Consider the following 57,671-nt stretch of genomic DNA (forward strand, 5'->3'; position numbering starts at 1 on the left):
TTCTGAGATCTTATCTGGGTTATTGAAATAGAGATTCGCCAACGAAACAATATTTTTCACTACAGATTCTTTTTCAGACTCCCAGCCAAGCCCAGTCCATGTGCCGATGGCTCTTACAACGGATGAAAAGCGGGTCAGTTTATTTTCTTCGATGACATTTACCATGTACTCTAAAGCCTGCGTATTTGTTTCATCTAAAGCTTCTAAAATGGTTTGTCGCAGACCTTCCTGCCTTTGTGCTGCCAACAAAAGTTTTTCCACAAGCTCCCAACATTGTTTTTGCTCGCTGTTCAGCAAAGCATGGATGATATTTCGCGAAACTTTTCCTTCCGGATGTTTATTGAAAATAATATCCTCAATCAACTGATAAATTTCTTTGTTTCCCGTATCTATCGCTGCCGACCAAATATAAAACTGACTTCCATTATTGGAAACCTGCGTATCATAAACAATCTGCTCTTCCAAAGAAAGTTCATAAGATTGATATCCCGAACCATAATTATAAATACTGGGAAGCTCCAGCAACGTTCTTATTAAATTCACCTGATTAAGCAAAGTGAACCTTTCATTATTCGGAGCACGGAACGAGCGGCGTTCGTAGCCTGTCTGATACATTTTGAAAGGCATTTTATTCCATGCATATTTTACCAGTTCGGCATTATCGCCAAAGAAATAAACCAATAGCTCGTAATAATCTTTGTCTTCCCAGATATTACTTTTGATATGTTCTTTAATTTTATCGGCTTGTGAAGAACCTAGCGTAATTTCTTCGTAATAATCGTTCTTGCCAAGGAGAAGCAATCCTAATTCTGCAACTTCTTTTTTCAGTTTTGATTTTGAAAAGAGCTTTGAGATCAACCCTTTTTCAGCCTGTTCTTTCAGATCTTTTTTCAGATTCTTGTGGTAATCGACAATTTTCTTCGATTTTAGTTTTTCACAGATTTCCATTGTTAGTGTGATTTAGTATGTTTTGAAGATTTTTTTGGATGGAAGATTTTTAGGCTGGAAGTAGGAGGCTGGAAGCTGGAAGTTTTGTAACACTATTGCTAGGATGGTTTTCATTACTTCCAGCTTCCATCCCCCATCTTCCCGCCTAACTTACCAATAGCTTCCTGCCAGAAATGTAAGTCGGATGAAGGTAAAAGTATGTTGTAAGCTCAGATCGATTGTTTGAGAAAGATTTTCAAGCTGCTCGTCATTATAAAAAACGGCAAACATTCCGTCTTCAAAAGCCTGAATTGCGTTTTCCTGAGCCTTTTCCAGATTGGCTCTTTTTTCGTTATAAATACTTCCGAAACCTACTTTTCCGGTATCGGTTAAGATATTTAAATAATTATCCTGTGGAATTTTGGTATAATCTTCATCTTCTAATTCAAAGGATTTTGCATTAAATGCGTCTACCTGCTGCTGAACAACCAACTTTAAAAGATGTTCTAATGAAATGGTATTTTCATGATGAGCAATATCGAGAATTTGCTTTGAAAGAACAGGATGTTTCCTGCCGAGTTGCTTTACAGTAACCTTTATTTCCATATTTTGAGATTGTGATTTTAAAAATAGGGAAATATTTTTTGCCGTCTTCTTAGGTATTTTTCCGGTATTTTTAATCATAAACAAAATTCCTAGCCCCGATTGCAGTGGAAATCCTTTTTTGAAAAAAAAGATTGCAACGAAAAGCGGGAAATAGCTTCAAAAATAAAATAGCGAGAAAAATTGATGATCTTCGTCAAGTATAACTATGACTGGGGAACGGATTCTAATTTTGATTACAAGAAGCCTGTTTAATTTTTTTCATCAGCACAACCGAAATACCTGATTTGCAAAAACAAAAAAACAACCCGAAGGTTGTTTTTTATTTAATATGTAATAAATTGAAAATAAAACATTTAATAAATATCCTGATCTATTTTTTAATTACTTTCACTGTTTTTACATTTTTGTCACCTGAATCTATATTTAGCATATAAACTCCTGATATTAAATTCGAAACATCAATCGATGTTTTTTTATCATTGATTACTTTCGTAAAAATCAATTGTCCTGCAGCACTGAATACTGTTACCGAGACAATCTTTTTATCAGAAGATATATTTAAAATATCATTTACAGGATTTGGGAAAACTTTTAAATTATCTGCTGAAGATTTAACTTCATCAACCATTAGGCTGCTTACAGGACATGGAATAGACACCCATGAAGAACTATTTGTTGTTGAGCCATTACCTAATTGCCCTGATCCATTTAAACCAGCGCCAGAAATATTACTTTCATTATTTAATAATAAAGTATGATGAAATCCGGTTATAGCCATTTGATAATTGTTAGCATTGGTCATTGAAATGGTATTTCTACTAGTGGTTGTTCCATCGCCTAATTGGCCATACACATTGCTACCGCAATACCACATATTTCCATAAGATGACGTTCCTACAGTATGATCAGAACCAGCACTAATACTTTTAACACCATCATACACTGCATTAGGTGCTGATTTAGAAGTATTCGTGCCATCACCAAGCTGTCCATACAAATTATTTCCCCAAGTGAAAAGTATTCCGTTAGTTTTTAATCCCACTGAATGAAAACCTCCGGCAGAAGCATCTTTCCAATCTGTATCAGTTCCTATTTGTAAAGGATTAAACCTAGTACCTGTCGTACCGTCTCCTACCTGACCGTATGAATTGGTACCCCATGCCCAAAGTGTTCCATCAGTTTTAATAGCCAGCGCATGTACCGATCCTAGATCAACACTACGCCAGTTAGTAGCTGTTCCTATTTGATAAGGAGTCGATCGATTGTTGGTTGATCCATCTCCCAATTGAGCGTACCCATTATAGCCCCAAGCCCACAGGGTTCCGTCGGTTTTTATGGCTGCTGTATTTGTATCTCCAGCAGAAACGCTCTTCCAGTTCGTATCTGAATTTACTAGAGCAGGGAAGATTCGACCGTTAGTTGTTCCGTCACCTAATCGGCTATTTCCGTTAAGTCCCCATCCCCAAAGTGTTCCATTGTTTTTAATAGCCATACTATGAAATGTCCCTGCGCTCACACTTTGCCAGTCATTTGCTGTTCCAATTTGTACTGGAAGTGTTCTATTAGTGGATGTTCCATCACCTAATTGTCCGAAATCATTTCCACCCCACGCCCAAAGTGTTCCGTCTGATTTTATCCCAAGCGAATGACTCATACCCGTAGATACTGTTTTCCAACAACCTACAGGAAGGGTAGTAAATGAACCTCCTAAAGTCGAAGTACTTAAACCAGAAGCACAATTGGCAGCAACCCACCAGTAATAAGTTGTATTAGGCGATAAATTTGATAAATTGGCATTGGTAGTTGATGTATTTCCGGTTGTAGTTCCCTGGTTAGGATTCGTTCCGTAAGTATACACATAGCCACCATTAGGTGCCGATGATGAAGGTGTCCAACTTATAGTAGCTGATGTTAAAGTAATATCATTACTCCAAAATTGAGAAGGCGGATTACAAGCTGTAATGTTCTCACATTTTATTGAACGGGTTCTTGACGTGCCTTGCGCTCCACAGTTAGCATTTGCATGTAAATAGTATCTAATAACTCCAGATGTTGAATTTGAGCTCCATACTAATGGTGTTAATCCACTAGCAAAAACTGTTGTTCCATCTGCATTTGTAATGGTAATATAATCAGTTGCTACAGAACTTGTAAAAGTATATTGTCTGTTTGCTACGATATTCACGTTAGAATATTCACCGGCATAAGCATTGTTTACAATTTGTTCTGTATTTCCTGTACAAGCAGGGGTAAAAGTAGCTAAAGGATACAAACCAAATGATGCACCATTACAAGCTAATGCGGCAATGGTTGTAAAACTTCCTCCGGAAACCCAGTCACTTTTTGATCCGCTACAATTAGAACGAACCCAATAATAATAAGTAGTTGAAGGGCTTAGCGGATTTAATGAAGCTATTGCAGTAGCAGCTGTTGAGTAATTTGCAGCTGTTCCACTCCCTGGTGCTGAATTTACTGTAGAGAAATATACCTCATAATCAGAAGGAGCCGTCGCTGGCGGAGACCAAGCAAGTCTGCAAGAGTTTGAAGTTATATTGGATACTGTTAAATTACTAGGAGCTCCACAAGAAGCCAGCCCCATACATTGAATATATCTTACTCTAGTTGTATTTTGTGTACCGCAAGAAGCATTGGTATTTATATGATATCTAACAACGCCTGAATAAGTACCCGAAACCCAGTTTAGAGGTGTGGTACCAGATGCTAGAACCGTATTTCCTAAAGCGTTGGTTACTGTAATATAGTCTGATGAATTCGAACTAAAGAAAGTATACTGTGTATTAGCAACTACATTTACGTTTGAATATTCACCAGCATAAGCATCGGCAACAATTTGTTGCGGACTCCCCGTACAAGTTGGGGTAAAAGTAGCACTTGGATATAAACCATACGTTGCGCTGTTACAAGTTAAAGCAGCAAGTGTATTAAAACTTCCACCATAAACCCAAGCACTTTTTGTTCCATTACAGTTAGATCTTATCCAATAATAATAAGTTGTCGCTGCCGAAATTCCATTCAATAATGCTCCTACTGCTGCCGATGCAGTTGTTCCAGAAGGTGTTGTTGTGCTTGTAGGTGCAGTATTACTTGTAATTACATAAATATCATAATTAGTTGGTGCTGTTGCTGGTGCCGTCCAGTTCAGTCTGCAAGAATTTGATGTAATATTAGAAACTGATAATTGTGAAGGTAATCCACAAGTTGCAGTTGCTGCACATTGAATATATTTAGTTCTGTTTGTGTTTTGTGATCCACAGTTAGAATTACTATGTAAATAATAACGTATCCCACCTGTATTTGTACCCGAAGACCAGCTTAATGGTGTTTGCCCACTTGCTAAAACTGAAGTTCCTGCACTATTGGTAATCGTTATAAAATCGGTACCCACAGAAGAAGAGAAAATATATTGTTGGTTAGCAGTGATGTTTACATTAGAATATTGACTTGCAAAAGCGCTAGAAGTAATTGTCTCTGCACTACCAGTGCACGAAGGCGTAAATGCAGCATCTGGATATAAACCATAAATAGCTCCATTACAACTTAATGATTGATTCATTGTGAAAGAGCCACCCGAAGCCCAGCTGCTTTTTTCATTACCACAATTAGATCGAACCCAATAATAATAAGTAACACCCGCTGTTAAACCATTAATGTCTTTAGTTGTAGTTGTACTGGTATGTGTAGCTGTACTATTTATTGTTGGAGCTGTATTTGTTGTAATGATATACATTTCATAGCCACTACTCGGTACATTATTTGGAGCAGCCCAAGACATTCTTATAGAATTGGACGTAATGTTACCCACCGCAAAATTAGACGGAGGTAAACAAGTAACAGATGTTGTAATACAATTTACATATTTATTACGTGAACTTCCTGTAGAAGTGCCATAACCACATTGGGCATTGTCATGAGAATAAAAACGAACAACGCCGGAAGTAGAGCCCGAATTCCAATTGACAGGTGTTGTACCACTTGCCAGAACAACAGTTCCTAAAGCGTTAGTAATGGTAATAAAATCGGTACCATAATTGGTTTTAAATTGATACTGAGTGTTTGGAACAACAGCTATATTAGAAAAACTACCATTTTTTACATCAGTAGCAAAAAAATCATCACTTCCATTACAGTTTGGTGTAACGGTAGCTGAAGGATAAATGCCATAATAGGCACTATTACAAAGCAATGATGAAATCGTTGTAAAAGTTCCGCCATAAATCCAAGCTCCATATTGATAATCACATCTAGAACGAAGCCAATAGTGATAAGTAGTATCTGGGTTTAGATTGGTAACCAACATTGAATTTGTACTCGAAGAACTTGTCTGTACTGATGCACCAGGCGTAGCAGATGAAGTACTCACATAAGCTTGATAGCCAAAAGCTGGCGCCACAGAAGGCGTAGTATAATTAAGTGTACATGATATAGGTGTAATATTCGAAACACCTGTTGGTGTCACATCTAAACACGCTTGAGCCGTAACCCACGTTACTTTTCTTGTTCTTGCAAACTGATCGGTAGTTTGGCATTGTGCATTTTGATGTAAGTAATACCGAACAGCCTGATTATAAGCTGAAACAAAACTTACGGGTGTAACCCCAGAAGCAAGCACTTGTGTACCAGTATCATTGGTAATGGTCAAATAATCCGTAGATACCGATGACGTAAAAGTATAATACCTTGATGGTTCAACATGTACACTGGCATATTGGCCAGTTCTTGCATCAGTGTTTATCGTACTTGTACCGGCGGCTCCCGTAGCCTGATGAATCCCGGCGGGATATTGGGTCCCCGTTGTGCACTGAGCAGAAATCTTTGATGCTATGAGAAAAAGCATCAAAAGTAAGGATAGGGTAATTTTCTTCCTCATTTTAATAAAAGTTTGTAATGATTATTTAGTTCTAAATTTTTTATAAGTGAGCAAATATAAAGTATATTTTCTTTAAATGTAAAATTTAGTAGAACTATTTGAATAACAGAAGTACCTGTATTTCTGTAGAGTCTTTATAATGCTTAAAATTTAAATATTACAATTCCAAAATAGTGAGGTTCAATTGAAATTGTTTGGAAAAACTTAGGAGAATCCTGAAATTAGGTTGAGAAATAAATTTTCTGGAAGGTATAAAATAAAAAAGTACACTTTTTACAAGTGTACTTTGATTGGTAAATAATAGTCAAAAATCAGATTGCGTGTTAGCAATTCATTGATTTAATTTTAATCTATTTATTTTTTAATGACTTTTATTGTCTTAGTCGAATCATTTGAATTGACTTTAACCAAATAAACTCCTGATGCAAGACCAGAAAGATCTAATGTTCCTTCATTAGCATTTATTGTTTTGCTCAATACTTCCTGACCTAATAGGTTATAAACCGATACCAAAGATATCTTCTGATCAAGCGAAATCATCAGCTTATCATTAACCGGGTTTGGATAAACCTTTAGGGTATTGTTCGGCGTTGCAAAGTCATTAACCCCTAAAGTTGGGCAGGCAATAGCTGTAGGAATATTTTTATCAACAGTAGAACCATCACCTAATTGACCATATAAATTTAATCCCCAAGTATTAATAGTTCCATCACTTTTTAATGCAAAGGTATGTGATATTCCACCAACAATATTTTTCCAGTTCGTAAGATTGCCTATTTGTAAAGGAACGTTACTGTTAGTTGTAATTCCGTTTCCTAATTGTCCATATTGATTTCTTCCCCATGCCCAAAGTGTTCCGTTGGATTTTATAGCAAGGGTATGATTTCCTCCGGCAGCAATCGTCTGCCAGTTAGTAGCTGTTCCGATTTGTGTCGGAATATTTTTATTTACTGTTGTTCCATCTCCAAGCTGTCCATTAGCATTATAACCCCATGCCCAAAGTGTTCCGTCTGTTTTTAATGCAGTAGCATGAAGCCCTCCGACACCAAGCGTTTGCCAGTTGCTAGCAGTTCCTACTTGGGTAGGTACCAGCCTATTGGTATTAGTGGCATCTCCAATAACACCATAATAATTGCTTCCCCATGCCCAAAGTGTTCCATCTGTTTTTAATGCAATGGTGAAATCCTGTCCGCATTGAACAGCTAACCAATTATTAGCAGTTCCTATTTGAATAGGTACTAAGCTGCCCGTCGTATTACCAGTACCTAACTGCCCGTAAGGGTTGAGTCCCCATGCCCATAGTGTTCCGTTATTTTTTATAGCTACCGTGTGATACATTCCGGTATCAAAAACTTTCCAGTCATTAGCAGTTCCTACTTGCACGGGGGTATTTTGTGCTGTATTTGTACCATTACCCAACTGGCCTGAATTTGCTCCCCATGCCCAAAGAGTTCCATCTGTTTTTTGAGCAATTGTGTGGCTGCTTCCGCCAACAATTTCTTTCCAGTTGTTACCGGTTCCTACTTGTTTTGGGGTTGATGTACTGGTGTTTGTACCATGTCCTAATTCTCCTGAATAATTATTACCCCACGTCCACAATGTTCCGTCTGTTTTTATAGCTACACTATGCAAACTACCTGCATCTATCTTTTGAAAACAACCTGTTTGAACAGTACTTGGCGACATCTTCACTAAACCAAGCTGCAATGTTCCCAGCCAGATCGTTCCTGAAGATTGTGTCTTAACTGCACTAAAATAATCATCTGGCAAGCCAGAATTGGTATTTGTTTTAGTATAGGTAGTGCAATCCGTAAAGTTTTGCAAACCTGACCCATTAAACCCAATCCATACTTTGTTGTTAGTGTCAACGTCCAAGGCATTAAGATTGTATCCTGCAAGGCAAGAAGTACTTTGATAGATAAAAGTAAGATTAGTACCACTTGTCGTTAGCGTAATTAAACTATCATAACCTTTCACATAGACTGTATTGTTGGCAATTCTCAATATTTTTTGAGTTCCCTGCGCTACAAAATCGAAATCTGTTCCGTTAAATTTATACAATACACCATCATTTGTCACCCAAACTCCATTATTAGTGTCAGTTGCCACAGAATTTAAATTCGTTGCAGAGGTATAAGTAGTCCAAGTAGTACCATTAAATTTTGTAAGTCCTGAATCTGTTGCAATCCAAAGGTTATTTTGTCCGTCAATAGCTATATCGTTGATTGTATTCGTCGGCAATCCTGAATTTGAAGTTGTATAATTAACCCAAGTGGTACCGTTATACATGATGATTCCATTCAGTTGAGATGCAATCCATTTTTTGCCCAAACCATCAATTTGGATTTTTATAATTGAATTGGATGCAATACCGGAATTGGAAGTATTGTAATTGGTAAAAGTGGTTCCGTTGAAGGTTGAAACCCCGTTATAAGTCGCCAGCCATAACAGACCATTGGCATCAGTCTTAATATCAGCAATATAATTGCTTCCTATTGCTGAATTTGAAGTATTATACGTTGTGTAACTATACTGTGCAAATGCAGAAATTGAACTGAGGATTAAGAATAAAAAATAGAATTTTTTCATGATTTTTAATGCTTAGTTTAAATGTTTCCTACTCGTTTAGCTTTTCGGTTCCGCTTCGTTTGAATGGTTTCTGAACTCCATCTATAATTAAGACTCTTTAAAATCAAATTAATTCATTATAAATTTTTAAAGTTTCTGGTCGACAAAATAACACTACATCATTGCCTGCAGAATATTCGAAGTTTCTTCAATATCGTAAAAGCTATCCAGCAAAAATAAATTAATCAGATAAAGTATATTTATTATACAAACTACCTTTTTAAAGGGCTTTTGAAGATTTACTTAAGTTTTAGGAAATGAACAGTGAGGATGAATTAAAAGAATAAATTGAGGGTATTTTTTTCAGTTTCATGGTTTAATTGTTTTTTTAGTTTTTAGTAACAACAGATCATCATGATGATTTCTCATGTTGTGGACTGCAAAAATATACTTTCTTTATGGAGTATCAAACAATTAATGAAAATTTGAACACTAAATAGTGTTTTATTAACATGAATTGGTAAATGATACAAAAACTTGAAAACACATAATTTATGTTAGAAAAATCCCCATTACCAAGCCTGAGATTAAATACACTCGGAATTTCATTATATAAAATGTTGTATTTAGAAGATAATACGATTTAAAATGGAATGTAGAAATATTATAAAATAAAAAAGTACACTTTTAAAAAGTGTACTTTTCTTGGGTGAATGATGGGTCTCGAACCCACGACCTTCGGAACCACAATCCGACGCTCTAACCAACTGAGCTACAATCACCGTTTTTCGTGCTGCAAATATAGGTAAGATTTTTGAATTACCAAACTATTCCATCAAAATTTTTCAAAGAAATTAACTTTTCAGACGTAAAGCCCTCAGCATAAGTCACTCCCGATAATCGCCCTAAATCCTGTGCACGGTAAGTTAAGCTCTCGTAAAAGTCTTTTGACGTAATTGGCGTCTCCGGTTCCTTAGAAGTTGGATCATAAAACTGAGTTTTGAAAGCCATGCACGCTTCAATTTTTTTATCTAAGTGATTTGAGATGTCGATTACGAATTCCGGTTTGATATCTTTCCACTGAATATAATGGAAAATATGCTTCGGTCTCCACACTTCCTGATTTTCTCCGTCTAAAACCGTTTCAATTTTTCTCAGCCCAGACAAAAAGCACGCATCCGACACTAATTTAGCTCCTTTTGCATGATCTGGATGTCTATCATCAATCGCATTAGCTAAGACGATTTCTGGCCTATATTTACGAACCATTTTTACGATCCTCATTTGATATTCTTCTGAGTTTTCCAAAAAGCCATCCTTCATTGCCAAGTTCTCTCTGGCAGCCACTCCTAAGATCTTTGCAGAATCTGCTGCTTCTATTCTTCTGGTTTCATCTGTACCTCTGGTTCCCAATTCTCCTCTTGTAAGATCTACGATTGCGCAAATCTTTCCTTCAGAAACTAATTTGGCAATTGTTCCCCCACATCCTAATTCCACATCATCCGGATGAGCACCAAAAGCAAGTATATCTGTTTTCATTTTTTGTTTGATTCTTTAATTTGTAAGACAGAACGCTTAAGAATTACTCTTACAACATTCGTACTTTCAAATATAGTCATTAAAACAAAAACTCCCCAAACATTACGAATGGGAAGTTTTTATATCTATAATTTAAATTTTAAATTACTTGTTGATCTCTGCATTTAATTTTACAGCATCCTGATAAGTTGGATCTAACTGTAAAGATTTAGCAAGATAATCTTTAGTTTTAGCAACATCAGAGTCTTTGCTCATATAAGCTACTGCAAAGTAAGCATATGCTAAAGTCTGCTTGTTTGCTTCCTGATCAGCAGGTTTTACTGTGCTGATGAATTTTTCGTAAGCAATTTTAGCTGCATCATTGTTACCCGCTTGTTGGTAAGAATATCCTTGGCTGTAATATGCAGGCGCCCAATCTGGTAAAAGAGCAATCATTTTCTGCCATGTAAGGATAGCTCCGTTCCAGTTTTTAGCATCCTGATACGCTGTTGCTAATTTGAATAAAGAATCTGAATCTTGCGCATTAGCAGCAACTTTTTGCTTCAACCCTTCAATCGTAGGGTTTGTAGGTCCTGCATCAACAGAAGACTGAGAAACAGCACCACCTCCAGAGATGTTTGCCAATTCAAGATCCCACTTCATTGTTTCATCTTTAGCCGCTTTAGCAATAGCAATCTTTTGCTGAGACTCTGTTGTTAAAGCAGATTTTTTAGCAGCATCTGTTTCAGTTTTAGCCAAACCAGCAGCAATTAGACCTTGTAAACCTTGGTCAGCAGGCTGAACTCTTGACTTTTCTGCCTGAGATACGAAAGTATCCATTGCTTGTTTTGCTTCAGAATATTTTCCTTCAGCATATAATTGATAAGCTCTTAATTTAAACTTAATCGGGTCTTGTACTTTATCAAAAATTTTATCTAAAACTGTTTTAGAATTAGCATAATCTTCGTTTGTGAAGTATAATTTAGCAATTTCTAACTGAGTATACGGATCTTCGTCAGCATATTTTGTATAGTTGATCAAATCCTGAGTCGCTTTAGCATTTTGCTGATATTTAATATCATAAGCAGCTAAAGCCTTGTACGCAGGTGCATACGTAGCATCTGTAGCGATTGCTTTTTCTATACTTGTTTTAGCCTGTTGCCACTGTTGAGCAGCCATCCACAAAGTACCGATTCTTGTATAAACAGAAGCTTTGTTTTTAGCTAAAGGTAACGCTTTGTCATAAGCCGTCATCGCATCACCAGGAATTCTCTTTAATCTGTATGCATCTCCTAAGGTATAGTAGTAATATGCAGGAACTTCTTTTTTAGACGCTCTCTCGATTGCTTTGTTCAGGAACTGAATAGCAAGGTCTGGAGAGTTATTATTTTCAAATAAAGTTAATGCTTCTGCCGCTCTGAAAAGTACTTCTGCATCTTTCTCTCTTGAATCTGTTACAATCTTCTGAATTTCAGCAATTGCAGATTTGTCACCTTTTCCTAACTTCACTGCAGCCAAACCAATTTTGTTTAGGTAACTTTTACCGTCTGCAGCAATCCCTTTGTTAAAGTTTTCAGTAGCCGAAGCAAAATCAGGCTCTCCCTGCTTTAAGAAAGTATTTCCTAAATAGAAATAATTTTCAGCCGTAGGAGCCGTAGCAATCATGTTAGTAAAATTAGTTTTTGCTTGAGCAAACTTGTCGCTGTCAATGCTGTTAATACCATCTTGTAACGTTTGCGCAGAGGCAAAGTTGGCAAAAAATACCACGGCTGCTCCAAAAGCAATCTTCTTTACATTCATATTCATTATATCTTTCATTTTATATTTTCTAATCTAAATTTCGAATTACTGTAAACACAATTTTCAGACCAAAATAGTGTATTTATTTCGGGTAAAAGGTTTATTTAATACTTTTTAACGCATTTGCACTTCTCTTCTGTAAATATTGTAAGGCTGCAAACCTTCCTTCTGTACAATCATTTGCCCCAATTGGGTACATGAATATCTGATAAATCCGTTGGCTATGTTAAAGTTTCCTTCATTTGTTAAAAAATACAATACACGCGTAAACGGATATTTCATTTCTCTTAATCCTGTAGAATCCGGATTATACAATACTCCTTTATTCTCAATAGGTAAAATTTTAACTAAATCTCTCAGCTGTTCTGAAGTTTTATCATAAGGTCTGCTGAAGGTATTCAAACCAATAACTCCAATTTTACCAGGAAATTTGTTTAACTCTTCAATGATATTTTTACTTCCAGGAAGTACGGAAAATTTTAAATCTTTTGGCTCCTTTTTAAGCTTTTGAGCAACGAAATTTATGTTACTGGAATTTGCTCCGTCAAAGATAAACTCTTTGTTCTCCGATGCCAACCCGTTCTTAATTTCATCCATCGTAATAGAATTCTTCGGAGAATCTTTAGGAACGATAAAAATCACCGCATCAGCAGCAAATTTCGCGGGTAAAAATTTAAGATCTACTTGTTCTTCATAGGCTTTAATTTCCTCAGGATTAAGCTCCTTAGACATCACAGCAATTCTCGCTTTATCCTGCAAAAGATCAAGAAAACCTAGGTCTTCTTTCCTTGTTACAATTTTAATTTTTGTCTCAGGATAATTAATCATATAACCTTCTGCTAATGCTTCAGTTACACTTTTAAAAGATTCATCCGTAAGAATGGTTAAATCACCTTTATGATAAGACGGAGATTTATCTTCCTGCTTGCAATTAATAGCAATCATACTAATGAAAAGCAGCATTATTAGTTTAACACTATTTTTCATCACCAGAATTTTTAATTTTTGAAATAGCTCTATAGATTCTGAATACTCCGTAAAGTATTAGAAGTGCGCCTAATCCATAGGCTACTGCAGGTTCTAGAATTGTAAAAAAGAATTTATAAATAATAACTACAATTCCTAAAACGATATAAAATAATCCCGTAACAAGGGATAACCAATTGAACATCATGTAACAAAAATACCAAAAAAAATAAAAAGAGAAGCATAAGCTTCTCTTTTTTAATTATTATTTAAAGATAAATTATCCTTCAAAATTCATCGTTAAAGGTAATCTGAATCGGTAACGAACAGATTGACCATTGATTTTTGCAGGAGTCCATTTATTTTTAATAGACTTAATAGTTCTGATAGCTTCTGAGTTGAAGTCAGAGTTTCCTCCGCTAGCCTTCACGTCAGTAATACTTCCATCCCTTTCAACTACGAAAGTGATTTCTGTTTTTACCGTACCCTCGTCACCATTCATCGCAGATCCGTCGAAGTTATCACCTACTTTCTTTCTGAAAGAGTTAATACCTCCTGGGAATTCCGCAGTTTGCTCTACCTCCGTATACACCTGAGTATCACTCACCTGAGGTTTAACTTCAGCTGTTGAAGCTTTAGTACCTGTAGATGGTGGTGGCGGTGGTGGCGTATAAGCCGGAGCTTTTACACCTTCCTGAGCTACCAAACCAGTTGTGGTTTCTAATTGCTTAGAAATTGGTGGTGGTGGAGTCTCAATTTTTGGAGCTTTCACAGGCTCAGGAACCACGTTCTGAATAACCTCGATTTTTTCTTCCTCTTTTGGAGGTGGAGGTGGTGGAGGTGGTTCTTCTTCTTTTGGTTGCTCAATAATTTTATCTTCCTGAAGAATTTCTACCAAATCTGCCTTCACTTCTTGCTTAGGTGGTTCAGTAAGTCTCTTAATGGTAAGATAAATGAACGGAGACAAAGCCGCAATTAGGAATAATGCTGTTCCAACGATAAAAGATTTTGTCAGTAATCTTGGATACTGATGTCTAAGATCGTATGCACCATACTCCTTGTTTCTATTTTCAAATACAATCTCATCTAAAGTTAGATTAGAATTGTATACATTTTCATCTGCCATAGATATACAATTTTATGGTTAAATTACTTTGCAGCTGGTGCAGCAGCCGGAGCTCCTGAATTACCAACTTTCTTATCGTAAATAGCTTTTTCCCAAGGCTTCAAGTCGGTAACCCCGTACTGTTCGCTCTTTGTAATTGCCATTTCGTCAAGAATATCCACAAAGTTTTTATATACAGCATCGTCAGTCGGTTTGATAATAACAGTAAACTTAGTTTTATCAGCCGCGTTTGCTTTTGCCTGCTCAATTACTTTTCTAATCCCTTCTCTGTCGAAGTTAGTTTCGTTCAGGTTCTGATCTGTTAAAGATGTATTATCTTGTTGGTGCCAGAAAATTCTGTTGTCTTTACCTAATAATAAAGAGATGGAGTTAGAAAGTTTAATTTCTGTTGGAGGTGGTTTTTGTTTTTCATCTTTCGGTTTTGCCGGAAGACCCAAATCCATTACATTCGGTTTAGAGAATGTGGTTGTAAACATAAAGAAGGTAATCAAAAGAAACCCTAAGTCCACCATCGGAGTCATATCTACGCGGGTATTCTGCTTCTTGGATCGAACCTTGCCGCCTTTCCCGCCTTTTTCCTGTACTTGTACTTCTGCCATTTCTAAATGATATTAAGGTTTACCTTCTTGTGATGTAATCAACCAAAATTTAAGAAAATCGATATCTCTTAAACCCTCAAATAGGCTTTTAACTTTCGGATACTCAGTAGTAACGTCACCCTTGATTGCTAATTTGTAATCAGGATTTACGCTTAAACTTTGTTGTACCCAGTCTACTAACTGCTTATTTGTACTATCCATAGGAATCCCTGTAGGACTCTTAAAATTTTTCTGCTCTTCATCTGACAAATCAAGATAGCTTTTCAGCTGGTTCATAGGAACGCCGATCGCTTGTACTTTCTGGAATGAAGCTTTTTCGTTATTGTCAAAAGTAATACCATACTTTTTACCCATATTGTCTAAAAGCTGCAATCTCTCAGATGCATTTTCTACTGGCTGGAAATAAAATTTTCCGTCCGGCGTAGCGTTGATAGTCATCAAACTTGCATCAGGAAGTAACTTCTCTGATATTGAAGATGGCGGTTTAATCTGCTCCACGTCAGGTTTTTTAAACTGAGTGGTCAAGATAAAGAACGTAAGTAGTAGGAACGCAACGTCACACATTGCCGTCATATCCGTCACTACTCCATGTCTTTTTGGTTTGACTCTCGCCATTATTATTAATGATTTTTAATTAAACTTCTTTTTACTTATACAAATTCCTTGCTAAAATTCTTAGTTGAATTCAGCGAAAGACTGCTGGATGCTCATTGCGATCTCGTCGATCTTATAAGTTAATCCGTCGATTTTAGAAGTAAAGAAGTTATAAAGGATGATAGCGATAGCTGAAGTACCAATACCTAATGCCGTGTTAATCAAGGCCTCAGAGATACCAGTAGAAAGTGCAGCAGCATCAGGAGTACCACCTCCAGAACCTAACGCGAAGAATGCTTTAATCATCCCGATTACCGTTCCTAATAGTGCTACTAATGTTGCAACAGTACCTAATGTAGAAAGAATCATCATGTTTTTCTCTAGCATTGGCATTTCAAGAGTTGTAGCTTCTTCGATAGCTTTGTTAAGCGCTACCATTTTTTGCTCTTTATTTAAAGTAGTATCGTGAGAAAGCGCTTTGTAAGTAGTAAGACCTTCTTTCACTACGTTACCTACAGAACCTTGTTGTCTGTCGCACTCTTCTAAAGCTTCATCGATTTTGTTGTTGTTCAACAAGCTTCTTACTTGTACTACGAAGTTGTCTAGGTTTCCTTTTCCTGCAGCTTTACCAAGAACGAAATATCTTTCAAAAGAGAAAACGATTACAGTAATCATGAAAGTAATCAAGATAGGTACGATAACCCCTCCTTTGTAAATAATACCTAAAAACGACTCTGGGTGAATGTCTTTTCCTTCAACACTTGAGAAAGCAACAGAACCACCGCCTAGTTTTTCTGCATCTTTGAAATTTCCTGGGTTACCAAGAACGAATAAATAAATAGCAACTCCTATTAAAAATAGAATAGGAATAATAACAGCTGGATTAAGACCTCCTGCTTTTCTAGCAACTACTTGCTCATCATTTTTTGAAACATTCATTTCCATATTTAACTAAATTATATTGTTTTAAAATTTTACAGGGTGTAAATTAAAGGCAAAATTAATTAAAATGCAAGAGTCTTAAATAAACATTTTAGTTTTTTTTGATAAAGAAATTTTAATACGATTTCGATATTATAATTATTTTTCAAAAAATTAGAAATTTTTCTCAATTTTAACATTTACGTTAAAAAATTAAAAAATTTCACCCTTCATTTTTTTTAATTTCCCAATGTTAATTTTTTTTTAAATTACTATATTCACAATTCGGTGATGCACCACAATGATTTTTTTCGGAGTTTTTCCTTCCAAAATCTGCTGGATTTTTTCGCTTTGAATCACCAAATCTTCCACCTCCTTCGCCGAAAGTTGAGCAGAAAGTGAAATTTTGAACTTCATTTTACCATTTACACTCACCGGATATTCAATTTCATCTTCCACAAGGTAATCCTCGTTCAACACAGGGAATTTTTCGAATTCGATAGATTCTTTATTCCCTAATAAACTCCAAAGCTCTTCACAAATGTGCGGCGCATAAGGAGAAATGATAACGGCAAGAGGTTCTAAAATATTGCGTTTGTTACATTTTATTTTTTGTAATTCATTTACAGCGATCATAAATGAAGATACAGACGTATTGAAAGAGAAGTTTTCGATATCATAAACTACCTTCTTTATTAATGTATGCAAAACTTTATATTCAGCTTTTGTAGGCTCTTCGTCTGAAACTTCAAAAGTTTCTCCATTGAAATACAGATTCCAGAATTTTTTAAGGAAACCATACACTCCGCTTAGACCTTGCGTGTTCCAAGGTTTAGATTGCTCCAACGGACCTAAGAACATTTCATACAATCTTAAACCGTCTGCTCCGTATTCGTTACAGATATCATCTGGATTTACCACATTGTATTTAGACTTAGACATTTTTTCTACTTCACGGCCAGTGATGTATTTTCCGTCTTCTAAAATAAATTCTGCATTGGCATAATCTGGTCTCCAAGCTTTGAACGCTTCAGTATCCAATTCATCAGTAGTTCCTTTTAATAAAGATACATCAACGTGAATTGCTTGAGTTGTATAATCTTTTGCTAAATTTTTAGATACATATTGATTTGTACCATCAATTCTATATACAAAAGCACTCATCCCCAAAATCATTCCTTGGTTAATCAACTTTTGGAAAGGTTCATCATGACTAATAAACGCTCTATCCTTTAAGAACATATTCCAGAAACGAGAATATAGCAAGTGACCAGTTGCGTGCTCGCTACCACCGATGTATAAATCTACTTGTCCCCAATAATCTGCCAGTTCTTTTTTAACGAAAGCTTCCTGATCATTAGGATCCATATATCTTAGGAAATACCAAGAACTCCCTGCCCAACCCGGCATGGTAGATAATTCTAGCGGGAAAATAGTTTTTTCGTCAATTAAATGAGTATCTACAACTTTTTGGTTCACTTCGTCCCAAGCAAAAGTTTTTGCATTTCCTAATGGCGGATCTCCGTCTTCAGTCGGCAAATATTTTTCAACTTCAGGAAGTTCCAAAGGCAATGCAGCATTTGGTAACGTGTACGGCATTCCATCCTTATAATAGATAGGAACCGGCTCGCCCCAATATCTTTGTCTTGAGAAAATGGCATCACGCTGTCTGTAGTTTGTCGTTCCGTGCCCGATTCCTCTTTTTTCAACCGCTGAAATTACCAAAGCTTTCGCTTCATCATAACTTAATCCGTTTAAGAAATCAGAATTTACACACACACTTGTTTTAGAATCAAAAGAAGCTTCCTGAACGTCTTCGTCCGTCTCAACTACTTTTTTAATTTCTAAATTAAATTTCTTCGCAAATCTATGATCACGCTCATCATGTGCAGGAACGGCCATTACAGCACCCGTTCCGTACCCCATCAACACATAATCTGAAATATAGATCGGCATCTTTTCATTGCTGAAAGGGTTGATCGCGTAACTTCCTGTGAAAGCACCTGAAACGTTTTTCACGTCAGACATTCTGTCTCTTTCAGATTTTTTAGAAGTTTCTTCAATATAATTTTCTACCTCAGCTTTTTGTTCAGCTGTTGTAATGGTTTCCACTAAAGGATTTTCAGGAGCCAATACCATGAAAGTTGCTCCGAAGATCGTGTCAGGTCTTGTGGTAAAAACCTCAACAATTTCGTTATGACCATCAACATCAAATTTCACTTGTGCTCCCTGAGATTTTCCGATCCAGTATTCCTGAGAATCTTTCAACGGTTGTGGCCAGTCTAAAGTTTTCAGACCTTGCAATAATCTTTCAGAGTAAGCAGAAATTCTCATGCTCCACTGCATCATTTTCTTTTGGAAAACAGGGAAACCTCCTCTTTCGGATTTTCCGTCTTTTATTTCGTCGTTAGCCAACACGGTTCCTAAAGCAGGACACCAGTTTACCGTTGTTTCTGCTCTGTACGCTAAACGGTAATTTAAAAGGATATCTTCTTTATCAATTTCAGAAGCAGATTTCCATTCTTCTGCCGTGAAATGTAATTCATCGTTTTGATTGGCGTTTAAACCTTCCGTTCCTTTTTCTTCGAAATGTTTAATTAAAGTAGAAATAGATTCTGCTTTATCTGTATCCTTATTATACCATGAATGGAACAACTCAATGAAAATCCATTGGGTCCATTTATAATAAGAAGCGTCAGAAGTTCTTAGTTCTCTGCTCCAGTCGAAAGAGAAACCAATTTTTCTTAATTGCTCTTCGTATCTATTAATGTTTTGCTCAGTCGTAATCGCAGGATGTTGCCCTGTCTGAATAGCGTACTGTTCAGCAGGAAGCCCGAAACTGTCATAACCAACCGGGTGGAGCACATTAAAACCTTGATGTCTTTTATATCTCGCATAAATATCGGAAGCAATATATCCCAGCGGGTGACCTACGTGAAGCCCTGCCCCTGAAGGATACGGAAACATATCGAGAACATAAAATTTCGGTTTGTCTGTGTTATTGGAAGTCTTGTACGTTTGGTTGTCTTCCCAGTATTTCTGCCACTTTTTTTCTATCTGCTGATGATCGTAAAACACTTTATATAATAGATGTTAGATGTTAGACTTTAGATATCAGATTTAATTTTATGATGAAATCTAATTCTAATTTTCACAAATTTAATAATTTTAAAAGAAATGGAAATTGAATTTATAATTAATTATCATAAAGATACCAACAAAAAAAATCTCATCCGAAGATGAGACCTTTATATTTATTTTGCATTTAATTCTTTGCTGAAAATTATTGCGGGATTCTTGTATACGTAATGGTTGTAGACTCATATACACCTAGCTCAGACGTATCTTCAAACTTAAGATTCAATGTATTGGCATCCAAACGCGTTACTTTACCTTTTTCAGATTCTACAATTCCCTGATATTTTATTTCAAATTGTGTAGAACTCTTATCATAAGTATATGAAAAATTATAATCTGCAACTGCACTACAAGCTCCGCCTACCTCTTCTCTGTCCGTTCTTTTTCCGTTTCCTGCTTCGAAGAAATCCCATCTTGAAGATTTCTGGCAGTCTGTATAATCAATAGTATCAGAATAAGGATCTTCTCCCGTTTCCACTACTGTTCTTACCTCTTTTATCGGCTGCCACTTCCCTACCAATGGAAACACTTGCTCAGTTACATCGTCTTTACATCCGCTCATTGCTAATAACGATACTCCTGCAAATAGTAATGCTAATTTCTTCATATCAAATTTTTCAGGCCTTAAAATTATAATTTTTTTACTTTATTTAATCATTTTTTGTAAAAAACGTTGCTGAAATTTACATTTTCAAAGATATTCAAAAAAATTATACCTCCGAAAAAAAATTTAATCCTGTAAATCATCACAAAACACCTTTGCTTACGTAGGCTTAACACAAACTTCAAAATAAAAAACTATTTTTGTTAAAAATATACAAATGCAAGACATCGCGAAAAATAATTTTGATTTTATCCGTGTTCTCCTCGCTTTCATCGTTTTTGTTGGTCATTTAGGCTATCTGAGTGCCTCTGCAGATTTAGAATTTCTAAAACACAGCCCTGTAGAAGTCGCTGTTTTTGCCTTCTTCATCGTAAGTGGTTTTCTAATTGCCCGCAGCTACGAAAGAACGAGCACTTTGAAAAAATACGTCATGAAAAGGCTTAAAAGAATCCTTCCCGGTTATTGGCTGGTGGTAGTTCTTTGTACTGTATTGTTAAGTCTTGTAAGCACCGTTTCTTTTGCCGAATATTTCAGCAGCTCGCAAACGCATAAATATTTTTTATGGAATTCTGTATTTATGAATTTCATGGCTCCCAACCTTCCCGGAGTTTTCGGGAACGGAGCTGTAAACGGAGCACTTTGGACATTGAAAATCGAAATGTGCTTTTATTTTTTAGTCCCTGTTTTATTTTTATTTTTTGGAAAGAATAATAAATACAGAAATATCAGCTTGATTGTCTTCTATTTTCTTTCTCTAGCTTATCTGAATTATTTTGAACACATCGGAAAAGTAGAATTATCAAGACAAATTCCGGGCGCACTGTGCTATTTTATTGGCGGAATGCTGGTTTACTTTAATTTCGAAAAATTTATTCAACATAAAAACATTCTTTTTGTCATTGCCTTTGTAACGGTTTGGATTGATTTAATTTTAAAAATTAAACTGTTCTCGCCTATTATGATCAGCATTATTGTTCTGTATATCGCCTATTCTTTCAAGTTTTTAAACAACTTCGGAAAGTATGGAGATTTCACTTACGGAATTTATATTTTCCACTTCCCGATCATCCGAGTTTTTGCGACGTTAGGATTATTTACAGATTACAATCCTTATTTCATGGGCATTATCTGTATGCTGGTCGTGATTGGAGTAGGAATTGCTTCTTGGCATTTATACGAAAAGAAATTTTTATAATTTTACATCACAAATGAAAGATCTCGTTTCCATTATCACGCCTTGTTATAACTCTGCAGAATTCATCGAGGAGACTATACAATCTGTACTTAACCAAACCTACGAAAACTGGGAATGGCTGATTACCGATGATTTGTCTAAAGATAACACTGTTGAAATCATCCGAAAATACAATGATCCCAGAATAAAACTGGAAGCATTAGAAGTAAACGGCGGCGCCGGAAATGCCCGTAATAAAAGCCTTGAAAGAGCGCAGGGAAGATATATTGCCTTCTTAGATTCTGACGACCTCTGGTATCCCGAATATCTGGAAACAATGACAAATTATATGCAGGAAAACAACGTAGAATTGGTGTATAGCAACTATTCGAGATGTGATGAGCATACGATGGAACCTATTTTAAAGGATTTTATGGCAGATAAGATTGTTACTTTTTCTAATTTGCTTAAAACCTGCAGGCTGGCTCCGGTTTCAACGATGTATGATACCAAAAGAGTTGGAAAATTTTTCTTTCCTGTAAAAAGTAAACGCGAAGATCATGTCATGTGGCTGAATTTATTGAAAGAAATTCCTGAAGGTCATCCCGTAAAAAAGACATTGGCAAAATACAGAATGCGCGAAAACAGCGTTTCGAGAAAGAAAAAAAATATTATTGTTGATCAATATTTGGTGTATAAAGATTTTATGGGATTTTCAACAATAAAATCTTTATATTACACTGCCAATTGGGCAATGAACGGTTTCCTGAAATATTCAAAAATATTTAATTAATGGAATATTCTAAAGAATTTAAAGCAGCACTGAGTAATTTTTCATCCATAGAAAAAGACCGTCTTATTTTCAGATTGCTGAAGAAAGATAAGCTTTTGTCTAAAAAATTGTATTTCGAATTAATTGATCCGGAAACCACCGACAACAAAAGAGATGCAATGGAAGAAATCATTGCTGAAAAAGTTCTTTTGGCTTCAAAATACATCGGAAATCAACAATATTTTCTGGGAATTATCCGAAAACTAAGCGCAGAAATTACTGAACACGTAAAGATTACCACAGATAAATTTGGAGATATTTCTTTAAACTTATTAATGATCAATAAAATTCTTGATTACAATGAAGATTTGAGAACACAACGATTTGATAATGTGTACAAATTATATATTTATCTCATCAATAAAATTTTCAAAGCTTTAACTTTAACTAAAAAATTAGATGAAGATTATTGGATAGAAATTGATGAATATTTAGATAAGCTTCACGACCAAATTCAGAAAAATCATTATTTGCAAAAACTTTGTATCAATAATGGTTTAGATTTTAACTGGCTTACTTCTGACAGAATTCCTGATAATATTGAATTGATCATTAAAGACATTAAAAGTCAAGGATTTTTAAGATAAAATCTTTTCAATGATTAATTCTGTCGAATTGGGTTTAGCATCAACAAATTTCTGAGCATTTTCAGACATTGAATGAAGCATTTCTTCATCACCAAGAAGGAATAAAGCAAAACTAGCCCCTAAACTTTCATTTTCGAAAGATTTTCCACCTTCTAAAGCAATTAATTCATCAGCTTCAGGATTTTTCCTGTATTTATTTCCGAAAATCACAGGAACACCAAACGTAGCTGCTTCTAAAATATTATGAAGACCAGCATCATGAAAACCACCGCCAACAACGGCAATATCTGCGTAAGAATATAATTTTGAAAGCAAGCCTATACTATCAATAATCAAGACATTCGATTGCGAATCGGCCAGCAAAGAATGATTAATCTCACTGTACAAAATTGCATCCGGAAACATCAGTTTTAAATTCTGAACTCTTTTCAAATCATGAGGCGCAATAATCAGTTTCACAAATTGATTTTTCTCCGAAATCTCCTCTGCCATTTTATCTTCAGCCTGCCAGGAACTTCCAAAAACAACAGCTTGATTTTCACCGATAAATTCTTCTACAAAATCTACAGAATTATCTCTTTCACGCAATTGCTTTACACGATCAAATCTTGTATCTCCCGTTACAGAAGCATTTTCCAAACCTACACTTTTTGCTAAAACATAAGACATCTGCGTCTGATGAAAAAACCAATCAATATTTTGTTGTAATTGCTTTACAAACCATTTTCCGTATGACGTGAAAAATGCTTGTCTTTCATAAAACAAAGCGGAGATCACATACGTTTTTACATTCTGATTTTTAAGTTCTTCCAGAAGATTATACCAGTAATCATACTTCACCGTAAAAAATAGTTCAGTAGAAAAATGAGAAGTAAATTCTTTAATTCTTTTCTTTTTATCAAAAGGCAAATAGCAAATTACATCTGCAATATTTTTCTTTTTAACCACGTTTTCGTAGCCAGACGGAGAAAAAAATGTGACAAGAATTTTATGAGTCGGAAACTTTTGTTTTAATTGCTCTAAAACTGGCAAACCCTGTTCATATTCACCTAAGCTTGCAGCGTGCATCCAGATTACCTTATCAGATTTTTTTAATGCTGATTTTACTTTTTCTAAAGACTTTTTTCGCCCCTCAACTCCCTTTTTCGTTTTCTCATTGAATAAAGAAAAAACCTTCATTCCAAAAATCAAAAAACTGATAAATATATTGTAGAAAAACTTCAAACCCGATTTTTATTTTATAATACTTTTGATGACTCTTAGCTTGTGAGTATGCTTATTGAGTTCTTTATTGAAAATACCTGTAGAATCCAGGGTATCGATTCTTACTTTTCCTGAAGCATGAATAATTTTCTGATTTTCCAGCATAATACCGACATGAATAATTTTACCTTCAGGATTTTCAAAAAAAGCCAAATCACCCAACTGACTTTCTTCAACAAAAGTTAAAGATTCTCCCACTTCTACCTGCTGCGAAGTATCTCTTGGCAATTTGATCCCGTGAATTTTATAAACCAACTGCGTAAGACCCGAGCAATCAATTGCAAAAAAGCTTTTTCCGCCCCATAAATAAGGAACATTAAGGAATTCTCTAGCCGTTAAAGCAATACTTTCTCTCACATCATGACTTCTTCTGGATGCCACAACAGGAAATTCTACTTCCGAACCCATCGAAAGTAAAGTTTTTCCATCATTCATCAGAACAGAAGTAAAATCTTCCGTCACAACAGTTACTTTTCGTTTTGCTAAATCTTCGTCTGTTACAGGCTTTAATTGTTTCGTATCCATCCATCCTTCATAGCCATCGTAGTGCATTTTTATCTTGGTCCAGTTTTTATTTACTTCCAAAATATCTGCACTTTCTCCAAACAATATTTCGGTAACGATTTCCGCACGGTCAGATCCTTCTGCACGCACAGGCGCTACTGTAACAATACAAATTCCTTTATTCATTAATTTATATTAAAGGTTTAGATTGAGGTTAAGGCTGATAAATTTTGCAAAAAATCTTAACCTTAACCTCAGCCTTATTCTATTTTCTGCGTAAAAAATTTACACCATCACGCAAAGGTAAAATAAGATTTTCAAAATCATCATCTTTTGCCACGGAATCATTTAATTCCTTGATTATTTGCGTCGATTTCTGTTTAGGATTTTCTTCCAAAACTTTTCCGTACCAAAGAACATTATCGAACATCACTACCGATCCTGACTTTGTTCTTGGTTTGATTAATTTAAAATATTCAGCGTAATTTTCCTTATCTGCATCAATGAAAACCAAGTCGAAAATTTCATCGGTATTTCTTAAAAATTCTTTCGCATCCTGAAGTTTAAAATCAATTTGGTTTGAATATTCACTTTCTGCAAAATATTTTCTAGGTAAATAGGCTAAATCTTCATTTACATCCAACGTTGTAATTTTCCCGTCTTTTGCCAACCCCGCTGTAAGACAAAGCGTAGCATATCCCGTAAAAGTTCCGATTTCAAGAATATTTTTTGGCTGCAACATTTGCGAGATCATGGTTAATAACCTCCCCTGCTGATAACCCGAAATCATATGAGGTTGCGTTGTTTTCTGGTAAGTCTCTCTTCTTAGTTTTTTCAGAATTTCAGGTTCGGAAGATGCGTGATTTTCCAAGTACCTATCCATTTCAGGATTTTTTTCTTCAAAAAAGCTCATTCTACAAAGTTTTTGTTATTCAAATTTACTTAAATATAATCAAATTCGGGAAAACCCCATATCAATTACCGTAAAAATACGGATGGTTTACCATTCAAAACTGTGGTACATTTGCAACAAGGAATTGAAACACACACTTGAGGGTAAAAATAATAAGCGATGAAAAAACGAATTATTAAACAGGAATCACCACAATCAAAAGATGTAAAGGTTTTATCCTCTAAAAAAACTAATGACGAAATATCCAATTCATTTTTACGGAAAATTATTTCATTATTGAAAAAAGAAGAACTAATTTGATGAAAAAGAAAAATCCCGAAGCAATTCGGGATTTATTTATTTGTAAACAGTTTTAAACTTATTTCTTAGGAGCAATATCCATCAATTTCATAAACTCATCCAGTTTAGGCATAATAATGATTTCTGTTCTTCTGTTTTCAGCTCTTCCGGAAACACTCATGTTTGTCGCTTTTGGATTGTATTCTGAACGACCACCCGCTGTAATTCTCGCCGGGTCTACACCAAACTGAGTCTGTAAAATTTTAGCAACCGCTGTACCTCTCAACGCAGAAAGATCCCAGTTGTCTCTTGGTAAGCTTGAAGAATTTAATGCTGCATTATCTGTGTTACCTTCGATCAATACAGAATATTTATCGTAATCGTTGATTACTTTAGCCACTTTACCTAGCACTTCCTGAGCCGCTGGCAAAATGTTATAATCTCCTGTTTTGTAAAGCATTTTATCTGATAATGAAATCATTACCACACCTTTTAATACCTTCACCTGTACATCTTCATCTGTTACATTATCCAAAGATCTTTTCAGTTTGTTTGATAATGCCAGGTTTAAACTGTCATTTTTAGCATTATTAGAAATCAATTGCTTGATGTAAGAGTTTGAGGCATTGATCTCTCCTACCAATTTATCAATATTTGCAGAACTTTTTCCTGAATTTGATAAACAAGCATCCAAAGATGATTTTAAAGCATCATGCTGGCTTTTTAGTAAATTATTCTCACTCGTCAAAGCAGAATTTTGAGATTTTAAATCCTGAATCTCTCTCTGTCTTTCCCCCACGTTTTCAATACATTGCTTGTAATTTGAGCTCAATGCGTCGTATTGCTTTTTGCTAATACAAGATGTCATTCCTAACACCATTGCAGAAACTGCTAAGATTTTAAAAATTTTCATAAATAATCATTTTTAGACGAACCAAAGGTAGAAAATTCATTTTAATTATATGAATTATCTTTGCATAAAAGAAATCCTCAACATAGATGTTGACAAAAACAGACTTCAAAAACATATTAAAAAAATTGGTAGATTCTCCAGAAAATCAGACTTACCTTTTGGCGGTGAGTGGAGGTGCCGATTCTATGGTTTTGGCTGCATTATTCCAATCTTCTGGTTATCAATTTGAGATTGCACATATTAATTACAAACTTCGCGGTGAAGATTCTGAACTCGATCAGAAGGTCGTTGAGAAATTCTGTGAAAAGAATAACATCAAATTTCACCTATACCCAGTTTCAGAAAAAGATCAAAAACCGGAAAATTCTATTCAGCTTTGGGCAAGAGAATTGCGCTATCATTTCTTTAAAAAGATTCAGGAAAAGCAAAATCTAGAATTTTTGGTCACCGCTCATCATTTGAATGATCAGCTGGAAACATTTATCATTAATCTTTCAAAAGCATCAGGAATAAATGGGTTGAGCGGAATCCCATCCAATGACAACCATATTTTGAGACCCCTTTTAGATTTCACAAAAGATGAGATCTACGATTATGCGAGAGAAAAAAATATTGACTACCGCGAAGATCTTTCCAATAAAAAAAGTGATTACTTAAGAAATAAAATCAGGCTTGAGATCGTTCCTAAACTATTGGAGACGAATAATAATTTTCTTGAAAACTTCAAAAAAAGCGCCTCTTATCTGAATCAGACCAAAGATTTTGTTCAACAACAAATCTTGGAAATAGAAAATCGGCTGACGACATTTAACAATGACCATAAAATTCTATCAAAACAAAAGCTCAATCAGGAAAGTGATTTTGTAAAGTTTGAATTGTTGAAAAAGTACGGTTTTAACCAAGAAGAAGAAATTTCGAAAATTTTTAAAGCTGAAAACGGAAGTCATTTTTTTTCAAAAGAGTATCAACTGACGGTAAATTATGATGAATTGATTATAAGCGGGAAGACGGAGGATGGAAGCTGGAAGTTGGATCATGTTGAAAAAAAATCGAACGAGGAAATTATTTTAATTGAAAAATTTGACTTTTTGGAAAACCAAATCACCATTAATCTCGATAATATAATCAGCGACATTGAAGAAATCAATAAAAACTTCGAGTGGAGCTATGATGCTGAAAAAATCAGCTTCCCGCTGCGATTAAGAAGACAACAGGATGGCGATGAATTTTATCCCGTCGGGTTTTCAGGGAAAAAGAAAGTTTCTAAGTTTTTTAGGGACGAAAAAATATCTATTTTAGCGAGGCAAAAAATCTGGATATTAACTGATCGTGAAAATTCTGTCCTAGGAATAATACCTTTCAGGCAAGATAGAAAATATGCGAGGGATGAGAAGACGAATAAAATTCTCAAAATTTTTAATGAAAAGTAAAATGAAATTTAGAAACTGGTTTTTATTAATTCTGCTGTTTTTAGCGACAGGAATTAATGCACAAATCAAAAATCCTGTAAAATTTAAATTTACAATCAACGAATTAGGAAACAATCAATACGAAGCTGTATTGAATGCCACGATGGAAAGCGGCTGGCATATTTATTCCAGAGACATTCCTGAAGATACGGGAATTCCGACGGAATATAAAGTTTCCGGAAAAAATATTGAGCTGATTGGAAAATTCGTGGAAGTTGGAAAAAAACATGAAGAATTTTCTGAAGCTTTTGGCGGAAAGATCGTTTTTTATTCCAATTCAGCAGGATTCAAGCAAAAATTTAAGCTAAAAGACGGAACAAAACCGGCTGATGTAGTTGCAGAAATTACGTATCAGACTTGTGATGATCGCGTTTGTTTAGCTCCGAATACCTTAGAATTCAACAAACAGGTTACGCCAAAAGGCGCAACTGAAGAAGCTAAAACGGACGAAAAAGCAGAACCTTCAAAAGACTCTGTAGCTGCTCCGGCAACGACAGAAACAGTTGTTGAAAATCCGGCAAAAGGTGAAGTTACGGTAACAGAGGCTTCGAAATTAGATCCGAAACAATTAAAAATTGAGTCGATTGATTTCCAAAAACCTTTAACCGATTGCGGAACTGCTGCTACAAAAGTGGATGAAAATTATTGGACTTATTTGTTCTTAGGATTTATCGGAGGATTAATTGCATTGTTGACGCCGTGTGTGTTCCCAATGATTCCCTTAACAGTTTCATTCTTTACCAAAGGAAGCAAAAACAAAGCAAAAGGAAAAAGAGATGCCATGATATACGGATTTTTCATCTTCTTAATTTTCGTTTTATTAAGTGTTCCTTTCCATATTATTGACGGAATTGCAGGAAATATTTTCAACGAAATTTCAACGAGCGTTTGGCTGAACATCGCCTTCTTCATCATATTCATTTTCTTCGCAGGAAGTTTCTTCGGATATTACGATATTACTTTGCCAAGCTCAATTGCGAACAAATCTTCAAAAGCGGAAGAAGCTGGTGGAATCATCGGAATTTTCTTCATGGCGTTGACGTTGGTTATCGTTTCTTTCTCATGTACAGGTCCAATTTTGGGAAGTTTATTGGGAAGTGCCGTAACAGGTTCTACAAACGTTCCAATGCTACTGACATTTGCTTTGGCAGGCTTCGGATTGGCATGGGCAATTATTTTCGGACTATTGGCTTTATTCCCACAAGCATTGCAAAGTCTTCCAAAATCGGGAGGCTGGATGAACACCGTGAAAGTGGTTTTAGGTTTTGTGGAATTGGCTTTAGCATTGAAATTCTTATCAAAAGCAGACTTAGTTTCTAAAACATTCTTATTAAAAAGAGAACTTTTCATTGCGGTTTGGATTATCGTGGCGTTAGGTTTAGCATTATATTTATTTGGATTAATCAGATTCCCGCACGATGATAAAAAACCGAAAATCTCCATCACAAGAAAGATTTTGGGAGTTTTAGGATTCGGATTTGTGATTTATCTGGTTCAGGGATTGATTCCTTCTGAACGTCCGAAATTGCAATTATTAAGCGGAATTTTACCTCCGTTAAATGTGAGCTATTTCCATGACGAAAAAGACGGAATTTTGGGAATGCATCCTGAACACGATTTTTTCAAAGCGATTGAATTGGCTAAAAAAGAAGACAAACCGATCTTGATTGACTTCACTGGTTACGGTTGTGAAAACTGTAGAAAAATGGAGGAATTTGTTTGGAGCGAGCCGGATATTTTACCGATTCTTCAAAATGACATTGTTTTAGCATCTTTATATGTTGATGATAAAGAAGAGCTTCCTGAAGACCAAAAAACAAAAATTGATTTGGGTGACGGACAGGTAAAGAAAGTAAAAACAATCGGTGACCGATGGAGCCTATTCCAACAGGTGAATTTTAATAATAATTCTCAACCGCATTATGTATTGGTAACTCCGGACGGAAAAGTGATCAACACTCCGGTTTCGGGATATATGCCAAAAGAAGATTTCAAGAAATTCTTAGAATGTGGAGTTAATTATTACAAAAAGAATAAATAAAACCTTCAAAATAGTATTATAAAACTCATGTCAAAAGGCATGAGTTTTTTGTTTTTTTAGAACTAAAATTTAAAATTATCAATTGTTAAACGTTTGAATTTATAAATTGACGCGGCAACTTGATTTTCAAGAACATTAATAAAGCACAAACCGTAATTATATATAAATCAACACCTTATACAAAATCAAAAAGAAATGAATTTATAAATTAAAGGGGTATCTCCTATTTCTTAGATAAAAAACAGCCGTTTCAGGTATTAGCTTTGTATCACTCATTACAGATCAATACTCATCGATATTCAACACTAGAGTAATTGTTTAACATTAAAAAACATCAAAGTTATGGCTGAAGTAATTGCACAAGAAAAACAGGGAGGCAGCAAACAACGTAAAAAACCGATACGTGTAGATATGACTCCCATGGTAGATTTAGGGTTTTTATTAATCACTTTTTTTATGTTTACTACCAATTTTACAAAACCAAATGTAATGGATTTGGGATTGCCGGGAAAATCAAGAGACCCGATACACGATCCGAAAAACGTTATTGATAAAAGAAACCAAGTGACCTTTATTCTAGGAAAAAACGACAGAGTTTTCTATCATCAAAGTGATGCCGAAGATTTGAATACAGGCAATCTGAAAGAAACCGATTTTGGAGGCATAAAAATCACAAAGATCATCGCGGAAGCTTATAATAATGCTCCGAAAAAGGAAAACTTTACCATCATCATAAAACCAACCGATGATGCTAATTATAAGAACTTTGTAGATGTGCTGGATAATATCGCGATCTCCAAAAAAGAACGCTACGGAATTACCGACATCAAGCCGTGGGAAAAGAAAGTTTACGAAGAATTAACCAAATAATACGAAAGGGCATTTTCAAAATGCTCTTTTTTTGTTTACATTTGAGATAAAATTTTATTTTTTGATGAAAAACTTCTTAACCGCAATAGCTTTAGTTACTATAATTATTTCGTGTTCAAAAAAAGAAACACAGTCGACAAACAGTCAAACAGACAGCACAACAGTGGTTGATTCTATTAATGCTGCGAGAACAAAAATCAATGACAGCATTAAAGCAAAAAACAGCACAAATCGTTTTAAAGATTTCAACGGAACGCATCAGTTTACGTATCAGAATGACAGTTCGCCTAAATATTCAGGATCGGTAAAATTTGATAAAATTGATGGCGAAAGAGATCATTATACGATTTCGGGAGATATAAAATCTGGTAAAAATAACGTTACAATTAAAGGTTTTGCAGCCGTAGTTTCAGACAAACATTTGAATTTCACCGGAGAAATTACTCAAAGTATTGCTGATAACGACAATGGAAAAGCTTACACCAGAAAGGGAACCAAAACTTTTATGTCGAAAGATGGCGGTAAAACGTGGAGACTTCAGGATATGGTGAATGGTTCAGGATTTGTTGATTATATTGACATTCACTTTTAATAAGTAAGATCATGCTACATTTTGAGAAAAAAGGAAACGGAAAAGAGACTTTAGTGCTACTTCATGGCTTCATGGAAAATAGTTCTATCTGGAGCGATATGGAACCTCATTTGTCTGAAAATTTCACTCTGCTAAAGATTGATCTTCCAGGGCATGGTCAATCTGAAATTATTGCTGAAGTACAGACCATGGAATTGGTAGCCGAAGAAGTAAAAAAGGTACTGGACAGCCAGAATCTTAAAAAAATTCATTTATTAGGGCATTCCATGGGTGGTTATATTTCTTTAGGTTTTGCTGAAAAATATCCTGAATATCTTAAAAGTTTAACTTTATTTTTCTCAACGTATTTTCCGGATGATGCTGAGAAAAAAGCACAGCGTATTAAAAGCTACCGAATTATACAGGATGCGTTTGCCCATTATGCAAGAGCCGGTGTTCCGAATCTTTTTAACCCCAATGAAAAAGATATTTTAGAAGGAAAGATTGAAATTGCTTTACAAACGGCACTTTCCACCAATAATTTGGGTGCATTAGCTTCTGTAAAAGGAATGGTGGAGAGAACCGATAAAAAACACGTGCTGGAAAATCTGGAAGCCAAAATTTTAATCATTGCTGGAAAACACGACAACGCCGTAAAAACCGAATTGCTCATCAAAAATCTTCCGGACAGAACCAATATAAAATCCTACGTTCTGGATTGCGGACACAACGGGCATTGGGAAAAACCTAGCATTTGCGCCTCAATCATTAATACCGAGCTCCTTCACAACTTACCAAAACACCTTGTATTATAAAATATTTTTATGAGAATTTACTTATTTTCAGCTCTGCTATTTTGCTTGATTAATTGTAAAAAAGAGAACAAAATCGCTAGCAAAAACCCTGCAAAAGATTCTATTACCAATACCGAAACTCAGGCAAAAGATAGTCTTCAGATAAAAGAAGTTAAGAAAGAAGTCTTTAATTTCGAAACAGAATTATGCACAAACAAAGGCTATTTTGATGCTAATAAATATTCAAAAGAAGAAATTCAGAACACGTATAAACTTTGGTTTGAACTAGGCGGTACTTCTCTGAACGATCCTGCTGTTTTTAAACTGGAAGATCTTCAACAGGTAAGAAGAGATAAAAACCAGCTTCTTGCTAAACTGGATAAAGATTTTGCAGAAAAAAAAGCTTTGATCGAAAACCTGAAAGTGGTAAACACCCCTTATTGGCAGAATGTTAAAACCCAAACAGCTCAAGCTTTGGTACAAGAATATGAGTTGGATAAAATCAAAATTATGGCTTATTCCGACCCTTCTGTTTTGTTGAATTCTAAATTTAAAAGCTGTAGTCATTTTGCACGCGTTTTAAATTCTGGTGACAATGAAATTATTGAAGAATGGAGAAAAATGCGTGAGCAGATGAGCAAGAAAAACGGCGACCCGCAAAGAATAATGGATGAATTTGAAAGCCGTCTGAATTCTTCATACAAAAAAGATTATGCTATTTTGGATCTGATTGTTTTTGGATGGGGAAATTGCGCCAATGACGAAATACAACGTCCTGAACATGATGAAAAAATGAATAAACAATTCGAATCTCTATTTATAAAAATTGATGCTGAATGTGACGAACCTTAATAAATACTTGTCAAAAAAATCTTGTATCTTAGTAAAGCTTAATATTTTCGATGGGTATTTTCAATTTCACAAAAAAGAAACCGATCATCGGCCTGACACTTTCGGGCGGAGGAATGCGCGGAATAGCCCATATTGCAGTTTTAAAAGCTTTGGAAGAATATGATCTGAAGCCCCAGATTATCTCAGGAACCAGCGCAGGATCTATTGTTGCTGCATTTTATTCTTTCGGAAAAACTCCGGATGAAATGATGGATATCGTAAGACAAACCACCTTTTTTTCGAGATCATACCTAAGACTTTCTAAGAACGGAATTTTCAGCTCTAATTTTATTTTAAAATTGTTTAAAGATCATTTTCCAGAAGATGATTTCAGCATTTTAAAACTTCCTGTGTATGTTGCAGCTACCGAAATGACGCATGGCATTGTTGATTTTTTTTCCGAAGGAGAATTATTCGTTCCCTTATTAGCATCATCAAGTGTTCCTTTTGTACTTCCGCCCGTGAAAATGGGCGAGAAAATATATGTTGACGGTGGAGTTTTAGATAACCTTCCGATCGAACCTATCATTGATAAATGTGATTTTTTAATTGCTTCACACGTTAATTCCATAAGTTACGACAGCCTTCAAAGCATGAGTTTGCTGAAAGAATTTGACCGAATTTTACACCTAGCCATCGCCAAATCGGTTTATTCTAAAGTAAAACATTGTGATATTTTTCTGGATCCGCCTAAAATGACGAAATTCAGTTTATTCAACAAAAAATCACTGGATGTGATGTTTCAGGAAGTCTATGAATATACCTGTCGTGAATTGGAAGAGAAAGGATATTCTAAAGGGTTGAGAGAGTGAGAGGGCTTTAAGATTCTTCATTTCATTCAGAATATCAAAAAAGACGAAAAACCATCAACAATCATCTATTTTACTACAAATTTTCTCCTTCTATTTTTTCTTTAAAGATTTCAAGCGTATTCAACAAAGAATCATTGGATTTTCCGCCTGCTGCGTTGATGTGCCCTCCTCCATTGAAATATTTTCTTGAAAACTGGTTCACATCCATATCATCTTTACTTCTGAAAGAAATTTTAATAAAATCTTCATACAAATCTTCCATGAAAAATGCAGACATTTTTACCCCAAGAATACTCAGTCCGTAATTGACAAAACCTTCGGTATCTCCTTTCTGGAAGCCATATTCTTTCAATTCTTCTCTGGTAAGATATAAAACAGCAACCGTTCCATCTTTTACCACTTCAATTCTTCCTAAAATCAAGGCCAACAAATGAAGTCTGGAAACCGTATTTGTATCCCAGGTATTGGAAGTAATTATTGCAGGATCTGCCCCTTTTTCAATTAAATTCGCAATAATTCGGTGGGTCGTTGCACTGGTAGAACGGAAACGGAAACCACCGGTATCCGTCATAATTCCGGTATAAAGACATTCTGCAATATCTTTATTCACTAAATCCTGATCACCCATCGCTTCGATAAAATGATAAATCATCTGACAGGTCGCAGGAATAACGGTATCTGAATAGACAAAATCAAACTGTTCCGGCTGTTGGTGATGATCGATAAGGATTTTTTTAGCTGCAGCTTTGGTCAGCCAATCTCCCAACAAACCAATTCTTGAAGGCGAATTGAAATCTAAACAGAAAATAACATCCGCTTCATTGATCAAATCGAATGCAACTTTTCTTTTGTACTCACCAATAATGGCTTTTTTAGATTCCGGCATCCATTTCAAAAACTTCGGAAAATCGTTTGGAACCACAACTTCTGCATGAATTCCTTTTGCCTTTAAATAATGTTTCAGCCCCAAACTGGAACCAATAGCATCGCCATCCGGATTATAATGAGTAAGAATTACTATTTTATTTTCTGGAATAAGTAATGTATTGATTTCTAAAAGTTCTGCTGGTGTAAACATCATTATGTTTAATTTTTTCTTTAATTTTGAGTCTCCAAAGATAGAGCTTTTAAACAAATCATTAATATTATTATTTAAATATAATAGGAATTCGTTTTACAGCGGCGGTTTATCAGTAATCGGCTAAAAAGCACTGCAAATATTTTCAAAAAAAACTTAGGAATATTTGCAACTTCTAAAAAATTCCATATCTTTGCAACCTGAAAATTAATAGAATAATTACGATTTAAACATATAGTAATGAGTAAAAGAACATTCCAGCCATCAGAGAGAAAAAGAAGAAACAAACACGGTTTCAGAGAAAGAATGTCTACGCCAAATGGAAGAAGAGTTTTGGCTGCGAGAAGAGCTAAAGGCAGAAAGAGTTTAACTGTAAGTGCTGCACGCGCTAAGAGATAATAACTCTATTATCATATACAAATCATGCTTGAAAAGAAATTTTTCGAGCATTTTTTGTTGTTAAAATTTCCTAAAATTCAAGGTTCTTACGTTTCTTTTTTCTATTTTTAAAATCTGAAAAAATTTTCCAGAAAAAGCCTTATAAAATCGAATTTATGCCACATACCAATATCTCCGGAGATAATATTATAAGTTTGCAACACGCGAAAATCGCACAAAAAAACTTCACTGTTCTTTCTGATGTTAATTTGAACATTAAAAAAGGAAGATTCTGCTATCTTATCGGAAAAACCGGTTCCGGAAAAAGTTCATTGTTAAAGACTTTGTACGGGCACATTCCATTAGCTTCAGGACACGGAGCTGTGGTAGGTTTTGATTTGGCTAAACTGAGAACTTCTGATATTCCGAATCTAAGAAGAAAATTAGGAATTGTTTTCCAGGATTTCCAATTGCTTTCTGACAGAACCGTTGAAAAGAATCTGAAATTCGTACTTGAAGCCACAGGCTGGAATGACAAAACAAAAATGGAAGACCGCATCAACGAGGTTTTAGGAAGCGTAAATATGAAGAGCAAGAAGCACAAAATGCCTCACGAACTTTCCGGTGGAGAGCAGCAGCGTGTGGCGATTGCAAGAGCTTTACTAAATCATCCGGATCTTATTTTAGCGGATGAGCCTACCGGAAATCTTGACCCTGAAACGTCCAACGAAATTATGACGTTGCTAAAGCAGGTTGCCCTAGAAAACGGAGCTGCTGTGGTAATGGCAACACATGATTATCACATGATCCAAAACTTCCCTGGCGAAGCAATAAGATGTGAGGATGGGAAAGTTTCTGTACTCGATACAGCGGAATTATTTGAATAAATAATTTAACCATTAAGAACATTTAAGAAGTTAAAAATCAAATAGATTTTTAAGTTTTAAAATCGTAACAACTTAATATTCTTAACTCCTTAACAATTTATCTTAATGGTTTAGAAATATATTTTATTTACGAAAAACATGAAACTCTTTAGTGAGTTCAAGATATTGGTCCGAGTATTGTCTCGGACTTTTTTCTATCACAAACTCAGATTCCTGTAATTTGTTTTCCGTTTTAGAAAATTCAAGAATCAATCTTTTTGTTTTTGAGTTTTCAATGCCTTTAATATTGATTCTTTTTATTAAAAATAATTGATTTTCAGCAGCAATTTCAATAAAATCATTTCCTGCTTCACTGGGAATTATAACTGAAAAAATTCCGTTTTCGGTAAGCAAGGTTGAAGATTTTGAAATCAATTGCCTGAAATTCAACTCAACTGTTTGTCGTGCAATCTTATCTTTTTCAGAATCTGATGCTTCAAAATATGGTGGATTTGAAACAATTAAATTAAATTGAATATCCGTTTCAAACGTTTTAAAATCTTGATGAATATTTTTTAATCTTGAATGAAAAGGAGAATTTTCGAAATTCTGCTCTGTAAGATTTACCGCTTCTTCATTGATATCAATCCCTAGAAACTCTGCCTGAGAATTTCTTTGAGCAAGCATTAATGAAATCAAACCCGTTCCTGTTCCAATTTCAAGAACATGCGATGCTTCACTCACATTTGCCAAAGCGCCCAGCAAAACACCGTCTGTACCTACACGGAAGACGTTTTTTGACTGTTGAATTTCAAATTGTTTAAACGTAAAAGGTTTCACTATAAATTCGTAGGTAAAGTAATGATGAATGTAGAGCCTTTTCCAACCTCAGATTTCACGGTAATTTCGCCTTTATAATCTTCAATCATCTTTCTGACCATCGATAAACCAAGTCCCATTCCGCTATTTTTTGAAGTAAAATTAGGTTCGAAAATTCGTTCGTACATATTTTCAGGAATCCCGATTCCATTATCCTGTACAGAAATCATCACCCTTCTCTGATGTTGTTCTACATCTACATTAATGATCAATTTTCGCTCGTCACTCACCGCCTGTTTAGCATTCGTCACTAGATTTGTAATGATTCTGGAAAGGTAAATCCTATCCATCGTGATCATAATATTATTTTTGTTGGAATGCATGAAAATACTGTCATCATTGAAAACACGCAGAATATCTTCCACTTCGGTATTCAGATTAATGACTTCATTATTTTTTTCAGGCAATTTAGCAAACTCTGAAAAAGCTGAAGCAACGGTAGCAATCAAATCAATCTGATCGACCATTGTTTTGCTCATTTGCTTTACTCTTTCTCTGATATTCGGATCTTCAGGATCAAATTTTCTTTCAAAATTCTGAATGGTTAATTTCATTGGTGTCAACGGGTTTTTCACCTCGTGAGCCACCTGTTTTGCCATTTCTCTCCAAGCTTCTTCCGATGCTTTAAAACGAAGCCTTTCCTTCTGATCCTGAATCTGAAGAATCATTCGGTTATAAGCTCTTGCGAGAGCATTTAATTCATCATTTTTATAATATCTGATAGGACGCATCTCATTCTCAAACAAGGTAATACGCGTTATCATATCAGAAAATTTAGTAATGGTTTTTGCTAAATTATTAGACGTAACCCAACTCAGCCAAATACTGAAAAGAATTAAAAAAAGATCGACTAAAAGAATATATTTTACATATTTATGAAGAACTTCAAGGTAAGCAGATTCATTGTGATACAAAGGAATATAAACAATTCCGATAGGTTCAAGCACATTATTTCTCAGTAAAATATAGGATGAAGTGAAAACCGCATCCTTAGCCTGATCGTAGCCACGAATATCTACTCGCGCATCCGTAGACAGAATTTTATTAACAATGCTAATCGGAATAGTTTTCTGCTCAATCAGATTAGGATCTCTGTTTGAGATTAAATAATTTCCTTTTAAATCATAAATAACAATATCATGTTGATTAATATCTGCAATTTCAAGAATTTTATTACTTAAAACCTTAGCAAGGTCATCCGTCTGCACCAATGTTCTACTCACAGCATAATCCAAATAGCCCATTACGGCATTGGTCTTATCCTGCATGTCGATACGGCTCTGCTCCAAAGAGTTATTCCTCAGAACAAAGTACGGCACCAGCGAAGAAGCAGCAACACTTAAAAGACATACCAATAAGAAACCGAAAAACACTCGGTTTCTTAAGCTATATCCTTTGTAAATATTAATTGACATTCTGTTTATTAATTAACCTAGCAATATACTTACCAATTATATCAAATTCAAGATTTACCTTATCTCCTGATTTTAAATGTTTCATGTTGGTAAATTCCCAAGTATAAGGAATAATTGCTACGGAAAACTGAGTGTCCTCGCTTTTTGCAACTGTTAAACTGATTCCGTTGACTGTAATAGAACCTTGAGGAACCGTTACAAAACTTCCATTATCTTCATATTTAATGGTAATGAAATAACTTCCGTCTTTATTTTCGATGCTTACTACTTCTCCGGTTTTATCTACGTGACCTTGTACGATGTGCCCGTCTAATCTGCCGTCCATTTTCATGCAACGTTCAAGATTTACTACAGAACCTACTTCCCATTTTCCAAGATTCGTTTTTTCAAGAGTTTCGTTAATAGCGGTAACTACATATTGATCTCCTTCAATTTTCACCACCGTTAAACAACAACCGTTATGTGCAAGGCTTTGATCTATCTTTAATTCATTAGTAAAAGGGCATGTAAGGGTAAAATCTATATTACTTCCGTTTTCTTCAATTTTCTCAATAACCCCAACTGCTTCAATAATTCCTGTGAACATATTATTTTTTGCTAAATTTGTAAAATTATAATCTTCAAAGATAATCAAAATGAGCCCAAAAAACCATAAAGTACGAGTAGGAATTTCAATCGGCGATTTCAACGGCATCGGCCCTGAGATCATTATGAAATGCCTGACAGACAAAACCATCACGGATTTTTTCACTCCGGTAATTTTTGGTTCGGGAAAATTATTTACCTATCAGAAAAATATTTTTAAATTAAATCTCAATTTCAATTACATCAACGAACCTTCACAGGCACAGGCAGGAAAACTGAATATGGTAAACCTTGTGAAAGACAATGTGAATGTAGAATTGGGAAAACCTACCGAAGAATCTACCAAAATGGCGATCGATTCTCTGGAAGCGGCTACCGAAGCTTTAATTAAAGGAGATATTGATGTGATCGTAACTGCGCCTATCAACAAAGATGAAATGGTAAAGATGGGCTTCAAACACACCGGCCACACAGGATATTTTGAAGAAAAATTCAACAAAAAAGGATTGATGTTTCTGGTAACTGAAGATTTGAAAGTTGCTGTTTCTACACACCATATTCCAATTTCAAAAGTTGCTGAAAATATTTCAAAAGAAAAAATAAAAAAACAGATCAGAATGCTTAACCAGACGCTGATCGAAGATTTTAATATTTCTAAACCTAAAATTGCCGTTTTAGGATTGAATCCTCACTCAGGAGACGGCGGCGTAATCGGAACTGAAGAAATAGAAATCATTGAACCAGCGATCAGAGAGCTTTCAGACAATGGAATTCTGGCTTTTGGACCATTTCCTGCAGACAGCTTTTTTCAGCCGAACAAATACAAGAGCTTCGATGCTGTTTTAGCGATGTATCACGATCAAGGTTTAGCACCTTTCAAGACGTTAGCGTATGAAGAAGGAGTGAATTATACCGCAGGTTTACCATTTATCAGAACTTCGCCGGATCACGGTGTTGCTTATGATATTGCAGGGAAAAATGTGGCAGATGCGCAGAGTTTTATGGAATCGATCTTCACAGCCATTAAAGTTTTTAAGAATAGAGAGGAATATAAAGAACTGATGCAAAACCGTCTACAGCCAAGAAAAATGGCGATGGATAACGGAATTGATGAGGATCTTCCTGAGGAAACTGAGGCTTAAACCTTTGAAACAAATTTTAAATTAATTTGTTGGAAAATTTATTTGTTATTATAAAAAAATTGCATATTTTTGCACACTCATTTTATGGACAAGTTAAGAAACTACGACGTAAGCTTTTCCGGATTGAAAACCGGCAAGCACAAGTTCAAGTTTGAGATAGATAAAGAGTTCTTTCAATTATTTGACACTGAACAGGAATTTACAAATCCTAGAATCGCAGTGGATGTTTTACTTGATAAACACACTACTTTTTTAGAATTTGAAATCAAAGTAAGCGGGACAGTGGAATTGGTTTGTGATATTACAAACGACAATTTCGACCATCCTATTGAAAACGAGATTAAAGTTTTGGTGAAATTTGGTGAAGAATATGATGACAGCGAAGAAGATGTGATCACAATCCCAACTAGCGACCATGCCTTTAATATCTCTCAGCTTATTTACGAAAACGTAGCACTTTCTATTCCGATGAAAAAAATTTCACCGAATATAAGTGATGAAGATCTGGCAATTTTAGATCAATTCAGTGCAAAAGAACCTGAAGAAGAGGAAGAACATGAAAGTGACCCAAGATGGGACGCTTTAAAAAATTTAAAGAATAAAAATTAAATAGTTTAATGATGGGATGATGAATCTCATCGCTCATCAATTAAAAAAGTTATTACAAAATGGCACATCCAAAGAGAAGACAGTCGTCTACAAGAAGAGATAAGAGAAGAACTCACTATAAAGCTGTAGTTCCTCAATTGGCAAAAGATTCAGCAACAGGAGAGCTTCACCTATACCACAGAGCTCACTGGCATGAAGGAAAACTTTACTACAGAGGTAAAGTAGTATTGGAAAAAGAGGTAGCAACTACTGAAGAAAACTAAGAGTCCCTTTTCGCTGAAAAAGCCTCATTTTAATACAAAAACCGCCCAATTTTGATAAAATTTGGCGGTTTTTTGTTGTTTTTTACGTTTTTTTGGTATCTTTGAAAAAAATCAAATATCAAATTTATGGACATTAAAGACATACAAAATCTTATCAAGTTTGTATCTAAAGCAGAGGTTTCTGAGGTGAAATACAAAACTAAAGATTTCGAAATCACTATTAAAACTCCATTAGCTGGAAGCGAAGTTGCTTATGCTCAACCTGCAGTTTACCACACTGCTCCTCAGCAAGTGGCTGCTCCTGCACCTGTAGCAACTCCTGCTGCTGCACCTGCTGAAAAAGCTGAAGCCGCATCTGACGACAGCAAATATATCACGATTAAATCTCCAATGATCGGAACTTTCTACAGAAAACCATCTCCAGATAAAGATGTATTCGTAAACGTAGGTGACGAAGTTTCTGTAGGGAAAGTAGTTTGTGTAATTGAAGCAATGAAATTATTCAACCAAATCGATTCTGAAGTAAGCGGAAAAATCGTTAAGATTTTAGTGGATGATGCTACTCCGGTAGAATATGATCAACCTTTATTCTTAGTAGATCCATCTTAATTTAGAGGTTAGATGTTAGACATTAGATGTTAAAAGATGGAAGCGGGAAGTTGGATGCTGGAAGTTTACCAGCTTTGATTTTATCCCATTCCCATCGTCACATCACCGCATTATCTAATTTTCAAATTATCTAATTTTCAAATTGAAGAAGATGTTCAAAAAAATATTAATTGCCAATCGTGGCGAGATTGCAATGCGTATCTTACGTACTTGTAAAGAAATGGGAATCAAAACTGTTGCGGTATACTCTACTGCCGACAAAGACAGTCTTCATGTAAGATTTGCTGACGAGGCTGTTTGTATTGGTCCTGCAATGAGTAAAGACTCATATCTAAAAATCCCTAACATTATTGCTGCTGCAGAAATTACAAATGCAGACGCAATTCACCCAGGTTACGGATTCTTATCTGAAAATGCCAACTTTTCAAGAATTTGTGAGAAAAACGGCATCAAATTCATCGGTGCTTCTCCTGAGCAAATTGAGAAAATGGGAGATAAAGCAAATGCTAAAGCTACGATGAAAGCTGCCGGAGTACCTTGTGTACCTGGTTCTGACGGTTTGATTGAATCTTACGAACACGCTGTAAAAGTTGCTGAAGAAACAGGATATCCTGTAATGATTAAAGCAACTGCCGGTGGTGGTGGAAAAGGAATGAGAGCTGTTTGGAAAGCTGAAGACCTTAAAGACCACTGGGAATCTGCAATTCAGGAAGCTGTGGCTGCATTCGGAAACGGAGGGATGTACATGGAAAAATTGATTGAAGAGCCTAGACACATCGAAATTCAGGTTGCGGGTGACCAATTTGGTAAAGCTTGCCACCTTTCTGAAAGAGACTGTTCAGTTCAGAGAAGAAATCAGAAACTGACGGAAGAAACTCCTTCTCCTTTCATGACTGACGAACTTCGTGAGAAAATGGGTGAAGCGGCTGTAAAAGCAGCAGAATTCATTGGATATGAAGGTGTTGGTACGATTGAATTCCTTGTTGACAAGCATAGAAATTTCTATTTCATGGAAATGAATACGAGAATTCAGGTAGAACACCCTATCACTGAGCAGGTTATTGATTATGACCTAATCAGAGAACAAATTCTTTTGGCTGCAGGAACTCCAATTTCAGGAATTAATTATTATCCGAAATTGCATTCAATTGAATGTAGAATCAACGCGGAAGATCCTTATGCTGATTTCAGACCATCTCCGGGAAAAATTACAGGACTGAATATCCCTGGGGGACACGGAGTAAGAGTAGACACTCACGTTTATGCAGGATATACGATCCCTTCTAACTATGACTCAATGATTGCTAAACTAATCACGACGGCTCAAACTCGTGAAGAAGCAATCGCAAAAATGAGAAGAGCTTTGGAAGAATTCTATATTGAAGGTGTAAAAACTACCATTCCTTTCCACAGACAACTGATGGATAATGAAGATTATCTTTCAGGAAACTATACAACGAAATTCATGGAGGATTTTGTAATGGATAGGAAATATGATAATCACTAAGATTATTTTAAAATAAAAACTTGGAACTGTCTCTTTTTGAGGCAGTTTTTTGTTTTCAAAACTTTGTCAAAGTTCAGAACTTTGACAAAGTTGATTCGAAAAGATATTATCACTTTAATCAATAATTAAATTAAACAAGATACCCAATTACCCTTGATAAATATTCAATTAACTATCAAACAAACCTTATTTAAAGGATAAGATTTCTGTTGATAAATGTCGTTTATAATGTTTAACTTTGTCAAAAACCAAAATATATGTCAACAGTAGAAACAGCAAAAAACTCACAGTATTTTATTGACCTTGAAGACAAACATGGAGCTCACAACTATCACCCTCTTCCTGTTGTTTTAGACAAAGGAGAAGGCGTTTTTGTTTGGGATGTAGAAGGCAAAAGATATTATGATTTTCTTTCAGCGTATTCTGCTGTAAACCAAGGACATTCTCATCCTAAAATTGTAGATGCTTTAGTGGAGCAGGCTAAAAAATTAGCTTTAACTTCAAGAGCATTTTACAACTCGAAATTAGGAGAATACGAACAAAAGATCACTACTCTATTCGGATTTGATAAGGTTTTACCCATGAATTCCGGTGCTGAAGCCGTGGAAACTGCAGTAAAATTAGCCCGAAAATGGAGCTATGAAATAAAAGGAATTTCAGAAAACGCAGCAAAAATTATCGTTTGTGAAAATAATTTCCATGGAAGAACAACAACCATTGTTTCTTTCTCGAATGATCCTGATGCCAATCAAAATTACGGACCTTTCACTCCTGGATTTATCAAAATTCCATATAACGATATCAATGCTTTAGAAGAAGTTTTAAAAAATGAAGCAGGTAATATTGCAGCATTTTTAGTTGAACCTATTCAAGGAGAAGCCGGAGTATATGTTCCGGATGAAAACTTCCTTAAAAACGCTTCTGAACTATGTAAAAAACACAATGTTCTTTTCATTGCAGATGAAGTTCAAACAGGTATTGCAAGAACCGGAAAATTAATTGCCTGCCATCACGAAGATGTTCAGCCTGATATTTTAATTTTAGGAAAGGCTCTTTCTGGTGGAATGTATCCTGTTTCAGCAGTTTTAGCAAACAATGAAATCATGAATGTGATTAAGCCGGGACAGCATGGCTCTACTTTCGGAGGTAACCCGATTGCTTGTGCAGTGGCAGTTGCAGCTTTAGATGTTGTTGAAGAAGAAAAACTTTCTGAAAGAGCGGAAGAATTAGGTCAATTATTCAGAAACGAAATTGAAAAATTGATCGAAAAAACAAGTCTGATTACCAAAGTAAGAGGAAAAGGATTGTTAAATGCTATCTTGATCAATGATACTCCGGACAGCTCTACCGCATGGAATATCTGTTTACAATTAAAAGAAAATGGGCTATTGGCAAAACCAACTCACGGAAATATTATCAGATTGGCACCACCTTTGGTAATTACTGAAGAGCAATTATTGGATTGTGTAAAAATCATTGAAAAAACGGTATTAGAATATAAGAATTAATTCTGTTGCAGAATTTTTTCGTAAAACTTAAGATAATTGTTGGACATTGCAGTATAGCTATATTGCTTTGTCCAATTTTTTATATCCTCACTCATCACTTCCTTATTGCTGTTGTAAAGAGTCATTTTTTCATGAAAAATGCTACTCATAGCTTTCGGTTCAAAACTATCAAAATAAAACGCTTTATTGCCTCCAATTTCGGGAAGACTGGTATACTTTGAAAGAAAGACAGGCTTGCCAAATGCCATAGCTTCTATTGGTGGAATACCAAACCCTTCTGCAATGGAAGGATGACACATGGTTTCACAATTTTGAATAATAGCATACTTTTCTTCCTCAGAAACATTCTTAAAAAAATGAATTCTGTTTTCCAAATTTAGTTCTTTAATCCTTTTTCTTACCTCATCGGCATAAGGTTGCTTTTCATCAGACGCAATCAAAACCAAATCTTTATCAATATAAGGCAGCATTTCAACTAAAGTCAACTGGTTCTTCTTATTAAAAAGCACACCAATATTCAGGATATATTTTTTATCTTTTAAAAAGGAATATTTTCCCAAGTCATACTGCTTATCTTCCGGCAACTGAATTCCATTGTGAATCACCACAATATCTTTAAGCTTATTAAACGTGAAAAGCCCTTTATTTTTAATTAAATCCTGCTTTGCATATTCAGATATACAAACGATATAATCAGCATTTTTTACATTGTTTTTTACTTTACCCAACATCTTTCTTTTTTTAGATTCGGTAAGGTTTTCATGTAAAAAATTCAGATCATGAAGCGTTACAATTTTAAGAGTATTTTTATAGTTTCTATGAAAGTAAGATGATAGCTGATGGCTAACATGAATTAAATCGAACTGCGTACTAAATCTTTCGAAAAATTTATGCGTCTTATTCCAAAAGATACACTTTGGTATGGAACAAATCTTTTCAAGCTGCTCTCTGTTTCCAAAATAAGCGATTTCAAATTTAGAATTGGTTTCAATTAAACCTTTTGCAAGGTTTCGAAATACATTTGCAATACCTGAATTTGGATATCTAAGACGTTCAAGGTCGATTAATACTTTCTTTTTCATATTTTTTTTACAAATATATATTTATTATTTTTGTTTAAAATTGCTGGATGGAAAAAAAGGTAGCATTATTAATGCCATATCATTTTAGTTTATATGAAAGTATTGTTAAAAATCTAGAAGCAAATGATTACATAGTTGAATTATTGGTTCTATCTGACAAGAAATTTCAATATAAAAACTTTAATGAAAAATTAACTAATTTCATTCAGAAGTTTTTTCTCAACAATAAAAATTTTAAATCTCAATTAAGAATAAACAGACATTCTGAAGAGCTTGTAGAAAAATTAAAAAATATAAAATTTGATTTTGAATATACATTAGTAATTCGACCTGATTATTTTTCTCAAGAATCATTAGAACTTTTAAAGCAGAAAACAAAAGTTTTTACTGCATATCAATGGGATGGCTTTAAACGTTATCCCAAAATCTTAGATTACATAAAATTATTCGATCGTTTTTTTGTTTTTGAAAAAGAAGACTATGATAATTATCAAAGTGATTATCATAATCTACATTATACTACAAATTTTTATATTGACAATTTTGAAAATATAGATGAGAAAGAGCGAGAAGAAATTTTCTTTTTGGGAAGCTATTTGGAAAATAGAATTGATGAAATAATTTCAATAACATCTTTTTTTGAACAACAAAATATTAATACAAACATTCAAATTGTTTATAAAAAAAGCAATATTCCTGAAAAGATTAAACGATCAAAAATTAAAGTCTTAGAATCCTCAGTGAAGTATTCAGAAATGATAAATGAAATTCAAAGATCAAAATACCTTTTAGAGTTTCAAAATACCAATATTCATAATGGCTTATCTTTTCGAGTATTTGAATCTATTTGCTTTAAAAAGAAATTGATAACAAATAATCCAGCTATAGAAAATTACGATTTTTACCATCCAAACAATATACTTATTTGGAAAAATCAAAATTCTGAAGAAATTCATAATTTTTTAAAATTAGAATATACTGATATTGACCCTGATATTTACAAAAAATATTCTTTTAGCAACTGGATAAATTATATATTTGATAATAAACCCTATATAAAAATTGATTAAAAATGGGACTTTGGCGAGAACTTAAATATGTTGTAAGAAAAGTTAATCGAATTAAAAAACTAGATGAAAGCTTTTCTAAAATATCACTAATTCCTACTTTGGAACGAGAAACCTTGAAATTTCCTAAATCAGAATCTCCCGTGGTTTCAATAATCATCCCTTTTTATAATCAAGAAAATTATACTTGGAATTGCTTAAAATCTATTTTTGAAAATCTTCCCGAAATTGATTTTGAAATCATATTAATGGATGACAATAGCTCTGAGTCTTATGATTTTTCAACGATTGAAAATATTACAATCATCAAAAATCCTACAAATTTAGGTTTCTTAAAAAGCTGTAATAAAGGTATAGAACACTCTAGTGGTAAATTTATCTATTTATTAAATAACGATACCATTGTGCATAAAGGCTTTTTAGATGAACTTATTTATGTATTTAATAACTTTGAAAATGTAGGAGCAGTAGGGTCTATGCTAATGAATGCTGATGGTAGTTTACAAGAAGCGGGTAGTGTTTTTATGAAGGATTGTAATATTGCACAAATTGTAGATAAGCGAAAACCTTATTATCCAATTATTAATTATATCTACAAAGTTGATTACTGTTCAGGATGCAGCCTACTTTTTAAAAAGCATTCAGATAATGGTGATCTAAATTTATTTGATGAACAATTTGCACCCGCCTATTTTGAAGAAACAGATTTATGTTTTCGATTTAAATATGAACAAAAAAAGGATATTTATTACACTCCTTTTTCTAAAATAGTTCATTTCAACGGTGCATCTTACAATGCAAAAAAAGATAATACACCCACAGAAAAAGAAAAGCTTTTTGAAAAAAATCTTGCTCTTTTTAAATCAAAATGGAATAATCAGATCAATTCAATACAGGCCAAAACAGTACAACAAAGAGTTCTGGAACTAAATCAAAATAAAAATATTTTTTTCTATAACAATAGAGTTCCTGAGTATGATAAAAACTCAGGAGAGTTAAGGCTTACCGAAATTATCAAGGCTTATAAAAAAGAAGGGTATAATGTTGTCTTTATTGCTAAAAGAAATAAAATAGACAATTCTTATAATGAATACTTTCAAAGACTTGGCGTATGTGTTTATTATGAATATTTACCTTATACAGATTTAAAAGAATTTTATAGATTATTTGACGCAAAGAAAACTATAGCATGGTTTTATGCTGCCAATATTTTTATCAAAAATTACAAAAAAATCCAGCAGTACTTCTCTAAAGTATTTACTGTCTATGATATGGTTGATATACATCATCTTAGATTCAAAAGAGCATTAGATTCAGACCCGAAAAACCCGTTTTATAAAAAAAGCTATTCTATATTTTATAAATTTGAAAAAGAAGCCTCTTCTGAAGCAGATTTGATTATTCCTATTTCTGAAGAAGAGAAACAATATATGGATACTTTTGCTATGGGTAAAAAACAACTTGTCATATCTAACATTCATTATCCAAAAATTAATATCCAGGACAGTAAAGATTTTGCTGAAAGAAAAGATTTACTTTTTATTGGCTCTACCCATCATCCTAATATTGATGCTATCTATTTTTTAGCAAATAAAATTCTACCGTTAATATGGAAAAAACTCCCAGATGTTAAATTAAATATTATTGGTGATGTAAATGAAAAAATAAAAGATATTAATTCTCCAAATATTATATTTCATGGTTATGTTCCCGATATTGTTCCTCATTTTTTAGAAAATAGAATCATGGTTGCACCATTAAGATATGGAGCAGGAGTAAAAGGAAAAATAGGACAAGCTTTTGAATTTTATCTTCCAGTAATTACAAGTGCGATCGGAGCAGAAGGAATGCTTTCAGAAAAAGGAGATAATATGGTTCTTGCTGATAATGAAACAGATTTTGCAGAAAAGACAATTGAACTTTATACAAATGAAAATCTTTGGAAGCAGCAACAGTTAAAATCTGCCGACGGCCTACAACCTTTTTCACTTGAAAATTTGCATAAAAAAATCCGAGAAATAGAAAAAATAACAAATTTATGAGCAAAATAATAAAAATTGGTTATTTACTTTCATACGATTATAAATTTATATTCAAATCTCTAGAATTGGTATATGATGAAGCAGATGACATTGTTATAAGTTATGATAAAAACAATAAAACTTGGAGCGGAAACGACATCTCTATTCCTGAATATGTATTTGATGAAATAAAGAATATTGATAGACAAAATAAAATTAGGTTTTACGCCGATGAATTCTATATTGGAGGACACACTCCCATGGAATTAGAAACAAGGCAAAGAAATTTAATGGGAAAATTCATGGGAAAAGGAGGGTGGCATCTTCAAATTGACAGTGATGAATATCCATACGATTTTCGAAAGCTATCAAATTTTTTACGGAAATGTGCATACCTCACTAGAAAACCAGAAAAAACACCATTCAACTTTCTTATAAACTGGGTTGTACTATTTAAGCAAAACGAAAATGGTTTTTTTGTGGTACAGCCTTTCAATGAGACCTGCTTCATGGTTACCAACTCACCACAATATACAAAAGCAAGAATGCCTCAAAATGACAGAACGTTATTTCTAGATTACTATGTCATTCATCAATCATGGGCAAGAACAGAGTCAGAGATTCTACAAAAAGTTAATAATTGGGGACATGTAAATGATTTTGACGTAGAAGGCTTTTTTCATATTTGGAAAACATTAAATAAAAATAATTATACAAATTATAAAAACTTTCACCCTCTTTCTGGCTCTTCTTGGGAGAATATAGAGTTTTTCAATGCAAAAGATATTGATGAGTTTTTATTAAAATTTAAAACAAAATATCCACAAAAAAAACTACATCTCAACATTTCGTTTACAAAAAAAATAAAACTTTACTTAAAAAGTTTATTTTAAAATAAAAAGGCCGATAAATGTTTTATCGGCCCAATTTAATTCTTTATATTTTATCTCTTTGTAAGTACGGCAGTCATAGAATCTGCTTCTGCATATACATCAGCACCGCATTTACACTTTAATAAATGATAATTATAGTCAGATGAATTACAATTATAACATTTCAAGGGTAATGTAGATCTTCTATAAATTTTAATATCTTTTATAGTATTTATTAAATTTATAATTTCATTAAAATTAAATAACGAATTTTTTGTCAATTCTTTTATTTTATCCTCATGAATTTCCACCCCAATACTTCTATGGTGCTCTATAAACAATAATAGATGTAAGGGTGAAATATAATTTTTACCATCTTTTGTATAGTAGTCATGTTGTGGATGCGAAGTATGAATGTCTTCTAAAATATAAATACCATTAGATTTTAAATAATTCATCCCCTCCACTAAACAATTCTTCTGATGCTTTGGAAAGTGGCTTCCATCCTCGATAATTAAATCAATTTCATTTCCTGTAATATTCAGAAAATTTTGAATATCCGAAACTTTATCCTGATCTAATTGATAATAGCTTATAGCATCATTAATAGTCCATTCACTTTGTACAGGTAAAATATCTGCGCCAAAAATTTTGGCTTCAGGATATTCGCGATTTAGCCATCTTACAGAGTCTCCTTTAAAAATTCCGAACTCTACAATTTTTTTAACATTTTCTAAATTGGAAAGTTCTTGTGTATAAATCGAATCATAACGATGCCAAAAAAATTTATCTGTATTTTCAAGGCTATTTGTATTTATCATTTCTCTAACTTAATTAATTTCTATCATACTCATCCTCAATCCTCACGATATCATCTTCACCAAAATACGTTCCGGTTTGAACTTCGATGAAAACAACAGGCTTTTCAGAAAGATTCATCATTCTGTGTTTCGCTCCTAGTGGGATAAAAATGCTTTCACCATAAGCCAGCTTAATTTCCTTATCATCTAAAACAATTGTTGCATCGCCTTCAATGATTGTCCATTGCTCTTGTCTTTTGTGGTGATATTGATAAGAAAGCTTTTGTCCAGGATTTACTTCAATTCTTTTTAGCTTATAATTTGGCTCGTCTGCCAAAACATAATATTTGCCCCAAGGTCTTTCTCCAATTTCTAACATAATTCGATATTTTTTAGCGAATGTAGTCAAAATACTTTTTCAAAACCAAAAGCGATATTAAATTTTCGACATTTTTATTATTAAACTGCGAGCGATATTCCTTGGCATTTTTAATGATTTCTTTCGCTTCGTTTGGATGTTCTATATAATATTGAATTTTTTCTTCAAGATTTTCATAATTTTCATCAATACAAATAAAATGTTCATTTGGCTTCAAAGTTCCTTCCATGTACCAAGTTTCCATTTTTAAGGGAGGTGATACAGCTACAGAATTTGAGCACATAATCCATTTCAGATTGGTAGCAACATCATTTCCTTCAAGACTTAAAATAAATTTATTCTTTAAATGCTCATCAATGGAAATTTTAGGCTTTATCCAGTCCGGATTGCCACCATTTTTATTTACTTGCCCTAGGTCGCAAATCGGATTATTAAAATACTTTTCATAGAACCTTTTTCTGTGTGCCTGATGCACAGCCGCTCTTCCGATCATTATATTTTTCTTATCATCAAAATTCCGATTATCTTGCAGAGAAACAAAATGTCTTGCTTTATCCAGATTCAGTAAAATATTATTGTCGTTTCCTCCATGAATAGGACGACTTTTTGTAATCATCGGAAAATCTAAAATAGTATTTACATCTCCAAAGGCATAATCTATCTTGAGATCTTTAGGAAAATATCTCGCATATTCGTACGTATCAAAATAATACGCTTTAGGCGTTTTAGGCTTCAGCAGATCTTGAATTGTCGTTCCGTGATGATCTACTTTTATTTCAGAATTGATTTTATTATAATAATTCAGCCTTCTTTCAACCTCATTTAAATCATTCTTTGAAAGCGTTTTATAAAGACTATCTATTTTTTTTTCATAAGGCTGAACAGGAAATAATCCTCTCGAAAAACCTTTAATATAAAATGATAACTTATTTTGTTTTTTAATTTTTGTCATGGTTAAATCAAATCATACAAAAATACATTATTCTAGTTATTCTTTTTCAATCAGATACAAATTTTAATCGGAATTTTATTTTTCTTAAAATCTATATTTAACAAATTTTCGCTCTATCTATTAGTTCCAAATAAATTTATCTTTTTGTGTTAGTTTAACTAACTTTGCATCAAAATTTTAATTGAAATGGACAAAGTAAGAGTACGTTTTGCTCCAAGTCCCACGGGACCTTTGCATTTAGGAGGCGTAAGAACCGCATTATATGACTATCTTTTTGCTAAAAACCAAGGTGGTGAATTTGTATTGAGAATTGAAGATACAGACACTGCAAGATATGTGGAAGGAGCGGAAGACTATATTGAAGAAGCTCTGGAATGGTGCGGAATTATTGCTGATGAAAGTCCTAAAAAAGGAGGAAAATTTGCCCCTTACAGACAATCTGAAAGAAGAGATATCTACGACAGATATACAGAGCAGATCCTGAAAACAGATTATGCATATATCGCTTTTGATACTGCTGAAGAATTAGACGCTATCCGTGCTGAATATGAGGCAAGAGACGATGTTTTTTCTTATGATAACAAAACAAGAAATCAGTTAAGAAACAGCCTTGCCCTTTCTGAAGAAGAAGTTCAAAAGTTGTTGGATGAAAAAACGCCATACGTCGTAAGATTCAAGATGCCGATTGACAGAACGTTGAATCTTGTGGATATTATCAGAGGAAATTCTTCTGTAAACACAAATACTTTAGATGATAAAGTTTTGGTAAAGAACGACGGAATGCCAACTTACCACTTCGCCAACGTCATCGATGACCACGAAATGGAAATTTCTCACGTTATTCGTGGTGAAGAATGGTTGCCATCTTTAGGGCTGCACACTTTATTATATGAAGCAATGGATTGGGAAGCACCTCAGTTTGCTCATCTTTCTTTGATTTTAAAACCAGAAGGTAAAGGCAAACTAAGCAAAAGAGATGGCGATAAATTCGGATTCCCGGTTTTCCCTTTGAATTTTACAGATCCGGCAACCGGAAATGTTTCTAAAGGATACAGAGAAAGTGGATATTTGCCTGAAGCCTTCATTAATATGGTGGCACTTTTAGGTTGGTCGCCTGCGGATGATAAAGAAATTTTATCGTTGGATGAAATGACTAAAGAATTTGATTTAAATAAAGTTCATAAAGCAGGTGCAAGATTCAGTAAAGAAAAGGCTGAATGGTTTAATCATCAGTATCTTCAACAAAAATCTGATGAAGAAATTCTTTCGATTTTAAAAAATTCTGATCTTAATATCACAATCGAAGATGAGAAGTTTTTAAGAATCATTCATTTGATGAAAGAAAGAACGACTTTCCCGATTGATATTTATGAAAATGGAAAGTTTTTCTTCGAAGCTCCGACTTCTTATGATGAAAAAGCATCTAAAAAAGCTTGGAATGATGAAACATCTGCTATTTTAGGAGAATTTGCATCAGGTTTAGAAAATGCTGAATTTAATGCTGAAAATTTAAAGCAAAACATTCATGATTTCGCCGAAAATAAAGGCTTAGGAATGGGTAAAGTAATGATGCCACTGCGTTTATCGTTGGTGGGAGAATTGAAAGGCCCGGACGTTCCGGACATCATGGAAATCCTTGGAAAAGAGGAAACTATATCCAGAATAAACAATGCTGTTAATAATTTTTAATAAATTTTCATAATTTTTCATACATTTGAAAGATTTAATTTACTTCAAGAATGGAATATTTAAGTTTCGAACTACCTATAAAAGAATTAATGGATCAATACCAAACTTGTTCTTTAGTAGGAGAAGAAAGTGGTGTTGATGTAAAATTAGCATGCAGCCAGATAGAGGATAAAATCATAGAAAAGAAAAAAGAAATCTATGGAAGCCTTACCCCTTGGCAAAGAGTACAACTATCTCGTCATCCGGATCGTCCTTATACATTGGATTATATCAACGGGATGGTAGATAAAGGCAGCTTCTTAGAACTTCACGGAGACAGAAATTTCGCTGATGATCCTGCCATGATTGGCGGTATTGCTACCCTAGATGGGCAAAAAGTAATGATCATCGGAACTCAGAAAGGAAGAACAACTAAAGAAAGACAACACAGAAGATTCGGAATGCCGAATCCTGAAGGATACAGAAAAGCGTTGAGATTGATGAAGCTTGCTGAGAAATTCAATATTCCTGTGGTAACTTTGGTTGATACACCAGGAGCTTATCCAGGATTGGAAGCTGAAGAAAGAGGACAAGGTGAAGCCATTGCAAGAAATATTTTCGAAATGACCATGCTTAAAACTCCTATTTTCACTTATATCATTGGTGAAGGAGCGAGTGGCGGTGCATTAGGAATTGGTGTTGGTAACAAAGTGTATATGTTGGAAAACACTTGGTACACAGTAATTGCTCCGGAAAGCTGTTCTTCAATTCTTTGGAGAAACTGGGATCACAAAGAAGATGCTGCAAACGCATTGAATTTGACTCCAAAAGATGCTTTAAGAGAAAAATTCATTGACGGAATCGTAGAAGAACCGCTTGGTGGCGCACATTACGACCCTGAAACAACGTTTTTAAACTTAAAGACTTCAATTTTACAGAACATTAAAGCGTTCTCGAAATTTACAGGAAAAGAACTTGAAACCCAAAGACAAGATAAATTTATCGCAATGGGTCAGTTTAAAGGATAAAAAAAAGACTTGTCATTCATTTGACAAGTCTTTTTTTTACATTTTAGCTAATTTTACATATTCGGAGCTAAATCTCCTTCTGCAACAACAACTCTATCTGTACCATTACCTTCAATTAACAACTTATAAACGTATTTCTGCGTCCCCAAAAGTTCATTTTTCACTCTAACTAACTGTAATTTAATATATGGATTAGATACACTTCCAACATAAGAATTAGTAGCCCAAACAGAATTAGATAAAACATATGGAGCTTTTTGATAGACAACAAAGTTTCCATCCGTTTGAGCTGATGCTAATGCAATATCCGAGGAAGTTAATAGTCTATTTGTATTTGTTTTCCATAAAGTGAGAGTGAAATTTGAAGCAGGTTTCTCATAATATAAAACTAAATTACAATCATCTTGCATTGTTAATCTCAATCGATTACCCTGAAAATCTACATTCAATGACTGATTTTTTTGTAATTGTTGAATTTTACTTTCTGCTTCAACAACCGATTTAGTCACTGATACTTTTTGGGTACTAGCATCTTTTGATGACAAACTTTCTTTTTCTTCGATTAAACTATTACTATCATTAGAACAAGAGATTAAAGATAAAATCACAAAGGAAAACAATGTTATTTTTTTCATAAATTATATATTTTTTCCAAATATACTCAATTTAAAAATATCTCACCATATTTAGAAAAAAAATTATTCTGCCAAATTTAATTCAATCTCAATATCTTTATTGATATTTTTCAGTGACGAATATTTGGCATCACAAACCATTGTTGTTAAGACATATTCTCCTTTATCTATTAAAATAAAATTCTGCCCTTTAGCGGGAACATCCAGATTATAATATTTCTTTCCGGTGATTTTTACAATCAGATTACATTTAGATCTGTTTTTAATATTTATATAAGCTTCCTTATCCATCGGATCATTGTTGAACATGTGCGTTAACATCGCAGCCGTTCTTTTATTTTTCTCGCTGGGTTCAGATTTTTTACTCGTATTGGTTACACTTGCATAATTTACATCTCTTGCTGGCACTGCAGAAGTAGAAGCTAGCTTTGTATTAGATGCCATTGTTTTGTTACCAGAAACTTTGGATTCATTTTTAGCCATTTTTGCAACTTCTCCTTTGCTTAAAGGCGTGATAGTAGGTTTTGCCTCCGGAGAATTATCGGCCATGATAATTTCTATTAACTTTCTTTTAAAATAATCAGTCTTGGCATGACCAGGGTTTTGTTTCAAGAATCCGGCAATAATTCTGGCTTCTTTAGTGCTTTCTGCATCCTGCTCTGTATAGATAATAAGCGTTTCTTTCTCAGCAACAGCCTTAGATTTCGCTTTTTTCTTTTTTTGAGAAAAGCCAAGGGTAAAAATGCACAAAAACAGAAGGAGAAATATTTTTTTCATTAACCAAACATTTAAAAATTTATTAAATATACAAATAACGCAAAAAGTCATTTTTTAGTTTATCATTAAAATCATTATCTTTGCATCGCTTTAAAATTAAGCTAAAAATTAATACTAATCTTACAATAAAAAAATAATAGATATTATGTCTTATACACCAGCTGCTGCAGACGTAGCAAAATTGAGAAACCAAACAGGTGCAGGTATGATGGACTGCAAAAAAGCTTTAGTTGAAGCTGAAGGAGACTTCGAAAAAGCAGTAGATATCCTTAGAAAAAAAGGACAAAAAGTTGCTGCTAACAGAGCTGACAGAGAATCTACTGAAGGTGCTGTAATCGCTAGAGTAAACGAAGATAACACTTTGGGTACTATCATCTCTTTGAACTGTGAAACTGACTTCGTTGCTAAAAACGAGGCGTTCATCGAGCTAGCTTACGAATTAGCTGAAATGGCTATTTTTGCTGCTACTAAAGAAGAATTATTGGCTACAGATTTCCACGGATTAACTGTTGCTGAAAAATTAATCGAGCAAACAGGTGTTATCGGTGAGAAAATCGAGATCGGTGCATTCGAAAGAATCGAAGGTCCTTTCTTAGGAGCTTACATTCACGCTGGAAACAAAATCGCTGCTATCACTGCTCTTTCTGCTAAAGTAGAAGGTTCTGACGAGGCTGCTAAAGCTGTTTCTATGCAAGCTGCTGCGATGAACCCAATCGCTCTTGACGAAACTTCTGTTTCTCAGGAAACTATCGATAAAGAATTAGAAATCGAAAGACACAAGCTTGTAGAAGAAGGTAAGCCTGCAAACATTATCGACAATATCTTGAAAGGTAAAATGCAGAGATTCTACAAAGACAACACGTTGGTACACCAAGATTTCATCAAAGACAGCTCTATCTCAGTTGCTGACTATGTAAAATCTGTAAATGCTGACCTAAAAGTAACCGGATTCATCAGAATCGGTTTGTAATCTTTTAAGATTTTAAAAATAATAGTCCCGGTGAAATTTTTTCATCGGGATTTTTTTATTTCACTTAATTATGAGAACGCAACAAATATTAACTCATTATTAAATATTTAGCAATTTCTCCATTCAATCATATGTAAAGAAAAATTCATTTAAAATTTTGATTACTAATGCTTATATTTGCAGCCCCTTATTAATAAGCATGAAAAAATTTCTACTAATTATTTGTACGTTTCTTTGTTTAATCGTTAATGCACAATTAGATACAGAACACTGGTTTGCCCCAATGTCGGCAAGTTCGTTACAAGGAACTCCCAAAGGTTACTTATACCTTTCAACCAATGAAACTGCGCCTTTTTCTGTTCAGGTTTTTAATAATAACAATTTATTTACAACCGTTCAGGTAAGCAAAGGAA

General features: G+C 34.3%; 53 protein-coding genes and 1 tRNA gene (2 of these 54 cut by a window edge). 25 read left to right on the forward strand and 29 right to left on the reverse strand.

Translation table 11 applies throughout. The features are described 5' to 3' along the window. The 15 genes from OXQ85_RS03085 to OXQ85_RS03155 all read right to left on the reverse strand — a co-directional run. Positions 1-948: the start of a DUF4132 domain-containing protein gene (locus OXQ85_RS03085; RefSeq protein ID WP_267402299.1), read on the reverse strand. Its footprint begins 4,089 nt before the window's first position; 948 of the gene's 5,037 nt are visible here — the first part of the coding sequence; the start codon lies at positions 946-948; its stop codon lies beyond the left edge, outside the window. A 150-nt stretch (positions 949-1,098) separates the two neighbouring features. Continuing rightward, the gene (locus OXQ85_RS03090) at positions 1,099-1,533 is read right to left on the reverse strand and encodes a hypothetical protein (RefSeq protein WP_267402301.1); all 435 of its coding nucleotides are present in this window, start codon (positions 1,531-1,533) and stop codon (positions 1,099-1,101) included. 370 nt (positions 1,534-1,903) lie between these two features. Beyond that, positions 1,904-6,421: a fibronectin type III domain-containing protein gene (locus tag OXQ85_RS03095; RefSeq protein ID WP_267402303.1), complete on the reverse strand. Its 4,518-nt coding sequence runs from the start codon at positions 6,419-6,421 to the stop codon at positions 1,904-1,906. Between the two features lie 354 nt (positions 6,422-6,775). Continuing rightward, positions 6,776-9,010, reverse strand: a complete 2,235-nt coding sequence (locus tag OXQ85_RS03100; RefSeq protein WP_267402305.1) for a T9SS type A sorting domain-containing protein — start codon at positions 9,008-9,010, stop codon at positions 6,776-6,778. A 686-nt stretch (positions 9,011-9,696) separates the two neighbouring features. Then, a tRNA-His gene (locus OXQ85_RS03105) sits at positions 9,697-9,772 on the reverse strand. Between the two features lie 36 nt (positions 9,773-9,808). Beyond that, positions 9,809-10,528, reverse strand: a complete 720-nt coding sequence (gene bshB1, locus OXQ85_RS03110) for a bacillithiol biosynthesis deacetylase BshB1 (protein WP_267402307.1) — start codon at positions 10,526-10,528, stop codon at positions 9,809-9,811. A gap of 144 nt (positions 10,529-10,672) precedes the next feature. Further along, complete coding sequence (locus OXQ85_RS03115; protein ID WP_267402309.1) at positions 10,673-12,325, reverse strand: tetratricopeptide repeat protein; 1,653 nt, start codon at positions 12,323-12,325, stop codon at positions 10,673-10,675. Between the two features lie 96 nt (positions 12,326-12,421). Beyond that, entirely contained in the window at positions 12,422-13,294 is an 873-nt protein-coding gene (locus tag OXQ85_RS03120; protein WP_267402310.1) for a substrate-binding domain-containing protein, read from the reverse strand. Further along, a complete protein-coding gene (locus OXQ85_RS03125; RefSeq protein ID WP_312394519.1) occupies positions 13,284-13,481 on the reverse strand; it encodes a DUF308 domain-containing protein in 198 nt (65 codons plus the stop codon). The genes OXQ85_RS03120 and OXQ85_RS03125 overlap by 11 nt, the downstream gene beginning before the upstream one ends. Before the next feature lie 72 nt (positions 13,482-13,553). Further along, entirely contained in the window at positions 13,554-14,399 is an 846-nt protein-coding gene (locus OXQ85_RS03130; protein ID WP_267402312.1) for an energy transducer TonB, read from the reverse strand. A gap of 23 nt (positions 14,400-14,422) precedes the next feature. After that, a complete protein-coding gene (locus OXQ85_RS03135; protein ID WP_267402314.1) occupies positions 14,423-14,998 on the reverse strand; it encodes a biopolymer transporter ExbD in 576 nt (191 codons plus the stop codon). Positions 14,999-15,010: 12 nt separating this feature from the next. Beyond that, a complete protein-coding gene (locus OXQ85_RS03140) occupies positions 15,011-15,613 on the reverse strand; it encodes a biopolymer transporter ExbD (RefSeq protein WP_267402316.1) in 603 nt (200 codons plus the stop codon). Between the two features lie 60 nt (positions 15,614-15,673). Continuing rightward, the gene (locus tag OXQ85_RS03145; protein ID WP_267402318.1) at positions 15,674-16,537 is read right to left on the reverse strand and encodes a MotA/TolQ/ExbB proton channel family protein; all 864 of its coding nucleotides are present in this window, start codon (positions 16,535-16,537) and stop codon (positions 15,674-15,676) included. A gap of 240 nt (positions 16,538-16,777) precedes the next feature. Further along, the gene (leuS, locus tag OXQ85_RS03150) at positions 16,778-19,591 is read right to left on the reverse strand and encodes a leucine--tRNA ligase (protein ID WP_267402320.1); all 2,814 of its coding nucleotides are present in this window, start codon (positions 19,589-19,591) and stop codon (positions 16,778-16,780) included. Positions 19,592-19,796: 205 nt separating this feature from the next. Continuing rightward, entirely contained in the window at positions 19,797-20,258 is a 462-nt protein-coding gene (locus OXQ85_RS03155) for a lipocalin family protein (RefSeq protein WP_267402322.1), read from the reverse strand. Positions 20,259-20,472: 214 nt separating this feature from the next. On the opposite strand from OXQ85_RS03155, the gene OXQ85_RS03160 reads away from it, so the two are divergent. From OXQ85_RS03160 to OXQ85_RS03170, 3 genes are read left to right on the forward strand one after another with little or no spacing between them, the layout of a single operon-like run. Beyond that, positions 20,473-21,450 (forward strand): acyltransferase, encoded by a 978-nt coding sequence (locus OXQ85_RS03160; protein WP_267402324.1) that lies wholly within the window; start codon positions 20,473-20,475, stop codon positions 21,448-21,450. Positions 21,451-21,463: 13 nt separating this feature from the next. Then, positions 21,464-22,222 (forward strand): glycosyltransferase, encoded by a 759-nt coding sequence (locus OXQ85_RS03165; RefSeq protein WP_267402326.1) that lies wholly within the window; start codon positions 21,464-21,466, stop codon positions 22,220-22,222. Further along, positions 22,222-22,848, forward strand: coding sequence for a deoxyuridine 5'-triphosphate nucleotidohydrolase (locus OXQ85_RS03170; protein ID WP_267402328.1), 627 nt, complete (start codon positions 22,222-22,224; stop codon positions 22,846-22,848). The genes OXQ85_RS03165 and OXQ85_RS03170 overlap by 1 nt, the downstream gene beginning before the upstream one ends. Here the strand turns inward: OXQ85_RS03170 and OXQ85_RS03175 are convergent. The 4 genes from OXQ85_RS03175 to OXQ85_RS03190 form a co-directional block, all read right to left on the reverse strand. Further along, positions 22,840-24,072 (reverse strand): glycosyltransferase N-terminal domain-containing protein, encoded by a 1,233-nt coding sequence (locus OXQ85_RS03175; protein WP_267402330.1) that lies wholly within the window; start codon positions 24,070-24,072, stop codon positions 22,840-22,842. The two genes, OXQ85_RS03170 and OXQ85_RS03175, sit on opposite strands and share 9 nt — an antisense overlap. A 9-nt stretch (positions 24,073-24,081) precedes the next feature. Further along, positions 24,082-24,801, reverse strand: a complete 720-nt coding sequence (locus OXQ85_RS03180) for a C40 family peptidase (protein ID WP_267402332.1) — start codon at positions 24,799-24,801, stop codon at positions 24,082-24,084. A 79-nt stretch (positions 24,802-24,880) separates the two neighbouring features. Continuing rightward, the gene (locus OXQ85_RS03185; protein WP_267402333.1) at positions 24,881-25,528 is read right to left on the reverse strand and encodes an O-methyltransferase; all 648 of its coding nucleotides are present in this window, start codon (positions 25,526-25,528) and stop codon (positions 24,881-24,883) included. Positions 25,529-25,886: 358 nt separating this feature from the next. Beyond that, positions 25,887-26,720, reverse strand: coding sequence for an OmpA family protein (locus OXQ85_RS03190; RefSeq protein WP_267402334.1), 834 nt, complete (start codon positions 26,718-26,720; stop codon positions 25,887-25,889). Positions 26,721-26,806: 86 nt separating this feature from the next. Here OXQ85_RS03190 and tilS point away from each other — a divergent pair, with 86 nt between their 5' ends. From tilS to OXQ85_RS03225, 7 genes are all read left to right on the forward strand, one after another. After that, a complete protein-coding gene (gene tilS, locus OXQ85_RS03195; protein WP_267402336.1) occupies positions 26,807-28,150 on the forward strand; it encodes a tRNA lysidine(34) synthetase TilS in 1,344 nt (447 codons plus the stop codon). Between the two features lies 1 nt (position 28,151). After that, positions 28,152-30,230 (forward strand): thioredoxin family protein, encoded by a 2,079-nt coding sequence (locus OXQ85_RS03200; protein WP_267402337.1) that lies wholly within the window; start codon positions 28,152-28,154, stop codon positions 30,228-30,230. Positions 30,231-30,572: 342 nt separating this feature from the next. Further along, complete coding sequence (locus OXQ85_RS03205) at positions 30,573-31,100, forward strand: biopolymer transporter ExbD (RefSeq protein WP_267402338.1); 528 nt, start codon at positions 30,573-30,575, stop codon at positions 31,098-31,100. A 64-nt stretch (positions 31,101-31,164) separates the two neighbouring features. After that, positions 31,165-31,692 (forward strand): hypothetical protein, encoded by a 528-nt coding sequence (locus tag OXQ85_RS03210; protein ID WP_267402340.1) that lies wholly within the window; start codon positions 31,165-31,167, stop codon positions 31,690-31,692. Positions 31,693-31,703: 11 nt separating this feature from the next. Further along, on the forward strand, positions 31,704-32,486 hold the full coding sequence (locus OXQ85_RS03215) for an alpha/beta hydrolase (RefSeq protein ID WP_267402341.1): 783 nt from the start codon (positions 31,704-31,706) through the stop codon (positions 32,484-32,486). 9 nt (positions 32,487-32,495) lie between these two features. Further along, the gene (locus OXQ85_RS03220; protein WP_267402342.1) at positions 32,496-33,317 is read left to right on the forward strand and encodes a hypothetical protein; all 822 of its coding nucleotides are present in this window, start codon (positions 32,496-32,498) and stop codon (positions 33,315-33,317) included. A 50-nt stretch (positions 33,318-33,367) separates the two neighbouring features. Further along, positions 33,368-34,168, forward strand: a complete 801-nt coding sequence (locus tag OXQ85_RS03225; RefSeq protein ID WP_267402343.1) for a patatin-like phospholipase family protein — start codon at positions 33,368-33,370, stop codon at positions 34,166-34,168. 73 nt (positions 34,169-34,241) lie between these two features. Here OXQ85_RS03225 and OXQ85_RS03230 read toward each other — a convergent pair whose 3' ends face one another. Then, positions 34,242-35,246, reverse strand: coding sequence for a bifunctional oligoribonuclease/PAP phosphatase NrnA (locus OXQ85_RS03230; RefSeq protein WP_267402395.1), 1,005 nt, complete (start codon positions 35,244-35,246; stop codon positions 34,242-34,244). A 240-nt stretch (positions 35,247-35,486) separates the two neighbouring features. On the opposite strand from OXQ85_RS03230, the gene rpmH reads away from it, so the two are divergent. Together rpmH and OXQ85_RS03240 are read left to right on the forward strand one after the other, a co-directional pair. Further along, positions 35,487-35,645 carry a 50S ribosomal protein L34 gene (rpmH, locus tag OXQ85_RS03235; RefSeq protein WP_039365072.1) on the forward strand — a complete coding sequence of 53 codons (159 nt, stop codon included), beginning with the start codon at positions 35,487-35,489 and terminating at the stop codon, positions 35,643-35,645. Positions 35,646-35,800: 155 nt separating this feature from the next. After that, entirely contained in the window at positions 35,801-36,511 is a 711-nt protein-coding gene (locus OXQ85_RS03240; protein ID WP_267402352.1) for an ATP-binding cassette domain-containing protein, read from the forward strand. A 123-nt stretch (positions 36,512-36,634) separates the two neighbouring features. Here OXQ85_RS03240 and OXQ85_RS03245 read toward each other — a convergent pair whose 3' ends face one another. From OXQ85_RS03245 to OXQ85_RS03255, 3 genes are read right to left on the reverse strand one after another with little or no spacing between them, the layout of a single operon-like run. Next, a complete protein-coding gene (locus OXQ85_RS03245; RefSeq protein ID WP_267402354.1) occupies positions 36,635-37,330 on the reverse strand; it encodes a methyltransferase in 696 nt (231 codons plus the stop codon). Further along, entirely contained in the window at positions 37,330-38,784 is a 1,455-nt protein-coding gene (locus OXQ85_RS03250) for a HAMP domain-containing sensor histidine kinase (RefSeq protein ID WP_267402356.1), read from the reverse strand. The genes OXQ85_RS03245 and OXQ85_RS03250 overlap by 1 nt, the downstream gene beginning before the upstream one ends. After that, the gene (locus OXQ85_RS03255; RefSeq protein ID WP_267402358.1) at positions 38,774-39,370 is read right to left on the reverse strand and encodes a riboflavin synthase; all 597 of its coding nucleotides are present in this window, start codon (positions 39,368-39,370) and stop codon (positions 38,774-38,776) included. Before OXQ85_RS03255 ends, OXQ85_RS03250 begins: the two co-directional genes overlap by 11 nt. Positions 39,371-39,419: 49 nt before the next feature. On the opposite strand from OXQ85_RS03255, the gene pdxA reads away from it, so the two are divergent. The 6 genes from pdxA to rocD all read left to right on the forward strand — a co-directional run bounded on the left by pdxA (position 39,420) and on the right by rocD (position 45,007). After that, entirely contained in the window at positions 39,420-40,511 is a 1,092-nt protein-coding gene (pdxA, locus tag OXQ85_RS03260; protein ID WP_267402360.1) for a 4-hydroxythreonine-4-phosphate dehydrogenase PdxA, read from the forward strand. Positions 40,512-40,595: 84 nt separating this feature from the next. Further along, a complete protein-coding gene (locus tag OXQ85_RS03265; protein WP_267402362.1) occupies positions 40,596-41,120 on the forward strand; it encodes a DUF177 domain-containing protein in 525 nt (174 codons plus the stop codon). A 59-nt stretch (positions 41,121-41,179) separates the two neighbouring features. Continuing rightward, on the forward strand, positions 41,180-41,383 hold the full coding sequence (gene rpmF, locus OXQ85_RS03270) for a 50S ribosomal protein L32 (protein ID WP_267402364.1): 204 nt from the start codon (positions 41,180-41,182) through the stop codon (positions 41,381-41,383). 126 nt (positions 41,384-41,509) lie between these two features. Continuing rightward, on the forward strand, positions 41,510-41,992 hold the full coding sequence (accB, locus tag OXQ85_RS03275; RefSeq protein ID WP_267402366.1) for an acetyl-CoA carboxylase biotin carboxyl carrier protein: 483 nt from the start codon (positions 41,510-41,512) through the stop codon (positions 41,990-41,992). A 151-nt stretch (positions 41,993-42,143) separates the two neighbouring features. Beyond that, positions 42,144-43,499 (forward strand): acetyl-CoA carboxylase biotin carboxylase subunit, encoded by a 1,356-nt coding sequence (gene accC, locus OXQ85_RS03280; protein WP_267402368.1) that lies wholly within the window; start codon positions 42,144-42,146, stop codon positions 43,497-43,499. 257 nt (positions 43,500-43,756) lie between these two features. Next, on the forward strand, positions 43,757-45,007 hold the full coding sequence (gene rocD, locus OXQ85_RS03285) for an ornithine--oxo-acid transaminase (protein ID WP_267402370.1): 1,251 nt from the start codon (positions 43,757-43,759) through the stop codon (positions 45,005-45,007). On the opposite strand, the gene OXQ85_RS03290 is transcribed toward rocD, so the two are convergent. Next, positions 45,004-46,089, reverse strand: coding sequence for a glycosyltransferase family 1 protein (locus OXQ85_RS03290; RefSeq protein ID WP_267402371.1), 1,086 nt, complete (start codon positions 46,087-46,089; stop codon positions 45,004-45,006). The genes rocD and OXQ85_RS03290 overlap by 4 nt on opposite strands. A gap of 47 nt (positions 46,090-46,136) precedes the next feature. Between OXQ85_RS03290 and OXQ85_RS03295 the strand changes: the two genes are divergently transcribed. The 3 genes from OXQ85_RS03295 to OXQ85_RS03305 are packed head-to-tail and all read left to right on the forward strand — an operon-like array spanning position 46,137 to position 50,070. After that, a complete protein-coding gene (locus tag OXQ85_RS03295; RefSeq protein WP_267402372.1) occupies positions 46,137-47,159 on the forward strand; it encodes a hypothetical protein in 1,023 nt (340 codons plus the stop codon). Positions 47,160-47,161: 2 nt separating this feature from the next. After that, positions 47,162-49,198: a glycosyltransferase gene (locus OXQ85_RS03300; protein WP_267402373.1), complete on the forward strand. Its 2,037-nt coding sequence runs from the start codon at positions 47,162-47,164 to the stop codon at positions 49,196-49,198. Next, a complete protein-coding gene (locus tag OXQ85_RS03305; protein WP_267402374.1) occupies positions 49,195-50,070 on the forward strand; it encodes a hypothetical protein in 876 nt (291 codons plus the stop codon). Before OXQ85_RS03300 ends, OXQ85_RS03305 begins: the two co-directional genes overlap by 4 nt. 50 nt (positions 50,071-50,120) lie before the next feature. Here the strand turns inward: OXQ85_RS03305 and OXQ85_RS03310 are convergent, their stop codons facing one another. The 3 genes from OXQ85_RS03310 to OXQ85_RS03320 are packed head-to-tail and all read right to left on the reverse strand — an operon-like array spanning position 50,121 to position 52,180. After that, complete coding sequence (locus OXQ85_RS03310; protein WP_267402375.1) at positions 50,121-50,870, reverse strand: hypothetical protein; 750 nt, start codon at positions 50,868-50,870, stop codon at positions 50,121-50,123. 13 nt (positions 50,871-50,883) lie between these two features. Beyond that, complete coding sequence (locus OXQ85_RS03315; protein ID WP_267402376.1) at positions 50,884-51,228, reverse strand: phosphomannose isomerase type II C-terminal cupin domain; 345 nt, start codon at positions 51,226-51,228, stop codon at positions 50,884-50,886. A 13-nt stretch (positions 51,229-51,241) separates the two neighbouring features. Beyond that, complete coding sequence (locus tag OXQ85_RS03320) at positions 51,242-52,180, reverse strand: glycosyl transferase family 90 (RefSeq protein WP_267402377.1); 939 nt, start codon at positions 52,178-52,180, stop codon at positions 51,242-51,244. 186 nt (positions 52,181-52,366) lie between these two features. Here OXQ85_RS03320 and gltX point away from each other — a divergent pair, with 186 nt between their 5' ends. Both gltX and OXQ85_RS03330 read left to right on the forward strand, forming a co-directional pair. Next, the gene (gltX, locus tag OXQ85_RS03325) at positions 52,367-53,869 is read left to right on the forward strand and encodes a glutamate--tRNA ligase (RefSeq protein ID WP_267402378.1); all 1,503 of its coding nucleotides are present in this window, start codon (positions 52,367-52,369) and stop codon (positions 53,867-53,869) included. Positions 53,870-53,919: 50 nt separating this feature from the next. Beyond that, positions 53,920-54,876: an acetyl-CoA carboxylase carboxyltransferase subunit alpha gene (locus tag OXQ85_RS03330; protein WP_267402379.1), complete on the forward strand. Its 957-nt coding sequence runs from the start codon at positions 53,920-53,922 to the stop codon at positions 54,874-54,876. A 53-nt stretch (positions 54,877-54,929) separates the two neighbouring features. Here the strand turns inward: OXQ85_RS03330 and OXQ85_RS03335 are convergent, their stop codons facing one another. Both OXQ85_RS03335 and OXQ85_RS03340 read right to left on the reverse strand, forming a co-directional pair. Next, positions 54,930-55,511 (reverse strand): hypothetical protein, encoded by a 582-nt coding sequence (locus tag OXQ85_RS03335; RefSeq protein WP_267402380.1) that lies wholly within the window; start codon positions 55,509-55,511, stop codon positions 54,930-54,932. A gap of 63 nt (positions 55,512-55,574) precedes the next feature. Beyond that, positions 55,575-56,288 carry a DUF6759 domain-containing protein gene (locus OXQ85_RS03340; protein ID WP_267402381.1) on the reverse strand — a complete coding sequence of 238 codons (714 nt, stop codon included), beginning with the start codon at positions 56,286-56,288 and terminating at the stop codon, positions 55,575-55,577. Between the two features lie 145 nt (positions 56,289-56,433). Here OXQ85_RS03340 and tsf point away from each other — a divergent pair, with 145 nt between their 5' ends. Both tsf and OXQ85_RS03350 read left to right on the forward strand, forming a co-directional pair. Beyond that, positions 56,434-57,258 carry a translation elongation factor Ts gene (gene tsf, locus OXQ85_RS03345; RefSeq protein ID WP_267402382.1) on the forward strand — a complete coding sequence of 275 codons (825 nt, stop codon included), beginning with the start codon at positions 56,434-56,436 and terminating at the stop codon, positions 57,256-57,258. A gap of 199 nt (positions 57,259-57,457) precedes the next feature. Next, positions 57,458-57,671: the 5' end (the start) of a gliding motility-associated C-terminal domain-containing protein gene (locus tag OXQ85_RS03350; protein WP_267402383.1), read on the forward strand. The gene runs 3,131 nt beyond the window's last position; 214 of the gene's 3,345 nt are visible here — the first part of the coding sequence; its start codon is at positions 57,458-57,460; its stop codon lies off the right edge, out of view.

Source organism: Chryseobacterium sp. GM_Chr_2 (genome assembly GCF_026540445.1).
Classification (GTDB): Bacteria; Bacteroidota; Bacteroidia; order Flavobacteriales; family Weeksellaceae; genus Chryseobacterium.

Excerpts from the sequence above, each read along its gene's own strand:
- OXQ85_RS03090 (WP_267402301.1), bottom strand. The coding sequence starts at position 1,533 with ATGGAAATAAAGGTTACTGTAAAGCAACTCGGCAGGAAACATCCTGTT.
- OXQ85_RS03095 (WP_267402303.1), bottom strand. The coding sequence starts at position 6,421 with ATGAGGAAGAAAATTACCCTATCCTTACTTTTGATGCTTTTTCTCATA.
- OXQ85_RS03100 (WP_267402305.1), bottom strand. The coding sequence starts at position 9,010 with ATGAAAAAATTCTATTTTTTATTCTTAATCCTCAGTTCAATTTCTGCA.
- bshB1 (WP_267402307.1), bottom strand. The coding sequence starts at position 10,528 with ATGAAAACAGATATACTTGCTTTTGGTGCTCATCCGGATGATGTGGAA.
- OXQ85_RS03115 (WP_267402309.1), bottom strand. The coding sequence starts at position 12,325 with ATGAAAGATATAATGAATATGAATGTAAAGAAGATTGCTTTTGGAGCA.
- OXQ85_RS03120 (WP_267402310.1), bottom strand. The coding sequence starts at position 13,294 with ATGAAAAATAGTGTTAAACTAATAATGCTGCTTTTCATTAGTATGATT.
- OXQ85_RS03125 (WP_312394519.1), bottom strand. The coding sequence starts at position 13,481 with ATGATGTTCAATTGGTTATCCCTTGTTACGGGATTATTTTATATCGTT.
- OXQ85_RS03130 (WP_267402312.1), bottom strand. The coding sequence starts at position 14,399 with ATGGCAGATGAAAATGTATACAATTCTAATCTAACTTTAGATGAGATT.
- OXQ85_RS03135 (WP_267402314.1), bottom strand. The coding sequence starts at position 14,998 with ATGGCAGAAGTACAAGTACAGGAAAAAGGCGGGAAAGGCGGCAAGGTT.
- OXQ85_RS03140 (WP_267402316.1), bottom strand. The coding sequence starts at position 15,613 with ATGGCGAGAGTCAAACCAAAAAGACATGGAGTAGTGACGGATATGACG.
- OXQ85_RS03145 (WP_267402318.1), bottom strand. The coding sequence starts at position 16,537 with ATGGAAATGAATGTTTCAAAAAATGATGAGCAAGTAGTTGCTAGAAAA.
- OXQ85_RS03155 (WP_267402322.1), bottom strand. The coding sequence starts at position 20,258 with ATGAAGAAATTAGCATTACTATTTGCAGGAGTATCGTTATTAGCAATG.
- OXQ85_RS03160 (WP_267402324.1), top strand. The coding sequence starts at position 20,473 with ATGCAAGACATCGCGAAAAATAATTTTGATTTTATCCGTGTTCTCCTC.
- OXQ85_RS03165 (WP_267402326.1), top strand. The coding sequence starts at position 21,464 with ATGAAAGATCTCGTTTCCATTATCACGCCTTGTTATAACTCTGCAGAA.
- OXQ85_RS03170 (WP_267402328.1), top strand. The coding sequence starts at position 22,222 with ATGGAATATTCTAAAGAATTTAAAGCAGCACTGAGTAATTTTTCATCC.
- OXQ85_RS03180 (WP_267402332.1), bottom strand. The coding sequence starts at position 24,801 with ATGAATAAAGGAATTTGTATTGTTACAGTAGCGCCTGTGCGTGCAGAA.
- OXQ85_RS03185 (WP_267402333.1), bottom strand. The coding sequence starts at position 25,528 with ATGAGCTTTTTTGAAGAAAAAAATCCTGAAATGGATAGGTACTTGGAA.
- OXQ85_RS03190 (WP_267402334.1), bottom strand. The coding sequence starts at position 26,720 with ATGAAAATTTTTAAAATCTTAGCAGTTTCTGCAATGGTGTTAGGAATG.
- tilS (WP_267402336.1), top strand. The coding sequence starts at position 26,807 with ATGTTGACAAAAACAGACTTCAAAAACATATTAAAAAAATTGGTAGAT.
- OXQ85_RS03200 (WP_267402337.1), top strand. The coding sequence starts at position 28,152 with ATGAAATTTAGAAACTGGTTTTTATTAATTCTGCTGTTTTTAGCGACA.
- OXQ85_RS03205 (WP_267402338.1), top strand. The coding sequence starts at position 30,573 with ATGGCTGAAGTAATTGCACAAGAAAAACAGGGAGGCAGCAAACAACGT.
- OXQ85_RS03210 (WP_267402340.1), top strand. The coding sequence starts at position 31,165 with ATGAAAAACTTCTTAACCGCAATAGCTTTAGTTACTATAATTATTTCG.
- OXQ85_RS03215 (WP_267402341.1), top strand. The coding sequence starts at position 31,704 with ATGCTACATTTTGAGAAAAAAGGAAACGGAAAAGAGACTTTAGTGCTA.
- OXQ85_RS03220 (WP_267402342.1), top strand. The coding sequence starts at position 32,496 with ATGAGAATTTACTTATTTTCAGCTCTGCTATTTTGCTTGATTAATTGT.
- OXQ85_RS03225 (WP_267402343.1), top strand. The coding sequence starts at position 33,368 with ATGGGTATTTTCAATTTCACAAAAAAGAAACCGATCATCGGCCTGACA.
- OXQ85_RS03230 (WP_267402395.1), bottom strand. The coding sequence starts at position 35,246 with ATGTTTACACCAGCAGAACTTTTAGAAATCAATACATTACTTATTCCA.
- rpmH (WP_039365072.1), top strand. The coding sequence starts at position 35,487 with ATGAGTAAAAGAACATTCCAGCCATCAGAGAGAAAAAGAAGAAACAAA.
- OXQ85_RS03240 (WP_267402352.1), top strand. The coding sequence starts at position 35,801 with ATGCCACATACCAATATCTCCGGAGATAATATTATAAGTTTGCAACAC.
- OXQ85_RS03250 (WP_267402356.1), bottom strand. The coding sequence starts at position 38,784 with ATGTCAATTAATATTTACAAAGGATATAGCTTAAGAAACCGAGTGTTT.
- OXQ85_RS03255 (WP_267402358.1), bottom strand. The coding sequence starts at position 39,370 with ATGTTCACAGGAATTATTGAAGCAGTTGGGGTTATTGAGAAAATTGAA.
- pdxA (WP_267402360.1), top strand. The coding sequence starts at position 39,420 with ATGAGCCCAAAAAACCATAAAGTACGAGTAGGAATTTCAATCGGCGAT.
- OXQ85_RS03265 (WP_267402362.1), top strand. The coding sequence starts at position 40,596 with ATGGACAAGTTAAGAAACTACGACGTAAGCTTTTCCGGATTGAAAACC.
- rpmF (WP_267402364.1), top strand. The coding sequence starts at position 41,180 with ATGGCACATCCAAAGAGAAGACAGTCGTCTACAAGAAGAGATAAGAGA.
- accB (WP_267402366.1), top strand. The coding sequence starts at position 41,510 with ATGGACATTAAAGACATACAAAATCTTATCAAGTTTGTATCTAAAGCA.
- accC (WP_267402368.1), top strand. The coding sequence starts at position 42,144 with ATGTTCAAAAAAATATTAATTGCCAATCGTGGCGAGATTGCAATGCGT.
- rocD (WP_267402370.1), top strand. The coding sequence starts at position 43,757 with ATGTCAACAGTAGAAACAGCAAAAAACTCACAGTATTTTATTGACCTT.
- OXQ85_RS03290 (WP_267402371.1), bottom strand. The coding sequence starts at position 46,089 with ATGAAAAAGAAAGTATTAATCGACCTTGAACGTCTTAGATATCCAAAT.
- OXQ85_RS03295 (WP_267402372.1), top strand. The coding sequence starts at position 46,137 with ATGGAAAAAAAGGTAGCATTATTAATGCCATATCATTTTAGTTTATAT.
- OXQ85_RS03300 (WP_267402373.1), top strand. The coding sequence starts at position 47,162 with ATGGGACTTTGGCGAGAACTTAAATATGTTGTAAGAAAAGTTAATCGA.
- OXQ85_RS03305 (WP_267402374.1), top strand. The coding sequence starts at position 49,195 with ATGAGCAAAATAATAAAAATTGGTTATTTACTTTCATACGATTATAAA.
- OXQ85_RS03310 (WP_267402375.1), bottom strand. The coding sequence starts at position 50,870 with ATGATAAATACAAATAGCCTTGAAAATACAGATAAATTTTTTTGGCAT.
- OXQ85_RS03315 (WP_267402376.1), bottom strand. The coding sequence starts at position 51,228 with ATGTTAGAAATTGGAGAAAGACCTTGGGGCAAATATTATGTTTTGGCA.
- OXQ85_RS03320 (WP_267402377.1), bottom strand. The coding sequence starts at position 52,180 with ATGACAAAAATTAAAAAACAAAATAAGTTATCATTTTATATTAAAGGT.
- gltX (WP_267402378.1), top strand. The coding sequence starts at position 52,367 with ATGGACAAAGTAAGAGTACGTTTTGCTCCAAGTCCCACGGGACCTTTG.
- OXQ85_RS03330 (WP_267402379.1), top strand. The coding sequence starts at position 53,920 with ATGGAATATTTAAGTTTCGAACTACCTATAAAAGAATTAATGGATCAA.
- OXQ85_RS03335 (WP_267402380.1), bottom strand. The coding sequence starts at position 55,511 with ATGAAAAAAATAACATTGTTTTCCTTTGTGATTTTATCTTTAATCTCT.
- OXQ85_RS03340 (WP_267402381.1), bottom strand. The coding sequence starts at position 56,288 with ATGAAAAAAATATTTCTCCTTCTGTTTTTGTGCATTTTTACCCTTGGC.
- tsf (WP_267402382.1), top strand. The coding sequence starts at position 56,434 with ATGTCTTATACACCAGCTGCTGCAGACGTAGCAAAATTGAGAAACCAA.